Annotated in this window: 48 protein-coding genes and 1 tRNA gene (1 of these 49 cut by a window edge); 33 read left to right on the forward strand and 16 right to left on the reverse strand. The window is 60.1% G+C overall.

Annotated elements, in window-relative coordinates:
* On the reverse strand, positions 1-1,322 hold the 5' portion of the coding sequence (gene ilvB / locus GH663_RS06995) for an acetolactate synthase large subunit (RefSeq protein ID WP_153130935.1). It extends 349 nt beyond the left edge of the window; only the first 1,322 of its 1,671 coding nucleotides appear in the window; its start codon is at positions 1,320-1,322; its stop codon lies beyond the left edge, outside the window.
* A 476-nt stretch (positions 1,323-1,798) separates the two neighbouring features.
* On the opposite strand from ilvB, the gene GH663_RS07000 reads away from it, so the two are divergent.
* Entirely contained in the window at positions 1,799-3,055 is a 1,257-nt protein-coding gene (locus GH663_RS07000; RefSeq protein WP_153130936.1) for a GGDEF domain-containing response regulator, read from the forward strand.
* A gap of 37 nt (positions 3,056-3,092) precedes the next feature.
* On the opposite strand, the gene GH663_RS07005 is transcribed toward GH663_RS07000, so the two are convergent.
* Complete coding sequence (locus tag GH663_RS07005; protein ID WP_153130937.1) at positions 3,093-4,625, reverse strand: fumarate hydratase; 1,533 nt, start codon at positions 4,623-4,625, stop codon at positions 3,093-3,095.
* A 13-nt stretch (positions 4,626-4,638) separates the two neighbouring features.
* On the reverse strand, positions 4,639-5,175 hold the full coding sequence (locus tag GH663_RS07010; RefSeq protein WP_153130938.1) for a TIGR00645 family protein: 537 nt from the start codon (positions 5,173-5,175) through the stop codon (positions 4,639-4,641).
* A gap of 253 nt (positions 5,176-5,428) precedes the next feature.
* On the opposite strand from GH663_RS07010, the gene acs reads away from it, so the two are divergent.
* The 13 genes from acs (at position 5,429) to GH663_RS07075 (ending at position 20,893) form a co-directional block, all read left to right on the forward strand.
* Positions 5,429-7,390 carry an acetate--CoA ligase gene (gene acs, locus GH663_RS07015; RefSeq protein WP_153130939.1) on the forward strand — a complete coding sequence of 654 codons (1,962 nt, stop codon included), beginning with the start codon at positions 5,429-5,431 and terminating at the stop codon, positions 7,388-7,390.
* A 247-nt stretch (positions 7,391-7,637) separates the two neighbouring features.
* The gene (locus tag GH663_RS07020; RefSeq protein ID WP_153130940.1) at positions 7,638-7,832 is read left to right on the forward strand and encodes a hypothetical protein; all 195 of its coding nucleotides are present in this window, start codon (positions 7,638-7,640) and stop codon (positions 7,830-7,832) included.
* Between the two features lie 3 nt (positions 7,833-7,835).
* Entirely contained in the window at positions 7,836-10,547 is a 2,712-nt protein-coding gene (locus GH663_RS07025) for a sensor histidine kinase (protein ID WP_153131158.1), read from the forward strand.
* A 17-nt stretch (positions 10,548-10,564) separates the two neighbouring features.
* Positions 10,565-10,936 (forward strand): response regulator transcription factor, encoded by a 372-nt coding sequence (locus tag GH663_RS07030; protein WP_153130941.1) that lies wholly within the window; start codon positions 10,565-10,567, stop codon positions 10,934-10,936.
* An 85-nt stretch (positions 10,937-11,021) separates the two neighbouring features.
* Positions 11,022-13,184: an exonuclease domain-containing protein gene (locus tag GH663_RS07035; RefSeq protein WP_153130942.1), complete on the forward strand. Its 2,163-nt coding sequence runs from the start codon at positions 11,022-11,024 to the stop codon at positions 13,182-13,184.
* A 1-nt stretch (position 13,185) separates the two neighbouring features.
* On the forward strand, positions 13,186-14,247 hold the full coding sequence (locus tag GH663_RS07040; protein WP_153130943.1) for a DUF294 nucleotidyltransferase-like domain-containing protein: 1,062 nt from the start codon (positions 13,186-13,188) through the stop codon (positions 14,245-14,247).
* A gap of 42 nt (positions 14,248-14,289) precedes the next feature.
* A complete protein-coding gene (locus GH663_RS07045; protein ID WP_153131159.1) occupies positions 14,290-16,224 on the forward strand; it encodes a DUF294 nucleotidyltransferase-like domain-containing protein in 1,935 nt (644 codons plus the stop codon).
* Positions 16,225-16,226: 2 nt separating this feature from the next.
* Positions 16,227-16,922, forward strand: coding sequence for a 3'-5' exonuclease family protein (locus GH663_RS07050; protein ID WP_153130944.1), 696 nt, complete (start codon positions 16,227-16,229; stop codon positions 16,920-16,922).
* Positions 16,923-16,931: 9 nt separating this feature from the next.
* Positions 16,932-18,971 (forward strand): sodium:solute symporter family protein, encoded by a 2,040-nt coding sequence (locus GH663_RS07055; RefSeq protein WP_153130945.1) that lies wholly within the window; start codon positions 16,932-16,934, stop codon positions 18,969-18,971.
* The gene (locus GH663_RS07060; protein WP_153130946.1) at positions 18,968-19,219 is read left to right on the forward strand and encodes a DUF4212 domain-containing protein; all 252 of its coding nucleotides are present in this window, start codon (positions 18,968-18,970) and stop codon (positions 19,217-19,219) included. Before GH663_RS07055 ends, GH663_RS07060 begins: the two co-directional genes overlap by 4 nt.
* A gap of 12 nt (positions 19,220-19,231) precedes the next feature.
* Complete coding sequence (locus GH663_RS07065; RefSeq protein WP_153130947.1) at positions 19,232-19,498, forward strand: hypothetical protein; 267 nt, start codon at positions 19,232-19,234, stop codon at positions 19,496-19,498.
* 35 nt (positions 19,499-19,533) lie between these two features.
* Positions 19,534-19,624 (forward strand) — tRNA-Ser (locus GH663_RS07070).
* Positions 19,625-19,720: 96 nt separating this feature from the next.
* Positions 19,721-20,893 (forward strand): acyltransferase family protein, encoded by a 1,173-nt coding sequence (locus GH663_RS07075; protein WP_153130948.1) that lies wholly within the window; start codon positions 19,721-19,723, stop codon positions 20,891-20,893.
* A 246-nt stretch (positions 20,894-21,139) separates the two neighbouring features.
* On the opposite strand, the gene GH663_RS07080 is transcribed toward GH663_RS07075, so the two are convergent.
* A complete protein-coding gene (locus GH663_RS07080) occupies positions 21,140-22,150 on the reverse strand; it encodes a hypothetical protein (protein ID WP_153130949.1) in 1,011 nt (336 codons plus the stop codon).
* 368 nt (positions 22,151-22,518) lie between these two features.
* Here GH663_RS07080 and GH663_RS07085 point away from each other — a divergent pair, with 368 nt between their 5' ends.
* From GH663_RS07085 to GH663_RS07135, 11 genes are all read left to right on the forward strand, one after another.
* The gene (locus GH663_RS07085) at positions 22,519-22,689 is read left to right on the forward strand and encodes a hypothetical protein (protein ID WP_153130950.1); all 171 of its coding nucleotides are present in this window, start codon (positions 22,519-22,521) and stop codon (positions 22,687-22,689) included.
* 74 nt (positions 22,690-22,763) lie between these two features.
* Positions 22,764-23,165 (forward strand): Hsp20/alpha crystallin family protein, encoded by a 402-nt coding sequence (locus tag GH663_RS07090; RefSeq protein ID WP_153130951.1) that lies wholly within the window; start codon positions 22,764-22,766, stop codon positions 23,163-23,165.
* Between the two features lie 12 nt (positions 23,166-23,177).
* A complete protein-coding gene (lon, locus tag GH663_RS07095; protein WP_153130952.1) occupies positions 23,178-25,586 on the forward strand; it encodes an endopeptidase La in 2,409 nt (802 codons plus the stop codon).
* Between the two features lie 168 nt (positions 25,587-25,754).
* Complete coding sequence (locus tag GH663_RS07100) at positions 25,755-26,072, forward strand: hypothetical protein (RefSeq protein WP_153130953.1); 318 nt, start codon at positions 25,755-25,757, stop codon at positions 26,070-26,072.
* A gap of 96 nt (positions 26,073-26,168) precedes the next feature.
* Positions 26,169-27,062, forward strand: a complete 894-nt coding sequence (locus GH663_RS07105) for an FHA domain-containing protein (protein ID WP_170291358.1) — start codon at positions 26,169-26,171, stop codon at positions 27,060-27,062.
* 168 nt (positions 27,063-27,230) lie between these two features.
* On the forward strand, positions 27,231-27,650 hold the full coding sequence (locus GH663_RS07110; RefSeq protein WP_153130955.1) for a c-type cytochrome: 420 nt from the start codon (positions 27,231-27,233) through the stop codon (positions 27,648-27,650).
* Between the two features lie 160 nt (positions 27,651-27,810).
* Entirely contained in the window at positions 27,811-29,394 is a 1,584-nt protein-coding gene (locus tag GH663_RS07115) for a bifunctional aminoglycoside phosphotransferase/ATP-binding protein (protein ID WP_170291359.1), read from the forward strand.
* The gene (locus tag GH663_RS07120) at positions 29,391-30,347 is read left to right on the forward strand and encodes a DHH family phosphoesterase (protein WP_153130957.1); all 957 of its coding nucleotides are present in this window, start codon (positions 29,391-29,393) and stop codon (positions 30,345-30,347) included. Before GH663_RS07115 ends, GH663_RS07120 begins: the two co-directional genes overlap by 4 nt.
* Positions 30,344-30,967 carry an isochorismatase family protein gene (locus tag GH663_RS07125; RefSeq protein ID WP_153130958.1) on the forward strand — a complete coding sequence of 208 codons (624 nt, stop codon included), beginning with the start codon at positions 30,344-30,346 and terminating at the stop codon, positions 30,965-30,967. Before GH663_RS07120 ends, GH663_RS07125 begins: the two co-directional genes overlap by 4 nt.
* 2 nt (positions 30,968-30,969) lie before the next feature.
* Positions 30,970-32,349: a nicotinate phosphoribosyltransferase gene (locus tag GH663_RS07130; protein ID WP_153130959.1), complete on the forward strand. Its 1,380-nt coding sequence runs from the start codon at positions 30,970-30,972 to the stop codon at positions 32,347-32,349.
* A gap of 21 nt (positions 32,350-32,370) precedes the next feature.
* A complete protein-coding gene (locus GH663_RS07135) occupies positions 32,371-32,877 on the forward strand; it encodes a BCAM0308 family protein (RefSeq protein ID WP_153130960.1) in 507 nt (168 codons plus the stop codon).
* Between the two features lie 126 nt (positions 32,878-33,003).
* Here GH663_RS07135 and GH663_RS07140 read toward each other — a convergent pair whose 3' ends face one another.
* The 7 genes from GH663_RS07140 to GH663_RS07170 form a co-directional block, all read right to left on the reverse strand.
* Positions 33,004-33,426: a c-type cytochrome gene (locus GH663_RS07140; protein ID WP_170291360.1), complete on the reverse strand. Its 423-nt coding sequence runs from the start codon at positions 33,424-33,426 to the stop codon at positions 33,004-33,006.
* A 44-nt stretch (positions 33,427-33,470) separates the two neighbouring features.
* Entirely contained in the window at positions 33,471-33,836 is a 366-nt protein-coding gene (locus tag GH663_RS07145; protein WP_153130962.1) for a hypothetical protein, read from the reverse strand.
* Positions 33,837-34,046: 210 nt separating this feature from the next.
* The gene (locus GH663_RS07150) at positions 34,047-34,484 is read right to left on the reverse strand and encodes a response regulator (RefSeq protein WP_153130963.1); all 438 of its coding nucleotides are present in this window, start codon (positions 34,482-34,484) and stop codon (positions 34,047-34,049) included.
* The gene (locus tag GH663_RS07155) at positions 34,481-36,727 is read right to left on the reverse strand and encodes a PAS domain-containing sensor histidine kinase (protein WP_153130964.1); all 2,247 of its coding nucleotides are present in this window, start codon (positions 36,725-36,727) and stop codon (positions 34,481-34,483) included. The genes GH663_RS07150 and GH663_RS07155 overlap by 4 nt, the downstream gene beginning before the upstream one ends.
* A gap of 171 nt (positions 36,728-36,898) precedes the next feature.
* Complete coding sequence (locus tag GH663_RS07160; RefSeq protein ID WP_153130965.1) at positions 36,899-37,363, reverse strand: YbhB/YbcL family Raf kinase inhibitor-like protein; 465 nt, start codon at positions 37,361-37,363, stop codon at positions 36,899-36,901.
* A gap of 140 nt (positions 37,364-37,503) precedes the next feature.
* Positions 37,504-40,326 (reverse strand): AMP-binding protein, encoded by a 2,823-nt coding sequence (locus GH663_RS07165; RefSeq protein WP_153130966.1) that lies wholly within the window; start codon positions 40,324-40,326, stop codon positions 37,504-37,506.
* 41 nt (positions 40,327-40,367) lie between these two features.
* The gene (locus tag GH663_RS07170) at positions 40,368-40,871 is read right to left on the reverse strand and encodes an Hsp20/alpha crystallin family protein (RefSeq protein WP_153130967.1); all 504 of its coding nucleotides are present in this window, start codon (positions 40,869-40,871) and stop codon (positions 40,368-40,370) included.
* A gap of 485 nt (positions 40,872-41,356) precedes the next feature.
* Between GH663_RS07170 and GH663_RS07175 the strand changes: the two genes are divergently transcribed.
* The 4 genes from GH663_RS07175 (at position 41,357) to rtcA (ending at position 44,264) form a co-directional block, all read left to right on the forward strand.
* Complete coding sequence (locus tag GH663_RS07175) at positions 41,357-42,040, forward strand: protein-L-isoaspartate(D-aspartate) O-methyltransferase (RefSeq protein ID WP_153130968.1); 684 nt, start codon at positions 41,357-41,359, stop codon at positions 42,038-42,040.
* A 213-nt stretch (positions 42,041-42,253) separates the two neighbouring features.
* Positions 42,254-42,547: a hypothetical protein gene (locus tag GH663_RS07180; protein ID WP_153130969.1), complete on the forward strand. Its 294-nt coding sequence runs from the start codon at positions 42,254-42,256 to the stop codon at positions 42,545-42,547.
* 30 nt (positions 42,548-42,577) lie between these two features.
* Positions 42,578-43,099 carry an Hsp20/alpha crystallin family protein gene (locus GH663_RS07185; protein ID WP_153130970.1) on the forward strand — a complete coding sequence of 174 codons (522 nt, stop codon included), beginning with the start codon at positions 42,578-42,580 and terminating at the stop codon, positions 43,097-43,099.
* Between the two features lie 34 nt (positions 43,100-43,133).
* Positions 43,134-44,264: an RNA 3'-terminal phosphate cyclase gene (gene rtcA, locus GH663_RS07190; protein ID WP_170291361.1), complete on the forward strand. Its 1,131-nt coding sequence runs from the start codon at positions 43,134-43,136 to the stop codon at positions 44,262-44,264.
* 43 nt (positions 44,265-44,307) lie between these two features.
* Here rtcA and GH663_RS07195 read toward each other — a convergent pair whose 3' ends face one another.
* From GH663_RS07195 to GH663_RS07205, 3 genes are all read right to left on the reverse strand, one after another.
* Positions 44,308-45,720, reverse strand: coding sequence for a sensor domain-containing diguanylate cyclase (locus GH663_RS07195; RefSeq protein WP_153130972.1), 1,413 nt, complete (start codon positions 45,718-45,720; stop codon positions 44,308-44,310).
* A 163-nt stretch (positions 45,721-45,883) separates the two neighbouring features.
* Positions 45,884-46,528, reverse strand: coding sequence for a response regulator (locus GH663_RS07200; protein ID WP_153130973.1), 645 nt, complete (start codon positions 46,526-46,528; stop codon positions 45,884-45,886).
* Positions 46,482-49,883, reverse strand: coding sequence for a chemotaxis protein CheB (locus tag GH663_RS07205; protein WP_153130974.1), 3,402 nt, complete (start codon positions 49,881-49,883; stop codon positions 46,482-46,484). Before GH663_RS07205 ends, GH663_RS07200 begins: the two co-directional genes overlap by 47 nt.
* Before the next feature lie 561 nt (positions 49,884-50,444).
* On the opposite strand from GH663_RS07205, the gene GH663_RS07210 reads away from it, so the two are divergent.
* The 4 genes from GH663_RS07210 (at position 50,445) to GH663_RS07225 (ending at position 54,689) form a co-directional block, all read left to right on the forward strand.
* Positions 50,445-52,628, forward strand: a complete 2,184-nt coding sequence (locus GH663_RS07210) for a hypothetical protein (protein WP_153130975.1) — start codon at positions 50,445-50,447, stop codon at positions 52,626-52,628.
* 63 nt (positions 52,629-52,691) lie between these two features.
* Positions 52,692-53,072 carry a hypothetical protein gene (locus tag GH663_RS07215; protein WP_153130976.1) on the forward strand — a complete coding sequence of 127 codons (381 nt, stop codon included), beginning with the start codon at positions 52,692-52,694 and terminating at the stop codon, positions 53,070-53,072.
* On the forward strand, positions 53,069-53,785 hold the full coding sequence (locus tag GH663_RS07220) for a C39 family peptidase (protein ID WP_211371085.1): 717 nt from the start codon (positions 53,069-53,071) through the stop codon (positions 53,783-53,785). Before GH663_RS07215 ends, GH663_RS07220 begins: the two co-directional genes overlap by 4 nt.
* Before the next feature lie 10 nt (positions 53,786-53,795).
* Positions 53,796-54,689 carry a hypothetical protein gene (locus tag GH663_RS07225; RefSeq protein WP_153130977.1) on the forward strand — a complete coding sequence of 298 codons (894 nt, stop codon included), beginning with the start codon at positions 53,796-53,798 and terminating at the stop codon, positions 54,687-54,689.
* Positions 54,690-54,764: 75 nt separating this feature from the next.
* Here the strand turns inward: GH663_RS07225 and GH663_RS07230 are convergent, their stop codons facing one another.
* On the reverse strand, positions 54,765-56,060 hold the full coding sequence (locus tag GH663_RS07230) for an acetate kinase (RefSeq protein WP_153130978.1): 1,296 nt from the start codon (positions 56,058-56,060) through the stop codon (positions 54,765-54,767).
* A gap of 141 nt (positions 56,061-56,201) precedes the next feature.
* Complete coding sequence (locus GH663_RS07235) at positions 56,202-57,548, reverse strand: sigma-54 dependent transcriptional regulator (RefSeq protein ID WP_153130979.1); 1,347 nt, start codon at positions 57,546-57,548, stop codon at positions 56,202-56,204.
* Positions 57,549-57,671: the final 123 nt, after the last annotated feature.

Raw genomic sequence — 57,671 nt, forward strand, 5'->3', positions numbered from 1 at the left:
ATCGAACCGTCGCCGGTGAAGCAGACCACCGTTCGCTCGGGTTCGGCGAGGGCGGCGCCGATCGCGGCCGGGACGCCGAAGCCCATCGTGCCTAGGCCGCCGGAAGTCAGCCATTGGCGTGGCCGGCGCAGCGGGTAGGCCTGGGCGACCCACATCTGGTGCTGGCCGACGTCGGTGGCGATGATCGCCTCGTTGTCGAGACAGGCGGCAACGGTCCTGATCAGGCCGAAATGCGACAGGGGCTGCTCGGCATCCGGCATATGGAAAGGAAACTCGGCCTGCAGGGCATGGATGCGGTCAACCCAGATTTGGCGGGCATTTTCATTCACCGCCGGGAGCAGGGCGGCGAGGGCCTGGCCGACATCGGCGGTGATGCCGATATGAGCCGTCTTGATTTTGTCGAGTTCGGCCGGGTCGATGTCGATGTGGATGATCTGCGCATGGCGGCAGAACTGCGCCACCTTGCCGGTCGCCCGGTCGTCGAAGCGGGCACCGACGGCGATCAGCAGGTCGCACTCGTCGAGTGCCAGGTTGGTATAGCGCGCCCCATGCATGCCGAGCATGCCCAAGGACAACGGATGATCGACCGGCATCGCACCGAGCGCCATCAAGGTCATCACGGTTGGCAAATTGGCCTTTTCGGCGAGGTCGACCGCCAGCCTGGCCGCCCCGGAATGAACGACGCCGCCGCCGAGGTAAAGCAGCGGGCGCTGGGCGGCATTGATCATCGCTGCGGCCGCCGCGATTGCCTCGGTAGCGGCGGTCGGTGCCGGGGTGGCCTGGCCGGGGGCCGGCCACTCGCTAACCTCGATGGCCTGCGCCTGGACGTCTTTCGGGATATCGATCAGCACTGGGCCGGGCCGGCCGGAGGCGGCGATCTGGAAGGCGCGGGGAATAACGGTTAGCAACTCCTCGACCGAAGAGACGAGGAAGTTGTGCTTGGTGATCGGGATAGACAGGCCGTAGGTGTCCACCTCCTGGAAGGCATCGGTGCCGATCATGGCGCGCGGCACCTGGCCGGTGATGGCGACCAGCGGGATCGAGTCGAGCTTGGCGTCGGCAATGGCGGTCAGCAGGTTGGTTGCGCCGGGACCGGAGGAGGCCAGGCAGACGGCGGGCTGGCCGGTGGCGCGGGCCATGCCCTGGGCGATGAAGCCGGCACCTTGTTCGTGACGGGCCAACACGTGGCGGATGGCGGTCGACTGTCCGAGGGCGTCGTAAATGGGCAGGATGGCGCCGCCCGGATAGCCGGTGACGATGCGGATGCCCTGGCGTTCGAGTAGCCGCACGGTGATCTGGGCGCCGGTGAGTGTTTCTGTCATGGAGGTTTCCTTTCGGTTGGTGGCTTGACCGGCGGGCTCCAAAACAAAACCCCCGCCGGTTTGCGCCGGCGGGGGTTGGGGAAATCTGCGCTGCTTCTGCTTACCCGATCCGCGACGGCGTGTCCGTAACGACACCTACGATGACTACGCGTACGACGACCGGCAGCACTGCGCGGGCAGTGTCGAGACGGAGGGCGGTGGCGTTGGACATGGTGTCGATGATCTGGGTGGGGAAAACAGGAACGCGAACTATGACGGAGAAAAAATAGAATTGCAAGCGCTATTCGGTTGGCAATCCGGAGAGGTTTACCGAACCGGGCTGGGGAATTGTCGGGGCTGCTTTGCCTTTGTTAAAGCAGGTAAATACAGAGCCTATTACAGCGTACTTAACTAAAATATTCGGCGGTGTAGAATTTCGTATTTACGCAGCATTTTGACCGCTGCCCCTGTTATGTCCTGACCATCTAGGCTTTGTCATGTCCGAATTGCCGCACTTGCTTATCGTTGATAGCTCCAGAGTGGTTCGTGCTTCTCTGGCCAAGAATCTGAAAGGGCAGTTCGAAATCCGCGAGGAAAACAACGGCGAGTCGGCCTGGCAGACCCTGGTCCTCGACTCCTCGATTGTGGCGGTGATTGCCGGTATTTCCCTGCCGAAGCTCGATGCTTATGGCTTGCTGGAAAGGCTGCGCGGCAACAAGCTGAGCCGCCTGAAGAACATTCCCTTTTTGTTGATTGCTTCCGAAACCATGGAAGAGGATATCCGCCAGCATGCGATCGGCTGCGGGGTGTCGGGGTTCGTCCCGAAAGGCGCCGGGGCGGCGGGGATTGTCCGCATTGTCAGAAATTTGCTGGCGCCCGCCAAGCAGGAGGCGCTCCCCAAGCCGTCCGTCGTCAGGCCGCCCATTCCGGCTGAGCCTAGTTGTCTGGGGGCCGATCTCGGGGTCAGCGATATTTTTGGGCCACTCGACAAGGTGGCCGGCATCGTTTCCCGCAAATCCGCTAGCCGGGTAATCCGGCGCGAACCGGTTGCATCGGCACTGGTATCGCGTGCCGAGATCGAGGCGCGCCTGAATACCTTGTTGTCCGCTGAGGCCAGTCTGCGCGGTGTCGGCGTACTGGTCTTTGGGATGGATGGCTATGGCGGACTGGTCAAGCGCTTTGGCCAGGAGATGGCCAACCGTATCGAGACAAAATTCGGGCAACTGCTCGGTGGAAAACTCCGGGCCGGCGACAGCATTGCGCAAGTGGCGGCCGACCGGATCGTCATTGTAGCTTCGGAGACCAATCTAAAGTTGTGCGCCGCATTTGCCGAACGTATCTGCAAGCGCCTTGCCGCAGCCGAGGTCAGTGTCGGTGGACGGCGGGTCGAGATGACGGTGAGTGTCGGGGTAGTCAGTTTTCCCGAGGAGGGCGGCGGCCTCAAGGGCAGTGAACTACTGGCTATGGCCGAGCGGCGCCTGGAAATGGCCGTCAAGGCCGGTGGCAACCAGGTGGTGGCCGGCCTGCTCGAACTTGCCGGCAAGCCGGGGCAAGAACAGGTCCTGCAGTGCTTCAATGAATTGCTCAGGAAAGGGGCGGCCACCGAGACGCTGGCGCCGCATTTGGGGCAGGTCGGCCTGCTCATTCTGCCTTTGCTCGAACAACTGGAAGACTCGTTCCGCTTCGGCCTGCCGATCGAGAAAATGGAACAGTTGCTGCGCGAGCGCGCCAAGACCGAACCGGCGCTCGGTTAATGAAAAAGCCGGCTGAGCCGGCTTTTTCACTGCTTCATCAGGCGCTGAGTGGAATCTTGCCGATCTTGACCTGCCATTCCTTGGGGCCGGTGTTGTGAACACTGATCCCTGACGAGTCGACCGCTACGGTCACCGGCATGTTCTCGACATCGAACTCGTAGATCGCTTCCATGCCGAGATCGGCGAAACCGACGACCTTGGCCGACTTGATGGCCTTGGCCACCAGGTAGGCGGCGCCGCCGACAGCCATCAGGTAGGCCGACTTGTTGTCCTTGATCGCCTCGATGGCGACCGGGCCGCGTTCGGACTTGCCGATCATCGAGATCAGGCCGGTCTGCTCGAGCATCATGCGGGTGAACTTGTCCATGCGGGTGCCGGTGGTCGGGCCGGCCGGTCCGACGACTTCGTCACGCACCGGATCAACCGGGCCGACGTAGTAAATGACGCGGTTGGTGAAGTCGACCGGCAGTTTTTCGCCCTTGGCCAGCATGTCAGCAATGCGCTTGTGGGCAGCATCGCGGCCGGTCAGCATCTTGCCGTTGAGGAGCAGCTTCTGGCCCGGTTTCCAGGCGGCAACCTCTTCCTTGGTCAGCGTGTTCAGATCAACGCGGGTGGCCGACTTGAGGTCCGGGGTCCAGGTCACGGCCGGCCAGTCTTCCAGCTTCGGCACTTCGAGCTTGGCCGGGCCGGAGCCGTCGAGGTGGAAATGGCAGTGACGGGTCGCGGCACAGTTCGGGACCAGCGCGACCGGCAGGTTGGCGGCGTGGCAGGGGTAGTCGAGAACCTTGACGTCGAGCACGGTGGTCAGGCCGCCCAGGCCCTGGGCGCCGACGCCGAGGGCGTTGATCTTTTCCATCAGTTCGAGGCGCAGTTCTTCCGGGCGGGTCAGCTTGGCGCCAGTGGCAGCCTTGGCTTTCAGTTCGTGGATGTCGACCGGTGCCATGATCGATTCCTTGGCCAGCAACATGGCCTTTTCCGGCGTACCGCCGATGCCGATGCCGATGATGCCCGGCGGACACCAGCCGGCACCCATTTCCGGAATCTTCTTGAGGACCCAGTCGACCAGGTCGTCGGACGGGTTGAGCATGGCGAACTTGGACTTGGCTTCCGAGCCACCGCCCTTGGCGGCGCAGATCACTTCAACGTGATGACCTTCGACGATTTCGAAGTGCACGACAGCCGGGGTGTTGTCCTTGGTGTTCTTGCGGGCGCCGGCGGGGTCGGCCAGCACCGAGGCGCGCAGCGGATTGTCCGGGTTGCCGTAGGCGCGACGCACGCCTTCATTGATCATTTCCTGGATGCTCATCGTGGCATCCGGCCAGGTGACCTGCATGCCGACCTTGATGAAGACCATGCCGATCCCGGTGTCCTGGCAGATCGGGCGGTGGCCCTCGGCGGACATCCGCGAATTGGTCAGGATCTGGGCAATGGCGTCCTTGGCGGCGGGGCTTTCCTCGCGCTCGTAGGCTTCACCGAGCGCCTTGATGTAATCGAGCGGGTGGTAGTAGCTGATGTACTGGAAAGCATCGGCGACGGACTGGATCAGGTCTTCCTGTTTGATGGCGGTCATGCGCAACTCCGGGTTAGTGATGTTTCTGGTGTTGAAGAGCGAGGGTCTGGGTCATGGTCTTGTCGACAATGGCCATGATCAGGGCGGAGAAAAGGAATACGACATGGATCACAACCTGCCACATCAGCGTGTGCTGGGACAGGTTGGCGGCATTGATGAAACTTTTCAGCAGGTGGATCGACGAAATGCCGATGATCGCCGTCGAAAGCTTGATCTTGAGTACGCCGGCATTGACGTGCGACAGCCATTCCGGCTGGTCCGGGTGGTTTTCGAGGTCGAGGCGGGAAACGAAGGTTTCGTAGCCGCCGACAATAACCATGACGAGCAGGTTGGCGATCATCACCACGTCGATCAGGCCGAGGACGACCAGCATGACCTCGGTTTCGCTGAGATGGGCGGTGTCGAAGGCGTTATGGACGAGGTGGCTCAGTTCGACCATGAACAGCCAGCAATAGACGAGCTGGGCGACGATCAGGCCGATGTAGAGCGGGGCCTGAATCCAGCGGCTGGAAAAAATGAAGGATTCGAGGAATTTGACGGGTGAGCGCATGGTGCCGATCGTTTGTTGCAAGGGGCCGAAGTTTACCACGCGCCTGTCGCGTCCTCCGGATATGCCGAATTGCTGCGCTGCAGCGTGATTCCGTAAGGCCTTTGTAAGATTATCAACGTCTAATGCCGCCTCAACGCTGGCGAGGGGAATGGTCAAGGTCTCCAGCTTGCGCGGCTTTAATAATCCCGGGTTAGAACCCGAGATCCGATCGGTTGTTTCAACATAATTGCGAAGTACCGCAGAGGAGAAGAATATGTCGAATGAGTCCGTGCAGCTTATTTATCCGTCTGACGAAATCGTCAAAAACGCGGCGGTTTCCGGGATGGACGCCTATCGGGCGCTGTGCGCGGAAGCTGAGGCCGACTACGAAGGTTTCTGGGCCAGGCACGCCCGGGAGCTGGTCACCTGGAAGCAGCCGTTCACCCAGGTGCTTGACGAGTCCAATGCCCCCTTCTTCAAATGGTTTGCCGATGGCAAGCTGAACGTTTCCTACAACTGCCTCGACCGTAATGTCGAAGCCGGTCTCGGCGACAAGGTCGCGATCATTTTCGAAGCCGACAACGGCGACGTCACCAAGGTCACCTACAAAGAACTGCTGGTCAAGGTCTGCAAGATGGCCAACCTGCTGCGTTCCAAGGGGGTCAAGAAGGGTGATCGCGTTGTCATCTATCTGCCGATGACCATCGAAGGCGTTGTCGCCATGCAGGCTTGTGCCCGCGTCGGCGCCATCCACTCCATCGTTTTCGGCGGCTTCTCCGCCCAGTCCCTGCGCGATCGCATGCACGATGCCGGCGCTGTCATGCTGATTACCTCCGACGGCCAGTTCCGCGGCGGCAAGGCCATTCCGCTGAAGCCGATCGCTGATGAAGCCTTCGGCATGGGCGGCTGCGAATGCGTCAAGAACGTCATTGTCTTCAAGCGCACCGGCGCCGACGTCAACATGGTTGCCGGCCGCGATGAGTGGCTGCACGATGCCCTAGCCAACCAGCCGGAAACCTGCGAACCGGAATGGGTCGAAGCCGAACACCCGCTGTTCCTGCTCTACACGTCGGGTTCCACCGGCAAGCCGAAGGGTGTTCAGCACTCCACCGGCGGCTACCTGCTGCACGCCATCCTGACCATGAAGTACACCTTCGATATCAAGCCGAGCGACACCTTCTGGTGTACGGCCGACATCGGCTGGGTTACGGGTCACACCTACATCACCTACGGCCCGCTGGCCTGCGGCGCCACCGAAATCGTCTTCGAAGGCGTCCCGACCTATCCGGACGCCGGCCGTTTCTGGAAGGTGATCCAGGACCACAAGGTCAACATCTTCTACACCGCCCCGACCGCGATCCGTTCCCTGATCAAGGCTGCCGACAACAACCCGGCCATCCATCCGAAGGCCTACGACCTGTCGTCGCTGCGCATCCTCGGTTCGGTCGGCGAGCCGATCAATCCTGCCGCCTGGCAGTGGTACTACGACAACGTCGGCGGCGGTCGCTGCCCGATCGTCGATACCTTCTGGCAGACCGAAACCGGTGGTCACATGATCACCCCGCTGCCGGGTGCCACGCCGCTGGTGCCGGGTTCCTGCACGCTGCCGTTCCCGGGCATCCAGGCTGCCATCGTTGATGAAACCGGGGCCGACGTGCCTTGGGGTCAGGGCGGTATTCTGGTCGTCAAGAAGCCGTGGCCGTCGATGATCCGCACCATCTGGGGTGACGACGAGCGTTTCGTCAAGTCCTATTACCCGGCCGACTTCCAGGGCAAGTACTACTTGGCTGGCGACGGTGCGATCCGCGACAAGGACACCGGCTACTTCACCATTACCGGCCGTATCGACGACGTGCTGAACGTTTCCGGTCACCGCATGGGTACGATGGAAATCGAATCGGCGCTGGTTGCCAACCCGCTGGTGGCCGAAGCCGCCGTTGTCGGCCGTCCGGATGACCTGACCGGTGAAGCGATTGTCGCTTTCGTCGTGTTGAAGGGTCAGCGCCCGACCGGTGACGACGCCAAGCGCATCATCAAGGAACTGCAAGACTGGGTTGGCAAGGAGATCGGTCCGATCGCCAAGCCGAAGGACATCCGTTTCGGTGACAACCTGCCGAAGACCCGTTCGGGCAAGATCATGCGCCGTCTGCTGCGTGGCCTGGCCAAGGGCGAGGAACTGACGCAAGACACCTCGACGCTGGAAAATCCGGCCATTCTGGAACAACTGAAGGGTTAAGGAATGTTCCCGGGTTTCGGCTTCGCCCAAACCCGGTCATTCCGGAAGCAACCGCAGAGTTGCTCCCCGGTGTTCCTGCATGAGCCAAAGAGGCGGCGAGCTTGCCACGCTGCCTCTAACGACTAAAAGGCAAGGAGGAGACAATGGTCGCCCATAAGGTGGCCTCCCGTGTGGTCGCATCAGACTGCATGCCAACAGCGGCTGGCACGCTTTGCGTGTCAGCCGTTTTCTATTTTCGGAGGGTGCGATGAAGCGCGCGAGTCTGTCGCGGCAACGTCTGGCGGCGCTCGGCTTGCTCGGCCTGCCTTTGCTGACCTACCCACTGCTTGGGTTGCCGAGCGGCAGTTGGGCCGGTATTCCGGCCGGCTACCTTTATCTGTTCGGCGTCTGGGCCGGGCTGATCGCACTCGCCGCCTGGGTGGCCGAACGGAAGGGGTCGTAAGTGCTGCTTTCCGGCTGGTTCATCGCGCTGCTGGCCACCGGCTATCTCGCCCTGTTGTTTGCTGTCGCCCGTTTTGGCGATGCGCGGGCCGATGCCGGCAAGTCGATTATTTCGGCCAATGTTTACGCCTTGTCGCTGGCCGTCTATTGCACCTCGTGGACCTTTTACGGCAGCGTCGGGCGGGCCACGTCGGGCGGGCTGTCCTTCCTGACCATCTATATCGGCCCGACGCTGATGCTGCTCTTTGCCGGCGTCATTCTGAAAATGGTGCGGATCAGCAAGGTGCACCGCATCACCTCGATTGCCGACTTCATCGCTTCGCGCTATGGCAAGAGCCAGTTGCTGGCCGGCCTGGTGACGGTGATTGCGGTGGTCGGCGTTGTACCCTATATCGCCTTGCAGCTAAAGGCCATTTCGGCCAGTCTGGCCGTCCTGTTTGCGCAAGCCGGGAACGACTTGTTCCCGTGGTGGCTGGATACGACTTTCCTGATCGCTATCGTCCTTGCCCTGTTCACCATCTGGTTCGGTACCCGCCATCTCGATGCCACCGAGCGCCACGAAGGCATGGTGGCGGCGGTGGCTTTCGAGTCGGTGGTCAAGCTGTTCGCCTTCATTGCCGTCGGCCTGTTTGTCACCTACGGCATCTTCGGCGGTCTGGGCGATCTTTTTCAGCGGGCCGCAGCTTCGCCGGAACTGGCCCGTCTCTTTTCGCTCGATAGCGGCCGGGCCGGGACGTGGACGGCGATGGTCCTGCTCTCGGGGCTGGCCATCATTTTTCTGCCACGGCAGTTCCAGATCATCGTCGTCGAGAATGTCGATGAATCGCACCTGCGGCGTGCCGTCTGGCTGTTTCCGCTCTACCTGCTGCTGATCAATATTTTCGTATTGCCGATTGCCCTCGGCGGTTTGCTGCATTTTCAGGGGCAGGCGGTCAATCCGGATACCTTCGTGCTGACCTTGCCGCTGGCCCATGGCGCGCAGGGGTTGGCGCTGCTCGTTTTCATCGGTGGGTTGTCGGCGGCGACCGGTATGGTCATCGTCGAAACCATCGCCTTGTCGACCATGGTCTGCAACGACCTGGTGATGCCGTGGTTGCTGCGGTCGACCTGGCTGCAGGCCGAAAAACGACAGGATCTGTCGGGGCTGTTGATCGGCATCCGGCGCGCCGCCATCGCGCTGATCCTGCTGCTTGGCTACATCTATTTTCGCGCCGCCGGCGAAGCCTATGCGCTGGTCGGTATCGGGCTGATTTCCTTCGCCGCAGTTGCCCAGTTCGCCCCGGCCATGTTCGGCGGCATGTACTGGAAGCAGGGAACGCGGGCTGGGGCCGTGGCCGGGTTGCTTGGCGGTTTTGCCGTCTGGCTCTATACGCTGTTGCTGCCGTCTTTTGCCAAGTCGCACTGGATCGGCGGCGGCTTTGTCGAGGACGGTCTGTTAGGCGTGGGCTGGTTGAAGGCGCAGGCGCTGTTCGGTTTGGCCGGGCTGGATGAAATCTCGCACTGCCTGCTGTGGAGCCTGTTTGCCAACATTGGCCTGTATGTCGTGGTGTCGCTCAATTCGCGGCCGGATGCGACCGAGGCGCGTCAGGCCGAGCGTTTCGTCGATATTTTCCGCCATGCCGGGCGCGAGACGGATGCTCGCCTGTGGCGGGGCAGCGCTTCGGTCGAGCAACTGGTCGCTTTGCTCGAACGCTTTCTCGGGCCGGCCCGGGCGCGCCAGCAAATGGCCAGCTATGCCGCCAGCCGGCAGATTGCCGACTGGAAAAAAATGTCGGCCGATGCCGATTTCGTGCATTTTGCCGAGGCGGAACTGGCCGGCGCGATCGGTTCGGCCAGCGCCCGCGTCATGGTTGCCTCGGTGGCGCAGGAGGAGGATCTCGGGCTCGATGAAGTGCTCGATATTCTCGACGAAGCGACCCAGGTGCGCGCCTACAGCCGCGAACTTGAGGTCAAGCAGCACGAACTGCAGGCGGCGACCGGCGAGTTGCGGGCGGCCAACGACCGTCTGCGCGAACTCGACCGGATGAAGGACGATTTCATCTCGACCGTGACCCACGAACTGCGCACGCCGCTGACTTCGATCCGCGCCTTGTCCGAAATGCTGCATGACGACCCGCGCCTGGAGCTGAGCGATCGCAAGCGTTTTCTCGGCATCATCGTCAACGAGGCGGAGCGCCTGACCCGCTTGATCAACCAGATTCTCGACATGGCCAAGCTCGAATCCGGCCGCGCCGAATGGACGACCGGCGAGGTCGATATCGGCGAAGTGGTACGTGAGGCGATGGATGCCCTCGGCCAGCTCTTTCGCGACAAAGCGGTTGCGCTGGAAGGCGATATTCCGGCCTCGGGTCCGGTCGTGCTGGCCGATCGCGACCGGCTGACCCAGGTCATGATCAACCTGCTGTCGAATGCCGTGAAGTTCGTGCCTGGCGGTACTGGCCGGGTACAGGTGAGGGTGGCGGTGGCCGGTCAGCGGGTCCGGGTCGAGGTGGCAGACAACGGCCCGGGCTTGACGGCCGAGGAATGCAACGTCATTTTCGAAAAATTCCGTCAGGGTGGAAACACGCTGACCGACAAGCCGCAGGGCACTGGTCTGGGACTGCCGATCAGCCGTCAGATCGTCGAATATTTTGGTGGTAATCTGTGGGTCGAAAGTCGGCCCGGAGCAGGCGCGAATTTCATTTTCACGGTGCCCTTGCCGGCATCGGAGGAATAACAAGGGAGACTAAAGAGATGGGCAAAAAAATCCTTATCGTCGATGACGAACCCAACATCATCATTTCGCTCGAATTCCTGATGAAGAAGGAAGGTTTCGAGATCGCCGTTGCCGGCGATGGTGACGAAGCGCTGGCCAAGGTCGCCAGCTTTGCGCCCGACCTGGTCCTGCTCGATGTGATGATGCCGAAAAAATCCGGCTACGAAGTCTGCGAGGCGCTGCGTGCCGATCCGGCGCGGGCCGGCCTGCTGATCGTCATGCTGACCGCCAAGGGACGCGATACCGAAGTCGCCAAGGGGCTGGCCATCGGGGCCGATGCCTACGTCACCAAGCCGTTTTCGACCAAGGAGCTGGTGGCCAAGGTGAAAGGCATGCTCGGGGTGGCCTGAGCCGGAATGGCGCCACTCGGCGGCCAGGTCGCCGAGTGCTGCGGTCGACGGCCTCGCCAGGCCAAAAATCATCGGGATCACTGCCATGAAGGCTAAACACCGTTTCATCTTTGCCGTAGTCGTCCTCGGTCTGCTGATGACCGGGCCGTTCGTTGTCACCTCGCTGCTCGTTTGGCTGGACATGAAGGAAGCCGAGCGCAACATGCTGATGGAGTTGCTGCTGTCGCGTCTGCCGGTGGGTACGATGATGACGCTGTTCGGCTTCGTGGTCGGCGTCCTCGTGTTGCACAAGCTGTTCAAGCAATATGTCGAAGGGCTGTTGCGGATGGCCGAAACCTTGCGCCTGATGCTGGGCGCCAACCGCGATTTTCGGGTCACCCTGGAGGGGCCGCCCGAAGTACAGCAACTGGCGCGTGCCGCCAACGATCTGGCGCAGCAGCGCGATGCCTTGATGGACGACGTCGATGCGCAGATCGCGCGGGCCAAGGCGTCGGTCGAGGAAGAGAAGAACCGGCTGGCGGCGCTGATGTCTGAACTGGCCCAGGCGGTCGTCGTCTGCAACCTCGATGGCCGCATCCTGCTCTACAACAATCGCGCCCGGCTGCAGTTCAAGGCCCTGGCCCAGGGCCCGACCTCGGTCTCGGGCGGAGCGCTGATCGGCCTCGGCCGGTCGATTTTCTCGATTCTCGAAAAGAACCAGGTCCAGCACGCCCAGGAAGTCATCCACCAGCGCCTGGCGGCCGGCAAGACGGCGCTCTCCAACTTCATCACGACGACGCGCGGCGGTCAGTTGCTACGTGCCCAGATGGTGCCGGTATTGTCGGCGGCAGCGGGGGAGGGCGAAGCGGCGATGAGCGGCTACGTGCTGACGGTCGAGAACATCACGCGCAGCATCGAGCAGGAGGCACGCCGCGATCAGGCCCTGCATTCGCTGACCGAGGGCAGCCGCTCGGCGCTGGGCAGCATCCGCGCCGCAGTGACCAACCTGATCGATTATCCGGACATGGAGCTGGATCTGCGTGAGCGCTTCGTCAAGGTCATCGACGACGAGGTGGCCCGGATGAGCCAGCGTCTCGACCAGACCATGGTCGAGTTCTCCGATTCGATGAAGACGCGCTGGCCGCTCGAGGATGTGCTCGGCATCGACATCATTGCCGCCGCCCAGCGCCGGATCGACGAAAAGCTCAAGCTGGCGACGAAGACCGAAGAACTGGACGACGCGCTGTGGATCAAGGCCGACAGTTTCTCGTTGGTCTTCGCGCTGCTCAGTCTGGCGGCCAAGCTGCAGGATCATTACGAGCCGCGCGAACTGCGTTTCCGTCTGACCTCCGAAGGCAAGCTGGCCTATCTCGACCTGATCTGGGCCGGCGCTGCGATGTCGTCGGAAACCTTCTATACGTGGGAAATGGAGACGATGCACGTGGCCGGCGAGAACTCGCCGCTGACGCTGCGCGACGTCATCGACCGGCATGGCGGCGAAATCTGGTACCAGCGCGAAAAGGCGGCGCACCGCGCCTTCTTCCGTTTCGTGCTGCCGGTTGCCACGCCGGAAGTCGCCAACGAGGACGAGGAGCGCAAGCGTGGCAGCGGGCGCCCGGAATACTACGATTTCGACCTCTTCAATTTTGCCGACAAGTCGATCGACCTCGACACCAAGCTGAGCGAGCTGACCTACACGGTGTTCGATACCGAAACGACCGGTCTGGAGCCATCGAGCGGCGACGAAATCATCCAGATCGGGGCGACGCGCATCGTCAATAACCGCCTGTTGCGCCAGGAAGTCTTCAACCAGATCGTCGACCCCGAGCGGCCGCTGCGCCCGGAGGGCATTCCGATCCATGGCATCACCGAAGACATGGTGCGCGGCCAGCCCAATATCGACATCGTGCTGCCGGCCTTTCACGAGTTTTGCGAAGACACCGTGCTGATTGCCCACAATGCCGCCTTCGACATGCGCTTCCTGCAGTTGAAGGAAGAACGCACCGGCATCCGCTTCACCCAGCCGGTGCTCGATACCTTGCTGCTCTCGGCGGTGGTGCACCCGAACCAGGAGTCGCACAAGCTCGACGTCATTCTGGAACGGCTCGGCATCCAGATCGACAAGCGGCACAACGCGCTGGAAGACGCACTGGCGACCGCCGCCGTTTTCCTGAAGCTGGTGCCTTTGCTGGCCGATCAGGGCATCGTCACCGTCCGTCAGGCGCTCGAAGCCTCGGAAAAGACCTATTACGCCCGGATCAAGTACTGAGGTGCGTTCCACCATCGAAACCTGGCTGCCCTGCCAGCAACTGACCAGCCTCGAAGCGCAGTTGCAGAACCTGGCCGAGCCGGCCGATGCGCCGGTGCTGGCCGGGCGCATCGGCGAACTGTGCCGCCTGCTGGCGGCCGGTGGCGCCAGCGGGCCGCTGGTCAGCCGGCTGGTTTCCTGCCTCAATGACCGGTTGACCGCAGCAGTCGTTCGCCTGCTTGCCCGGCGCCATCGCTTGCCGCCGGTTGCCTGGTGCTGGCTGGCGCTTGGTTCGGAGGGGCGGCAGGAACAGACCTTCGTCACCGACCAGGACAACGGCCTGCTCTTCAACGCCGCCGACAGCCAGGAGGCGGCGGCGCTACGCGCGCTGTTTCTGCCCTTTGCCGAGGACGTCAATCGGCAGCTTGCCGACTGCGGCTTTGCGCTGTGCACAGGTCAGATCATGGCCGGCAACCCGGCCTGGTGTCTGTCGCTCGATGAATGGCGGGAGCAGTTCATCGAATGGGTGCGTCGCCCGGAGCCGGCCGCCTTGCTCAACGCCAGCATTTTTTTCGATTTTCGGCCGCTGTGCGGCGCGCTCGAACTGGGCGACACGCTGCGCAAACTGCTCCTCTCGCTGACTGTCGATACGCCATCCTTCCTGCACCTGATGGCGGCCAACGCCGTGCAGGCCGAGGCGCCGCTCAACTTTCGCGGCGAGGTGGCGCTGGATGCGGAGGGGGCTTTGGACCTGAAAAAATTCGGTAGCCGGATCTTTGTCGATGCGGCACGTATTTTCGCGCTGGCGGCCGGCGTGCCGGCGGTCAATTCGAGCGAACGCCTGCGCCTGGCCGGCGCTGCTGCCGGCCTGCAGGCGGACGAGATTGCCGCGGTCGACGGTGCTTTTTCGCACATTTTGCGCCTGCGCCTGCAGCAACAGATGGCTGACGCCACGGCGGGCATGGCCGCCGGTTACGCCCTGAAGCCGGCCGAGTTGAACGAGGTCGATCGGGCGATCCTGCGCGAGTCGCTGAAACAGGCACGGCGCCTGCAATTGCGCCTCAAGTTAAACTATGCACTCTGAGAAGAAGAGGTTGTCGTGAATACGCAAGCAGAACAAGCGACCATGAATCCGCTGGAAACCTCCCTGCGCCAGGAAGGGCGCCGACGCGTCGCCGGCAATACCCTGGCCTTTTTGAAGAATCATGCCCCCTTCGACAAGATGGGGGCCGAGGCGCTGCAGCTTTTTGCCGACAAGGCGCAACTGGCCTTTCACCCGGCCGGCAGCGAGATTGTCGGGCCGGATGCCGGCAATGTCCGCTTCTTCTACCTGATCGAGTCCGGCAAGGTGCAGGCGCGCCAGGCCGGCGAGGTGACGGTGACCGAATATTCCATCCTCAGCCTCGGGGCAGGGGAGAGCTTTCCGATTGGCGCGGTGACCGCCGGCCGGCCATCGACCAATACTTATACTGCGGTCGAGGATACCTTCTGCTACCAGTTGCCGGCCGAGGATTTCCTGCGCCTGATGGCGAGCAGTCCGGAATTCAACCTGTTCTGCACGCAATACATCGCCAGCCTGCTCGACCAGTCGCGGCGCCAGTTGCAATTGCAGTTCGCCCAGCGGGCCAGCGAACAGCAGACGCTGAATTCGCCGCTGGCCGGCATCGGCTCGCGCTCGCCGGTGTCGGTGGCGCCCGAGACGCCGCTGCGGACGGCGCTGGAAAAAATGTCGCAGGCCGGGGTCGGTTCGCTCGTCATCGCCGGCGAAGACCGCCAGCCGGTCGGCGTCTTTACCCGATCCGACCTGCTCGACCGGGTCGTGCTGGCCGATCTGCCACACGACGTGCCGATCAGCCAGGCGATGTCGGCCAACCCGTTCAAGCTGGAAGAACATGCCACGGCCTACGACGCCATGCTGGCCATGGCCACCCACGGCATTCGCCACGTGCTGGTGACCGATGCCGAAGGCAAGCTGACCGGCGTCGTTTCCGAGCGCGACCTGTTTGCGCTGCAACGAGTCGGCCTGCGCCAGATTCGCCAGTCCATCGAAGGGGCGCACAACGTCGAGGCACTGCAGCACGCGGCGGCCGATGTCCGGCAACTGGCCTTCAATATGCTGGCCCAAGGCGTCGGTGCCGAGCAACTGACCCAGTTCATTTCGGCCTTGAACGATGCGCTGACCCGCCGCGTCATCCAGCTCAATCTCGACAAGCACAATTTTGAGGGTATCGACTGGGCCTGGCTGGCTTTCGGTTCGGAGGGGCGCGACGAGCAGACCTTCAGTACCGACCAGGATAACGGCATCGTTTTCGCCTGCCCCGACACGGCGGCGGTCGACGCGCTGCGCCAGCGTTTTCTCGCCTATGCCCTGGATGTCAACAAGGATCTCGACCGGTGCGGCTTCCCGTTGTGCAAGGGCAACATCATGGCTAGCAACCCGCAGTGGTGTCTGACTCTGGACGAATGGCGCGATCAGTTCAGCAACTGGATCCGCGTGCCGCAGCCGGAAGCGCTGCTCAATGCGACCATCTTCTTCGACTTCCGTCCGCTGTTCGGTAAGATCGAACTGGCCGAATCGATGCGCCGCCACCTGCTGGCCCAGACTTCGTCCAACCCGATGTTCCTGCGCGCCATGGCGCACAACGCGCTCGACGTCGAACCGCCGCTCGGCAAGATTCGCGATTTCCTGACCGACCTCGAGCCGGACCAGCCGGGCAAGATCGACCTCAAGAAATACGGCTCGCGCATCTTTGTCGATGTCGCACGCATCTACGCGCTGGCCACCGGCGTGCACAACACCAACTCGGTCCAACGCCTGCGTCTGGCCTCGAAGCGGCTGTCGATTCGCGACGAGGAGATCAACGCCGTGCTCGAAGGTCTCGACTTCATCCAGTTGCTGCGCCTGCAGCACCAATACCTGGAAGGCGAGCCGGGCACGCAGGGCGACAACCTGATCAACCCGGATACGCTGAACGAGCTGGATCGCCGCATCCTGAAGGAATCCTTCCGCCAGGCACGCAAGCTGCAAACCCGTCTCAAACTTGATTACCAGGTGAATTGAGCATGTTCAGCCTCAAGAAGCTTCTCTTCAAGGCCGGCTCGCCCGAGCACCTGCCGGACGACGTCCGGTCCGCCATCGAGGCCTGGCGGAGTTCGCCGGCGCCGGAACTCGATGACGCACATTTTCATGTCCGTTACCTGGTCATCGACATTGTCAGTACCGGCCTCAATCCGGACAGCGACGAGTTGCTCGGCATCGCTGCCACCGCCGTCAGCCAGGGCGGCATGGTGCAGCCGGAAGATGCCTTCTATCTCGACTTCGCCAGCCTCGATGGCGACAGCGCTGTGACCATGGAAACAACGGCTGGCCATAGGCTCGACCGTCAATTGATGGCCTTTTTGCAATTCGCCGCCAAGGCGCCGCTGGTCACCTACCATGTGCCCTATGTTGGCGGCTTCCTGCAGCGTCTGTACAAGGAACGCCTGGGAGTCAATTTCGAGCCGCAATGGGTCGATCTGGCCTGGCTGTTGCCGGTGATGTTCGAGGAAAAATCACACACCCTGCTGCCGCTTGATCAATGGCTCGAACTGTTCGGGCTGGAGGCCGGCGGCGTCCGACGCGATGCGATGGCCAATACGCTGATGCTGGCCCGCCTGTTCCAGATGCTGCTGGTCCGGGTGACCGACAAGGACATTACGACCGCCGCCCGACTGATCGATGAATCCCGGGCCAGCAGTTTCCTGCGCCGGACGCACTGAGCACGCCGCATGTTCGGTTCCCTGACCAAACTGCAACGTTACTACCTCTACTACACAGCTAGTTTCCTGGCGTTTATCGGGGCGCTTGCCGTGCTCGAGCAGCACGGCATGCCGCCACGCTGGATCGGTTACGCCTTCCTCTTCTTCACCATCTCGATGTACGCGGTGATCGGCATCATGAGCCGGACCTCGGATGTCTCCGAGTACTACGTTGCCGGCCGCAGCGTTCCCGCCTTCTTCAACGGCATGGCGACCGGCGCCGACTGGATGAGCGCCGCCTCCTTCATCGGTCTGGCCGGCACGCTCTACCTCTCCGGCCATCAGGGATTGGCCTACGTGATCGGCTGGACCGGCGGCTTCGTGCTGGTCGCCTTGCTGCTGGCGCCTTATCTGCGCCGCTTCGGTGAATACACCATCCCGGACTTTCTTGGCGCCCGCTACGGCGGCAACGCCATCCGACTGGTCGCCGTGGCGGCGGCGATTCTCGCTTCCTTTGTTTATGTCGTCGCCCAGATCTACGGTGTTGGTGTCATCACCAGCCGCTTCGTCAGCCTGCAATTCGAGATCGGCGTCTTCGTCGGCCTGGCCGGCATCCTCGTCTGCTCCTTCCTCGGCGGCATGCGAGCCGTAACCTGGACGCAGGTGGCGCAATACGTGATCCTGATCATCGCCTACATTACGCCGGTCGCCATCCTCTCCTACAACGTCACCGGCAACCCGGTGCCGCAACTGGTTTACGGCAAGGTGCTGCAGGAAGTCGGGCGACTCGAAGAGCGCCTGTTCGATACGCCGGCCGAAATCGAGGTGCGCAAGCTTTACCGGGAACGGGCTGATCTCTACGCCCAGAAAATCATGCAGTTGCCGCATTCGCTGAGCCACGAACGCGAACAACTATCGCAGCGCATCAATGAAATGAAGAACAGCGATACGCAGATGAAAGACATCGTCGCGCTTGAAAAGCAGCGTCGCGATATGCCGCATGATCCGGAACAGGCCAAGGCGCGCTGGGAAAGTGCGATGTTTTCGGCGGTCGACCGCAGCAAGCCGCCCATACATCACGCCGAAGCCTTTCCCGGCGATGATGCCGAGCAGCAACTGATACAGCGTATCAATTTCCTTGCCCTCATTTTCTGTCTAACGGTCGGTACCGCCGCCTTGCCGCATGTGCTGACCCGCTACTACACCACGCCGACGGTCAGTCAGGCCCGCGACTCAGTCTTCTGGTCGCTGCTCTTCATCCTGCTCCTCTACATCACGGCACCGGCCTATGCCGTCTTTGCCAAGTACGAGGTGCTGTCGCACCTCGTTGAAATTCCCATCGCCAAGTTGCCCGGCTGGGTCGCGGCATGGGCCAAGGTCGGCCTGGTCAGTATCGAGGACATCAACGCCGACGGCATCCTGCAAATTGCCGAGTTGTCGATGAATCCCGACGTAATCGTCCTCGCCACTCCGGAGATTGCCGGCATGCCTTACGTTGTGTCCGGGTTGGTGGCGGCGGGCGGGTTGGCGGCCGCATTGTCGACTGCCGATGGCCTGTTGCTGACCATTACCACGGCGCTGTCGCACGACGTCTATTACCGCATCGTTCGCCCCGATGCCTCGACCCAGTTGCGCCTCGTCATCTCCAAGTCGCTGCTCTTGGTGGTTGCCGTACTGGCCGCCACGGTTGCCGCACAAAAGCCGGGCACCATCCTCTCGATGGTGGCCTGGGCCTTCTCGATTGCCGGTTCGGCCTTTTTCCCGGCGCTGGTCCTCGGCATTTTCTGGAACCGTGCAACGCGGGCCGGTGCCCTCTCCGGTATGCTGGTCGGCTCGCTGCTTTCGATCTATTACATCCTGCGCGTCGAGTTCGACAGCATCCCCTGGCTGGGCATCAGCGGCTTCAACATGCTCCCCTGGTTCCATGTGCAATCGACATCGGCCGGGCTCTTCGGTGTCTTGGCCGGATTCCTGACGATTGTCGTCGTCAGCCTGTTCACCAAACCCGATCCGCAGGCCTCCAGTTTCCTGCAGGGAATCCGCTGCAGCAACAAGGAGGGCAGGGCGTGAAGCCGAGCAGCGATGCCTATTGGCGCCAGACAAAACGTCTGACACTCACCTTGCTGGTGCTCTGGATCGTGCTGACTTTCGTGATGAACTGGTTTGCCCGCGAATTCAACGACTTCACCTTCCTCGATTTTCCGCTTGGCTTCTACATGGATGCGCAAGGCCTGCTGCTGATCTACTTGGCCATCATCTGGTACTACAACCGCCGCATGCGCCAACTGGATGCCAAATACGGCATCGAAGACAAGTAAATCCTGGTTGCAATGTTGTTCCTGATCGCAGCGCTCCGCGCAATCATCGAAATGCTTGGACTTTGCCTGATCGGGCAGGGCATGCTGGCGCTACTGGCCGGCTCTAAAAGGCAGGCAAATCCGATTTATCGGCTATTCGCCCTGATTACCCACGCTCCTCGCCGAGTTGTTGCCCATCTGCTGCCCAAAGCGGCCGGTGAAAAAACGATTGGCATATGTTGTTTTGTAGTGTTGTTCTGCCTGTGGATTGGCCTGGCTCTAATGCGGAAGTTTGTTTGACTATTCCGATCCGCTTGCTATAATGCGCGCCTTCCGGAGAGGTGGATGAGCGGTTTAAGTCGCACGCCTGGAAAGCGTGTGTAGGGTAATCCCCTACCGCGGGTTCGAATCCCGCCCTCTCCGCCAGGTTTAATATTGAAAAAGCCCCTGTTGATCAGGGGCTTTTTCTTTTTGTGCGTTACGATGCGGTCAAATCAGTAACTGGAATCTTTATCGGCCAAGATGACAGCATTCGAAAAATTGCCCCTCAGCATCACCGCCGGCTTCGATAAACAGGATCATCTGCAGGTTATCGACGCACTGCGTGGCTATGCGATTTTGCTCGTCATCGCCGTGCATTCCGTGGGTTATGTCAGCGAACTGGTGTGGCCGGTAAAACGCCTGTTGTCCCTTGGCTTTTACGGCGTGCAACTGTTCTTCATCGCATCGGCGGTCACCTTGCTGATGTCCTGGCACCGCAGCACAGGGCCGTTCGGCGAGCGCAGCGCCAAGTTCCTGATCCGCCGCTTTTTCAGAATCGCGCCTTTCTACTACAGCGCGATACTTATTTACTGGTTTGCCTACAGCGTAGCTCCCGCTGAATTCAGCTTTGAACTGCTGTTCGCCAGCCTGTTTTTCTATAACGCGTGGAGTCCGTATTGGATTCCCACCGTACCAGGCTGGACGCCCGTGCCGGGTGGGTGGAGCATCGGCGTCGAGTTTTGTTTCTATTTCATTTTCCCGCTATTGGCACTATTGATCACGAATCTGCGTCGATCCCTGGTGTTTTTCGCAATCTCGCTTGTTGTCTTGATTGCCGGTTCTCAATACGGCCAGGGGCTTTATCCGGAAATCACTCAGGAAGCTCGCGCCAACTTTCTTTATTTCTGGCCGCCGAATCAGTTGGTCATTTTCTCCCTGGGTTTCTTGCTTTATCACCTAATCAAGCACCCTGGGCTCAGCCAACGAATCATCAGTAGCCGAATTACCGGAAATCTCGCATCTGCAGCGATGCTGGCGATGTTATTTATGATTTCGTTTTATGGCGTGAGGAAGTTTTTCGACATCAATTCAGGGCTGCCACCAACCCATCTGCTGCTATCGATGTGCTTTGTGCCCTGGGCGCTTGTTCTTATCCTCAAACCGACTGGATATGCCATCAATTCGGCTATTACCGGGCTTGGTAAAGTCAGTTTCAGCGCCTACATCCTGCATTTTGCCGTACTTGGATACAGCAATACCTTCCTGCTTGGTATCTGGCCGTTCGCCCGAGCGGGCGCGGCATCGATCGCCTACGAAATATCGTTTCTATTAATTACGGTCGTCGTTACCAGGCTGCTTGCCGAACTGACTTATCGGTTGGTCGAGCAACCATTCGTCCATCTTGGAAAACGAGTGATTTCCGCAATCTACTAAAGGCGGTGGTGCGGGCGAGACACTATCTGCCGCGTCGAAGCCGTTCAGCGCTTCACTGCCATGCCTAAGCCGAGATACGCTGCACTGGTATTCAGAAATTTGTTTGTCGTGGAATCAGTCACTTGTCTCATCCTCTAGTAGTTATGTAAGCGCAGGGATAATAATTGTCCTGCATTACCGCCTTGTTACAACTGAGCCGTGATTTATATTCGCGCTCGGATGATTTCTCTATCCGGTACGCTTCGATTATTCGATAAGGGCTTGGGCTGGGGCTTTACTTCTGGCAATACGCTTTATCGGTATGACCAGAAAACCGACAGCCATTAGCAACAGGACGGGGGGTTCCGGGGTGAAAAATTCCGGAGGAGGATTGATTCCGCTTGGGCCGGCAAAATAGATTGATGATGTACCAAGCCCATCGTCCTTAGCCTTAAATTCGATAAAGCCATTTAGCGTGATGATGTCGCCGACAGGCAGGAAAGCTGCGCCGCCCAATGGGTCGAAGATCGGAAACTTACCCTTGCAATCGCGATTTTCGAAATTTCCTGGCTGCGCCAGAATGAATCCACAGGTCAGGTTGTGGAATGCGGTGCCCGCCGTATCGGTGAACTTTGCATCCAGCACGAATGACACGAAATCACCTGGATTTCCGCCGACAGTTCCGACCAGAGGGAAGTAAAACTGGTCGAACAACGGTGGACCGAAGGGGGCTCCAACGATCCTGAACTCGACGTTAAAGTCGATTCGCAGCCTTGCCGGATTTAATCCTGCTCCAACTGGTGCTGTCTGACCGACACCTGTCCCACCGGGAAAAATTGCGCCAAAAATATCGGGGCGAGTGAGTGTACTGATGCCGGCCGTTGCCGAACTGCTTGCCCCGGTGATGGGGTCATTGAAAACTTTGCCTTGATACTGATAGTCCGGAAAGCCGCCCGGAATCGCAATCGGACCAACGACATCGGGGGCACCGGCAACAGCGAAGCCTGGATCGAATGTAATTGTTGTGCTGCTTGCGGTGACAACCGGCATGGCCTCAACCGACGCGGCGAGGCACAAAATGCAATTCGCCAAGGCTTTAGCAAAGGAATGTTGTTTTGACATTTTCTCCCCCTGGGTTTCCGTTGGGCGTCGATGCCCGTTACCGATGAGGTGTACGGCATTAAGTTTCCGGTCTTGAATCCGCTTCGAACCTTGCCTGCTGGCCCCCTTGCGAGTAAGACTTAGCGGAGCAGACATCTTCAGATTATTCAGGTCCATTTATGCCAGCAATACTTCGGAATATGTACTGGGAATACCTGGGTCCGATAGGTGAGGCGGAAGGGGGCTGATTTTTTCGATTCATGGCGCCACTCCCACGGCTCGGCTGTATTTGCTTTCGGGTAGCAAAACCATCTTTTTCCGGTATGGCCTATTCCGTTGTACAGGCTACTGTTCCGAAAACATCCAGATGTTTTTCGGATGCCAACTCAATCTGCAAAGCGCTGATAATGAATGAAAAAATAGCTTTTCAGATGAATCGGCAGGCAGGTTAAGAGCGATTTTCCCGATAGGGAGCAAGCGATCGAAGCGAATCAGTATTACCCCGCACGATCTGAGCATGTTTTGGAAAATTGAGGGCTGCAGTGATGAATCAGCGACTGGCCGGGGTGACCGGTCTGCGGCGTTTTCTTGTACTTGCCTGCCTTGCGGGCGGCGGGCTTTTGATGCTTCTTGCACCGGCCACCTGGGCCGGCGTTATGTTGCTGGGTCTTGGTGTTTTGATTGAAGTTATCGGCTTGGCGCTCTCACGCCGCTGATCCTCCGGTGGGGAAATTACCGGGTCAGTGGTTGTTGTGTCTCGCCACGCGCGTGACAAGACGAGGGGAGGGCAATGATCCATCACGATGCCGGATTCTGGGTGTGGGCCGAAGCCCTGAAACTGCTGCGGAATGCCGAGCATCTGCGGGACCGGTATTTTGTGCTGGATATCGTCCATGCCTTGCCGTGCTGGGAGCCGGCGGTTGATATGTACGCACAGGGGGACGAGTTGCACCTGCTGGTCGCCTTGCCCGGCGTGCACCCGGGGCAGCTTGAGGTCAGCCTGATCGGCGACAGCCTGATGGTCTCCGGTCGACGGTCGATGCCGGACGATTTTCAGCATGCCGCCATTCAGCGCCTGGAAATTCCCTATGGCCGCTTCGAGCGCCGGGTGGCGCTGCCGCGCAGCGATTATCGCCTGCGCCGGCAGTGCTTCGAGGATGGTTGCCTGGCCCTTGTCCTGGCGCCGAATTGAGCGGAGGCTGCGATGAAAACCGAGAGTCTCGATCTCGTCCTCGATGAGTCGCCGCCGCAACCGGCGGGCGAGGGCACTCAGCAAGCCACAGCCATGCCCGACGATGGGCTGTTGATTGTGCCGATGCGCAATGTCGTTCTCTTTCCCGGGATGATCCTGCCGCTGACGCTCGGCCGCGAACAATCGATCCTCGCCGCCCAGCAGGCGCTGAAGCTGGAACGGCCGGTCGGCATCCTGCTCCAGCGCGAACCGGAGATCGACCGGCCGGGGCCTGACGATCTCTATGGCCTCGGTACCGTCGCCAACATCCTGCGTTACCTGACCTTGCCCGACGACACGCATGTCATCGTCTGTCAGGGCGTGCAGCGCTTTCGCGTCATCGAATACCTGTCGGGCTACCCTTCGCCGGTGGTTCGCTTCGCCGGCATCGACGATCTCAACGTGGCCAACAACGAAGTGACGGCGCGCTTCATCCAGCTCAAGGAGCGGGCGCTGCAGGTCCTGCAGCTTGAACCGCAGGCTTCACTCGAGGTGTCGGCCGCCGTCAGGGGAATCGGCTCGCCCGGGGCGCTAGCCGACCTGATCGCCGGTTTTCTCGAAATCGGCCCGAACGAAAAACAGGCGGTCCTCGAAGCGGTCGATCTCGTCCGCCGGCTTGACCTGGTGCTCGACTACCTGCTACGCCGCCTGGAAGTGCTGAAGCTTTCGCGGGAAATCGACGAGCGCACCAAGGCCAGTATCGACGAGCGCCAGCGACATTTCCTGTTGCTTGAACAATTGAAATCGATCCAGAAAGAACTGGGCGAGGAAGACGAGGGCAGTTCGGCCGAACTGGCTGAACTGCACAAGGCGATTGCCGAGGCGCAGATGCCGGAGGAGGTGGCCCGCCACGCCGGCAAGGAGTTGAAACGGCTGGAGCGGATGCAGGATGGCTCGGCGGAATATTCGATGATCCGGGCCTATATCGACTGCCTGATCGAATTGCCGTGGAAGCCACCGGAGGCCGACCGGATCGATATCGGCGAGGCCCGGCGCATGCTCGATGCCGACCATTTCGGGCTGGAGCAGGTGAAGAAGCGGATCATCGAGTTTCTCGCCGTGCGCAAGCTCAATCCCGAAGGGCATGGCCCGATCCTCTGTTTTGTCGGGCCACCCGGCGTTGGCAAGACTTCGCTCGGCCAGTCGATCGCCAAGGCGCTCGGCCGCAAATTCGTCCGCACCTCGCTCGGCGGCGTGCACGATGAGGCGGAAATTCGCGGCCATCGGCGCACCTATATCGGCGCCTTGCCGGGCAATATCCTGCAGGCCATCCGCAAGGCCGGTTCGCGCGGCTGCGTGCTGATGCTCGACGAGATCGACAAGCTGGGCAGCGGCATTCAGGGCGACCCGTCGGCGGCGCTGCTCGAAGTGCTCGATCCCGAACAGAACAACAGTTTCCGCGACAACTATCTGGCGCTGCCCTACGACCTGTCGAGCGTGCTCTTCATCACCACGGCCAATGTGCTGGACAACATTCCCGGTCCGCTGGCCGACCGCATGGAAATCATTCACCTGCCCGGTTACACGCAGGAAGAAAAGCTGGAAATCGCCCGGCGCTATCTGGTCGGTCGGCAGATTGCCCGGAACGGCCTGCAGGCTGGTCAGTTTGAAATCACCGATGCGGCACTGATGGCGATCATTCGCGACTACACGCGGGAGGCCGGCGTGCGTTCGCTCGAACGGGAGATCGGTGCCGTCTGTCGGCGGGCCGCAGTCAATATTGCCGAAGGCGGCGCTAGCTCAGTACGAGTCGATGAGTGCGACCTGGCGCCGATTCTCGGGCCCTGCAAGTTCGACAACGAGGTCGCCCTGCGTACCGGCATGCCGGGTGTCGCCACCGGCCTGGCCTGGACGCCGGTTGGCGGCGACATCCTGTTCATCGAGTCCGGGCGGACGCCGGGCGACGGCAAGCTGACGCTGACCGGGCAACTGGGCGATGTCATGAAGGAGTCGGCGCAGGCGGCACTGACCCTGATGAAGACGCGGGCGTCCAGTCTCGGCATCGATTCGGTTGACTTGGAGAAATGCAATATACACATCCATGTGCCAGCCGGCGCCATTCCCAAGGATGGCCCGAGTGCCGGGGTCGCCATGTTCATCTCGCTCGCTTCGTTGTTTGTCGATCGGGCCGTGCGCAGCGATACGGCGATGACCGGCGAGATCAGCCTGCGCGGCCTGGTGCTGCCGGTCGGCGGCATCAAGGAAAAGGTGCTGGCAGCGATGCGCGCCGGCATCCGGCGGGTGCTGCTGCCGGAACGGAACCGGCGGGATCTGGAAGATGTGCCTGCCGGAGCCAGGGAAAAACTCGAATTCGTCTTCATTGAAAACGTCGACGACGCCATCGCCAACGCCATGGAAACCCAGTTGGCCGGCACACCTTGAAAATTGCCGCCGGACGATGGTCGACCGCCGGGATTGCCGCCGCCGTGGCCAACTACCGGTATCCGTCTAGCGCGAATAAGGCAGCCTCAGTATTTCCCGGTAGGCGGCAGATGCCTACGATCAGGGCTGGCGTCTCTGCCCGGCGTAGCGAGACGTGGGATACAGCCAATGAAAATCGAGGAAATTTCGTTTCGTGAATGGGTGGCCTGCAAGGTCAGACGACGCAGCATGCCTGCCGAAACCTCAGCGCCGCCTAGCGAAATGCCGCCCGTCAGCGACACGCCTGCACCGGTCAGCGAAACCCAGCACCGGAGAGTGACCCGCCCCGTTCCCTTCAAGGTCCGCCGGGCTGGCGACCGGCGTCTCGATGAAGCGGTCGCCTGGTTTACCGGCAAGGAGCGGCGCCGGATTCCGGAACGGCGGATTCCCGAAGTCGGGGAAACCTCGTTCGCTGAATTCGAACGCTGGAAAAGGCAGCCGGATTAGCCTCGACCCGGGGCATGGCCGCGGCAAAAGATGTGGATCGAAAGGGTTTTGCAGGGTGTTGCGGCGTTGGCCGCCAGCGAAAAAATGAGGCTTGGCATGGCGATGAACGATGATGGCTTGTCCGTCCTGAGTGTCGATCTCGGCGGAGGCGGGCATCTGCCCGGCAGCCTCGATCCAGGGGAAATCCAGTATGTGCTTGGTCGTTGCGAGAAACGGATCCGGCATGTTCTCGAAAATCATGGTGGTCGACTGGTCCGGCAAGCCGGCAACAACCTGACCGCCTTCTTTGGCGATGGCGGCCTGGCTTTGCAGTCGGCCATCGATATCCAGCACCGGGTGGCGGACCTCCCTCGCTATGCCGGCCAACCGCTGGCGGTACGTGTCGGCATCTGCTCCGGGCATCAGACGGCAGAAGCCCGCTTTTTCTCGGGCGATGGGCCGAACCCGGCGGCCAGCCTGGCGGCGCTGGCCGATCCCGAGCATATCCTGCTCAGCCTGCCCCGCCGCCTGAAGCTGTTGCCGCGCCTGCTGCTGGCGGCGGACGGTGGCCTCGACTTGCCGCTCAGTTGCGGCAAACGGCAACTCGGCATCTGCCAGATTGCCTGGCAGGACGGCGACCCGCATGCCGTGCGCAACATGCTCTCCGATATCGGGCGTACGGCGGACTGTTTGTATGTGCACCATCGCGGCATGGCCCAGCATGTGGACGAGCGACAATCCTTCCTGACCGTGGGGCGTCAGCCCGATTCGGACATTGTCCTGAACGACCCCCGCTGTTCGCGAAAGCATGGTCGGATCGAACGCCGTTTTGACCAGTTTTTCTTTGTCGACCGCAGCGCCAACGGTACTTACCTGGTACTCGACGAGCAGATCGAAATCTTTGTCCATAACAAGGAACAGGCGTTGTTCGGCCGGGGTTGCCTCTATCTCGGCGCGCCGTCGTCGGCCCGCGGCGTCGAGTCGATTCAGTTTCAGACCAGTCCGCCTTGAGCGCAGCCCAAGCTGCCCGGTTTGCGGTAAGGGGGTACCTGTAAACCGGAATATCAACGGCATTTCCCGAACGTCACAATCTGGGTATGGCAAGCGATTGCCAACGCCACTTATCTGCCCCGGACTTGTCGCTCGACCAGACGGGGCCGTCGCCATCGGGAGGAAAAAATGAAAAAAGCAGCCATTTTCGTGCTCTCTGGCCTTCTGCTCGCTTCGCTGAGTGGTCTGTCAGGCGCTGCCGAGCGGGTCGATGTCGGGCGAGAGGAATATCGCGAAAACTGTCTCAATTGCCACGGCGAGGCCGGTGACGGCAATGGGCCATATGCCCACCTGCTCAACAAGAGCGCCAGCGACCTGACCAAACTGACCAAGAATAACCAGGGGGTTTTCCCCTTTGCCCGGGTCTATGAAGTGATCGATGGCCGCGAAGTCGTCAAGGGCCACGGCGAGCGTGACATGCCGATCTGGGGCAACGCCTACCGGACCATTGCTGGCGAACGCTTTTTCGAGGTGCCTTACAACCCGGAGGTTTTTGTTCGCAGCCGCATTCTGGCGCTGATCGAATACATCAGCCGCCTGCAGAAATAACTCGTCGTTGGCCTTGTGGGTTTGCACTTTGCCAACCGGAGATTGCCTTGCCCGGGCAGAAAGCCTTGCCGTCCCCACTGCCCGGCGAAAGGGCAGGGGGCCGGCCGATCTTTCAGGGCTGATGAAGGCTTTCGCCAGCCCGTCAGCCTTGCCGCCACCGATGAATCGTCCCCCGCCTGCTGCCTGCCCGGAAAAACTGCCCGCCTGGCTGGACCGCCTGCTTGAGGCGGCGGCCTATCCGCATCCGGTGAGTCAGGTCCAGCACCTTGAAACCCATATCTCGCACGTTTTTCTGACCGGACAGTTTGCCTACAAGATCAAGAAAGCCGTCGATCTCGGCTTTCTCGATTTCAGCAGCCTGGCGCGGCGGCATTTTTTCTGCCAGGAAGAGTTGCGACTGAATCGGCGGTTGGCGCCCAATCTCTATCTGGCGGTCGTGCCGATCGCCGATACGGAAAGCGGTTGCCTGATCGGGAGTTCGGCACCCGCCGTCGACTACGCCGTCAAGATGCTGGAATTTCCGCAGTCGGCGCTACTCGACGACATGCTCGCCCAAGGGGCCGTGACGAAGGCGCAGATCGATGCACTGGCCGACCGGATTGCAGGCTTTCACCAAAACATTCCTCGGGCCGGCAGTGGCGACGACTACGGTACGCCGAGCGCCGTATGGGGCGCTGTCAGCGGGGCAATGACCCGCTTGCGGGAGCAACTCGGCGGGCCGGACGATGCGGCGGCACAGGCCCAACTGTCGGCGATTGAACGTTGGGCACACCATGAATTCGGCCGCCGGCGGGGCCTGCTCGCCGAGCGCAAAAGTAGTGGCTTCATCCGCGAATGCCACGGCGACCTGCATCTCGGCAATATCGCCTGGTGGCCGGACGAGCCGCAGGTATTCGACTGCATCGAGTTCAGCGCCAATCTGCGCTGGATCGACACCCTCGGTGAACTCGCCTTCACCAGCATGGACCTGGCCGCCCATGGCCGGGTGGAATTCGCCTGGCGCTTTCTCAATCGCTGCCTGGAAAGCAGCGGCGATTATGGCGGCCTGCAATTATTGCCTTTCTACGAGGTTTACCGCGCCATCGTGCGCGCCATGGTCGCCCGGATCCGTGCCGCCCAAGGCGGCACTGCTATGGTCGAGTTCGAGCGCTATCTGGCTTATGCGACCCAGGCGACGAGGCCGCGCCGGCGTTTGCTGATCCTGATGCATGGCTTGTCTGGCTCGGGCAAGACGACGGTGGCCCAGGCCATACTCGAAAGCATTGGCGCCATCCGCATCCGCGCCGATATCGAGCGCAAGCGTCTGGCCGGCCTGCCGGCCACGGCCCGGGGCGGCGGCAGCATCGGAGGCGGTATCTATTCGGCGGCGCGCACGCAGGCGACCTACCGGCATCTGGTCCAGTTGGCCCGGCAAATTCTGGCTGCCGGCTTTCCCGTGGTGGTCGATGCAGCCAGCCTGCAGGGCTGGCAGCGGGCCATTTTTCGCAGCCAGGCGCAGGCCATCGGCGTGCCCTTTCGGCTGCTCAGTTGTCGTGCCGACGAGGCGGTACTCGGCCAGCGACTGCAGGCCCGCGCGGCGGCCGATTGCGACGCATCCGATGCCGGCCCGGCCGTGCTGCACCATCAACTGCAGAACAGCGAGCCGCTGAGTCCGGCCGAAGCGCGGGAATGCCTGGTCGTCGATGACCGGGCTGCTTCGCTGGCCGCCGTTCTGCATCAACTTGTCGAGGAGGCAGCTCCATGAAAGCGCCGCGTTACACCCATTTCGATGTCTTCAACGGCGATGCCGATGGCCTCTGCGCCCTGCAGCAGTTGCGTCTCGCCCAGCCCAGGGAGTCGGTGCTGATCACCGGCGTTAAGCGCGATCATGCGCTGCTGCCCCGGGTCAAGGCGCGTCCCGGCGACTCGGTGACGGTGGTCGATCTGCCGGTTGGGGCTAATCGGGAGGCCTTGCTGCAACTGCTCGAAGTCGGCGTCAGCGTTGAATATTTCGACCATCACCACGCCGCCCAGGTGCCGGTGCACGCCTTGCTGCATCTCAAGCTCGACGCGGCGCCCCGGGTGTGCACCAGCCTGCTGGTCGACCGCCACCTGGGCGGGCGTTTCCGCGCCTGGGCCGTGGTTGGCGCCTTTGGCGACAACATGGCGGCGACGGCGGAGGAACTGGCCCGTTCGATCGGCCTCGATCAGCGCAAGACCTATCTCTTCCGGGTACTGGGCGAATGCCTGAATTACAACGCCTATGGCGAAAGCGAAGCCGACCTGACCATTCGGCCGGCCGAACTGCGGAAAATCATGGCGCCTTTCGTCGATCCCTTCAAATTCATGACCGAGGCCGATGCTTTTTTGCGGATCGCCCAGCGCCGTGCCGAGGACCTCGAACTGGCCAACGCTGTCCGGCCGATCCTGCAGACCGAGCGGCTGACCGCCGTCCTCCTGCCGGATGCCGCCTGGGCTCGGCGCGTCATCGGCATATACGCCAATCATCTGGTGAACAGCAAGCCCGGGCGAATTTGTGCCGTGCTGGTCCCCAACGGTCACAGCAAGCTCAGCGTCAGCCTGCGCGTGCCGGAAGGCTACGGCGTGGCGGCCGATCGGCTGGCCCGCCGGCATGGCGGCGATGGTCGGGCCAGTGCTGCCGGGATCAACGATTTGCCGGTCGAGGATGTCACTTTCCTGCTGCGGGATCTGCAATGACGTTGCACACGCTGCGCCCCGGGAATGTCATCGAGCTTCGACCGCCTGTGCCGGAACAGACGCTGCAGGCCGGAGATGCCTTGCTGATCGTCGACGTCCAGAACGATTTTCTGCCCGGCGGCGCCTTGCCGGTAGCGAGCGGGGCGGCGGTGCTGGAGCCGCTCAACGCCTGGATTGCCCGCTTTCGGCAGGCCAGGCTGCCGATCTTCGTGACCCGCGACTGGCACCCGCCGAAACACTGCTCCTTTCAAGCGCAGGGCGGACCCTGGCCGGCGCATTGCATCGCCGATAGCGCCGGGGCGGCCTTTCCGGCACAACTGGCCTTGCCGCCGGCCAGTATCGTGGTCAGCAAGGGCCGCCAGCGCGAGGCTGAAGCCTACTCGGGCTTTGCCGGCAGCGAACTCGACCGGCAATTGCGCGACATGGAGGTCAGTCGGCTTTTTGTCGGCGGCCTGGCGACCGATTATTGCGTTCTGGCGACGGTCAACGATGCCTTGCGGCTGAATTACCGCGTTGTCCTGCTCGGCGATGCGCTGCGGCCGGTCGATGTCAGGGTTGGCGATGGCGAGCGGGCGATTGCCGCGATGTGCGCGGCCGGCGCCCAACTGCTGAAGGGGTGAACATGCCGACCAGTGCGCTGCTCACCGATCTGTACCAACTGACCATGCTGCAGGCCTACTACGAGCGCGGCATGAACGAGAAGGCGGTGTTCGAGTTCTTTGTCCGCCGCTTGCCCGAGCAGCGCAATTTCCTGATTGCCGGCGGCCTGGAGCAGGTGGTCGAATATCTGGAAGAGCTCCACTTCAGCAGCGATGAACTGGACTGGCTGGCCGATTGCGGGCGTTTTCACCAGCGTTTCGTCGGCTCGCTGGCCGGCCTGCACTTCACCGGCGGCATCGATGCCATGCCCGAAGGCACGCCATTTTTTGCCGACGAGCCGATCCTGCGCGTGGTCGCGCCGCTACGCGAGGCGCAGTTGATCGAAACCCGGCTGGTCAACCTGCTGCAATTCCAGAGCATGATCGCCGCCAAGGCGGCGCGCGTCCGGCTCGCCGCGCCGGGCAGCCTGCTCGTCGATTTCGGCCTGCGTCGGGCGCACGGTGCCGAAGCCGGCCTGCTCTCGGCCCGCGCCAGCTATCTCGGCGGCTTCGACGGGACGGCCACGGTCGAGGCCGGCATGCGCTGGGGCGTACCGCTCTTCGGCACGATGGCCCATTCCTTCGTCCAGACTCACGCCAGCGAAAACGCGGCTTTTGCCGATTTCGCCCGCTCCTTTCCGCTGGCCAACACCCTGTTGATCGATACGTACGACAGCGAAGCCGCGGCCCATGGCGTCGTCGCGCTGGCCCGGCAACTGGCGGCGGAGGGGATCGCCATTCAGGGCGTGCGCATCGACAGCGGCAATCTGGGCGAACAGGCCCGCCGCGTGCGGGCCATTCTCGATGCCGGCGGCTTGAGCGGCGTGCGCATTTTTGCCAGCGGCAATCTCGACGAATACGCGGTGCAGGTGCTGGTCGCCAGCGGCACACCGATCTACGGCTTCGGCGTCGGCACCCGGATGAACACCTCGGCCGACCACCCATATCTCGACTGCGCTTACAAATTGCAGGAATACGCCGGTGTGCCCTGTCGCAAGCGGTCGGCTGGCAAGGCGACCTGGCCGGGGCGCAAGCAGGTGTGGCGAAGCTACGACAGCCGGGGGCGCATGCTCGGCGACAGGCTTGGCCTGCTGGCCGAAACTTGTCCCGGCACCCCCTTGCTACAACCGGTAATGCGCGGCGGCCGGCGCGTCGTGCAACTGCCGACGCTCTCTGCCAGCCGGGCGCACGCCCAGGCGCAACTGCTGACCCTGCCGCCCGGCATGTGGCACCTGGGGCCGGCCGAGCTTTATCCGGTCGAGGTCTCCGCCGCCTTGCGCCAACTGGCCGAGGAGGTCGATCGGCGAACGAGTGCCGGTGGTCAGGCGCTTGCCGACGCAGCCGACAATCGGGCACCGGCATGATCTTTCACCAAGGAGATAGTCATGAAACAACAGCCAATCGATAGCGGATTTCATCCCATTCGTCGCGATCAGTTGCGTCAGGAGCGGGAGCACGACAGCTACCGGCAGCCGGGCAAGCCGAGCGAGCCGGCGGCCTGTCCCGAGTGCGGCGCCAGCTTTCATGCCGGCCGCTGGCAGTGGGGTGAAAAACAGGACAATGCAGCCGCGATACTGTGCCCGGCCTGCCAGCGTATTCGCGATGATTTTCCGGCCGGCTTCGTCCATGTCGGCGGTGAATTTTTCGTCGAGCATCGCCTGGAAATACTCAGCCTGATCCAGCATCACACGCAGAAGGAAAGGGCCGAGCACCCGTTGGCCAGGATCATGGCGATCAACGAAGACGGCGGTGAAGGAGGGATCGTCATCACGACGACCGATCTCCATCTCGCCCGGGATATCGGTGATGCCCTGCACAAGGCTTATCACGGCGAACTGGATTTTCACTACAACGAGGCCGAAAAGCTGCTCCGCGTTCATTGGCGCCGCTGATTGGCGATGATGCACGCAATCCCGGCCAGGGAGCGATGCCTGCGGTCGACGGGCAAAAAAAGGCAATTTTCAGCCTGGTCAAATGGCGACGTGCCGCCATCGCCTGTCGGTAGCCGCTGATCGGCATCACGGGGCAGGCGCTGCCTGCTGCAAGCTCTGCAGATAGTCGATCAGGGCGAGGATGCGGCTGCGGATGAAGGCTTCCGGGCTATGGCGGTAATCGTCGTGGTCGGGGATCGCCATCATTGCATAGTAGTTTCCCCAGGCTGTCATCTCGCTCAGGCCATGGGTCCGAAGTTCCGCCCGGCCATCGATTGCGCCATAGACCCGGGCAAGCGGAAACTGGCCGCCGTTGTTGTTGGCCAGCACCGTCAGGTCGGGCATGTCTGCTGTCGGGCGCTCACCACCCTTGCCATCCGGGCCATGGCAGATGGCGCAGTTCGCTGCATATTCCCGTTGGCCAAGATCAAGTGGCGGCTCGGCGTGGACCAGTGCCGGTACGCCGAGCAGGCTGAGCAGGAAAATACTGTTGCGGAGTGCATGGCTCATCATCCGCTTCGCAATTTTTTGCCCAGCCAGGGGCCGAAGCCAGGCTAGCGGCTGCCGAACCAGCCGATCAAGCCCAGCAGTCGGATGGAAAAAGTGTGTCTCAGAAAACCCATGCCCTCGCCAAAAACCGGCCATGCCTGGTGGCCCGGTTGCGGGCGCTCGGCAACTTGCCTGGCGCGGCTCAAACTCGGGTTTGGTCCGCGCTGGCGGTCGGGCACGCCGGTGAAGTCGAAGAGCTGTCTTTTCAGGGGGGCGAGATCACTGCTGTGCTCATCGCGGCTGGCTTCGCGGCACTGTGTCCTGCCTTTGGCGCATTCGCCGTCCGCGTTCTCGGCCGCGAGCAAATCGCCACTGAGCGCAATCAGCGTTGCGCCGAACACGGCGCCGACCAGCTTGCCATTTTGATTCATCTCCAGCGTCTCCTTTAGCTCCGCAGCCCAGCCCTGTTTCGTTGACAGGAGGCCAGGCAGGCTGGCGAGGCCGACAGCCGGACCAGCGTGACTTGCACTGTGCGGGATTTCGGTCTCGGCGGATATTCTCCAGGTACGGTATTTATGCCTACCGCCAAGCGGGTAGTAGCCGACTCGGCAAATTAAGCCTGGTGAGCTAGAGATTGGTGCTCAGTCCGTCGGGCCATAGGGCGCCAGGTCGGCAATATCGCGGATGCCCAGGTCGGCGCTGAAATAGATCTGGTTCTGGCGGACGCTCTGGATGGCTGCCGGCAACTGGCTGGCGATATCCATTTTGCTCACATAGCCAACGGCACCGGCCTTGATCATTTTGGCAACCAGGAAAAGATCGCTATAGGCTGACATGGCGATGATTTTTAGCGCAGGATCGATCGCCAGCAGTTGCGGAATCGTTTCCGTGCAACTCAGACCGGGCATGGTGATGTCGAGGCAAACGACATCCGGCCGGGTTTCTCGGGTGCCTGCGATGACGGTTTCGCCGTCGCGCGCCTCGGCGACGATCGATATGTCGGGGAGAATTTCGAGGCTCATGCGCAGGGCGTGACGGAACAGTGCGTGGTCGTCGGCCAGCAGTATGCGATGTTTCATGTTGGGCTGCGCTCCACGGCCTCGTTGATGATGGCCTGCAAACTTTCCATCGACAGCGGTTTGTAGTGCACCGCGATGCCGCGTCCGCTCATGCTGCGGATGATCGCCGGATCGGTATCACCGGTGATGATGAAGGCGGGCAGGTCTGCCCCGAAGCGGCTTTTTGCCATCTGGATGACATCGTATCCGCTCTCGGTCAGCCCCAGTCGGTAATCGGAAATCAGGATGTCGGGGGCGCTGCCGTTCAGTTGTTCGAACAGCGACTGGCCATCGCTGGCGGTGACAACCTGATGACCGGCACTTTGCAGGGTCAGGGCAAGGGCGCGTAGCACCTGGGGATTGTCATCAACCAGCGCAATCCGCAAATTCCGGTTGCTGCGCACGCTAGGCAAGGCCGGTGCCGATGAGGGCGCATCTCCGTCCGGTAGTTCGATCGCGAACATCGAGCCACGGCCAGGCCGTGAGGTAAGGCGTATCTCCAGACCGAGCAGGGCGGCGATCTTGGCGACGATGGCGAGGCCCAGGCCGCTGCCCCGACTGAGTGGATCGACGCCAAGCTGGGTGAATTCCTCGAAAATCACCCCGGTTTTTTCGGCAGGTATGCCGATCCCAGTATCCCAGACTTCGATCCAGCATCTGCCTTGATGCCTGCGGCAGCCAATTAGCACGCCGCCGTGTCGGGTATAGCGGACGGCGTTGGCGATCAGGTTGCCGAGGATGCGGCGTAACAGTTGCTGGTCGGAACGGACCTGTGCCTTCGAGGGACGCCAGCGCAGGCGCAGGCCCTTCTCCTCAGCTTCGGCGGCATGCAGGGCGACCAGCGAGCCGAGCAGGTCGTCGATGGCATAATCGGACAGCTTGGGTACGACGACGCCCGCTTCCAGCTTGCTGACATCAAGCAGGTCGGTGAGTAGTTCGCTCAGGCTGCCGACGCAATTCTGGATGTTGTCCACCAGGGAAACGCACTCGGTTGGGGCGGTGGCCTTGAGCAGGCCGACATAGAGCGAGAGCGCCGAGAGCGGCTGGCGCAGATCGTGGCTGGCGGCGGCGAGAAAGTTCGACTTGCTGCGATTGGCGGTTTCGGCTTCGGCCTTGGCTGCCAGTAGTTCCATCTCGACTTTTTTGCGGGCGGTGATATCCCGGGCAAAGCCGACGGTGCCGGTGACTTTTCCGTCAACGATGACTGGCGACTTGTAGGTTTCGACCCAGTATTGATGTTCTGGCGGCCCGCTCAGTTCCTCGGTCTGTCGGCTGCAGCCGCTGTCCATGACGGCCTGGTCGTCGGCCCGGTACAGTTCGGCCTGCTCCGGCGTGGTGATGTCGTAATCGTTGCGGCCGACCAGCGAGGCCGGCGACGGCCATTGAAATGCATTGGCAAAAGCCCGGTTGACCGCAAGAAAACGGCTTTGCTCGTCCTTCAGCCAGACCATGAAGGGAAAGTTGTCGAGCAATGCCCGCTGATAGCTTTCCCGCCGCCGCAAGGTTTGCTCGGCCCGTTTCAGTTCGGTGAGGTCGATGTCCACGCAGAACATTTCGGCCTGCTGGCCTGGCACATGGACATAGGCATGGCTGGAAAATACAGCCACCGGCGAACCGTCCTTGCGGAGCAGCGAGAGTTCGCCTGCCGGTATCGGCCGTCCCGTTTCGTAGGTTTTCCGGATCAGGCGGCCGACATGCTCCCGTATGTCGGCAGGCACGATCAGTTCGAGCAGATTGCGCCCGATCGCCTCCTCGGCCGAATAGCCGTAGATGCGTTCGGAGGCCTTGTTCCAGTAATGCGTGGTGCCATCCGGGCCATAGCCCTGAACCGCAACGCAGGGGATCGCTTCCAGCAAGTCGCGAAAGCGTGATTCGCTCGCCTGCAGAAGCATCTTGGCGTTTTCGGCCTGGCTGAGATCCTGCACCGTGCAGATGATCCCGGAAAACTTGCCGTCCTTCTGTCGCGGGGTAAGCCAGCCGCCTTGCAAGGTTTGCCGCCCGGCCGGGGTGACGACCAGGCATTGGTATTTGGTCGCTTTTCCCGAGTCGACCGCAGCCATATAGAAATGACGGAAATTACCGATGGTTTCCTCGCCAAAATCGGTCAGCACGTTTGCACCGACGATCTGTTCCCGGGGAATGCCGGCAATGGCCGCCATGGCCGGATTGGCGTAGATGATCCGGTGCTCATGGTCGGCCACCCAGAGGCCATCCTGCAGGCTGTCGACGATATCCTGATATTGAGCGGGATCCAGATTCTGCATGCGCAATGACTCTCTCTGGCGGTTGACGGGTAGGGAGCGGGGCCTGGCTCAAATTATGACTTGAGTATTCCCCGTTCACAAAGCCCGGGCCGCGTGTTTTTGCGGCTTATTTGCGCTTTGCTGCGGTCGACGATGCTGGCGGCCGGAAATGCGGCCAGAGTGGCTCGCTGGTCAGATGCGAGCCCTTTGATAGAGACCGGTCAATGTGGTCTGGGCAATGACATGCCCCTGCATTGCTTTTTCGAGTGCTGCCTTGCCCGGGGTGTTCAGGTCGGACAAAACGGTGTCGAGGGCATACAGGTGGTGGCAATAGCGATGCTTGCCTTCAGGGGGACAGGGGCCGCCGTAGGTACTGCGTCCCCAGTCGTTTTTCCCCTGCAGGCAGCCGCTTGGCAATTCCCTTTTCGTGATGCCTTCCTTCAGGCTGTGGATGTCGGGCGGAATGTTGTAGAGCAGCCAGTGGGTCCACGGCTTGTGCGGGGCATCCGGGTCGTCCACGATCAAGGCCAGGCTCTTTGTCCCTTCCGGCAGGTGCAGCCAGAGCAGGGGGGGCGACATGTCCCAGCCATCGCAGGTATAGCGCATTGGGATCAGCCCGTTGTCCTTGAATGCTTCAGATACAAGTGTGAATCCCATCACTCGTTCCTTTCATCGTCCTCGGGGGCGGAACAGCACTGACAAGGCGAGCGAAGCAAATTGCCTTGCTTCATTCGTCAATCGACTATCAGTTTATGCATTCACCTTGCGGCCCAAATACTCATTTGGCGGTATTTTGGCTAAGGGTTTTCGTGGCGCGCTTCGTTGATTCCGGTGGTGCCTAGATCGGGTTCGCCGCACAGCTTCAGTATTTCGCAGCGCGCCTGATCGCGCAGGCGGATGGCGGTTCGCCAGTTGTTTCCCGGCGCATCCAGCAAGGGTCCGATTGCGACGCTGAGTGCGCTGTGCCGGGGCAGCCAGCTACCGTCACGCAAGGCAAGTCGCGTACCCTTCAGGCCGGCGGTCTGGATCGGCACGCTGCTCCGGCAGGCGGCGACAAATGCCCCCATGTGAAAAGCCTTGAGACCGGCTTCGCGGCTGAAGGTGCCTTCGGGGAAAATCACCAGATTTTGCCCCCTGTTCAGTGCACTGCTGATCCGCTCGACTTCCTGCATGCTTTTTGCCGTCGAGAAACGGGCCACGAAGACGGTGCCGAGTCCCTGCAGGATGGCGCGAATCAGCGGCTGCCTGGCCAGGTCGTCCTTGGCGACGAAGGCGTAGTGCCGGTTGGCCGGCAGTGCCGCGTAAAGGACCAGGGCATCGAGATAGCTGCAGTGATTGACGAGCAGCAGATGCGTTATCTCCGGCAGTTGCCCGCTGTTGACAGCACGGACCGGCATGCCCGCCAGGTTCAGGAACAGGCGTGTCGCAAGGTGCAGCAGGCGGCATCCGATATCGGGGCTCTGCAGGGCGGCCAGCAGTAAGGCGACGGGCAGCCCGATCAGCCCGAACAGCAGCCAGCACCAGCCCGCGAAGAGCAGGTGGCCGGTGCGGCGGAGGCCCCTGCTCAGCCCATTGCGTAGCAGTGCCGTGCCCAGCCGCAGCCTTTGTTGCCATGCCGCGGCGGGGCGGGTGTTGAGTCGGCCCTGTTCGTAGGCCTGGCGTGAAGCAGCGCGCCGGATCTTGCCGCTCGATGTTTTCAGGATGCTGTTCGGTCGGGTCAGCACGATCGTATCGGGTGGCATGCCGATGATGTCCAGCGCAATCTCGTTGATGCGCTGGCGCAGGGTCGACCGGGCGCTGCTTTCCTCGACCGCCGTTTCGGCGACGACAACCAGGCGTTCTGTTGCATTGCCCGGGTCGGTACTGGCAAAGACGGCGACACAACCTTTGCGGATGCCGGGAATGTTGCCGACGGCCTGTTCCAGTTCGTAGGGGTAGATATTTTGCCCGGCGCGGATGATCAGATCCTTGTCGCGGCCGGTGACGTAGAGTTCGCCGGCGGCGCTGTAGCCCCGGTCACCGGTATCCAGCCAGCCGGCGTTGAACAGCCGGCGGCTGGCTTCTGGATTGCGGTAGTAGCCGGCGGTAGCCGACGGTCCGCGAAACTCGATGCGGCCGATCCGGCGCTCCGGCAGCTCGGCGCCCGTTTCGTCGATGATGCGGATTTCGTGCTCCGCCAACGGTCGACCGCAGGAGGCAATCTGTATTTGCTCGCCAGGGCCGCCCAAGGCCGGTTCGGCCCGCTTTTCGGTGGTAAAGGCGGCACGGTCGATGAGGTCGATCAGCGGTCCACGGCCGGGCGGTGGAAAGCTCAGTCCGACCGAGCACTCGGCCAGGCCATAGACCGGGGTCATCGCTTCGGGCTTGAGGCCGCAGCCGGCAAAGCGTTTGGTAAAGGCTTGCAGCGTGGCCGGGACGACCGGCTCAGCTCCGTTCAAGGCAAGCCGCCAGGATGACAGGTCGAGATCGGCCAGATCAGCATCGGCCAGTTTTCGGGCACACAGTTCGTAGGCGAAATTGGGCGCCGCGGAAATGGTGCCGCGATGGCGCGAGATGGTGTTCAGCCAGCGGGCCGGGCGGGCGAGGAAGGAGAGGGGCGACATCAGGACCAGCAGTAGGCCGAAATAGAGCGAGCCGAACCAGGCGCCGATCAGCCCCATGTCGTGATAGAGCGGCAGCCATGAAACGAAAATGTCCCGACTGCCGACCCCGGTCGCCTGGCCCATGGCGCGCAGGTTGGTCAGCAGGTTGGCATGACTAAGCATCACCCCTTTCGGATCGCCGGTGCTGCCCGAGGTGTATTGCAGAAAAGCGATGTCCTCGGCCTGCGGACGGTAGTGCAGCGGGGTATGCCGGCGGTCGACGTCGGCTGGGGTAAGAATTTCATTGAGGCTGCTCACATCCCGTTGCAGCAAGGCGGCGATACCTTTGGCTTCGGGCACGGTGATCAGGAAGCTGGCCTCGGCATTGGCCAGAATACCGGCATGGCGCTGCAGGTGTTCGCCCAGTTGCGCCAGACGGGCCGGCGGGTAGATCGGCACCGGAATGCCGCCGGCCAGCATGACGCCGAAAAAGCTGCTCAGATATTCTTCCCCGCTCGGCAGCATCAGGGCCACCGTCTGCCGGGGTAGCAGGCCGCGGCCGAGCAGCCCGGCGGCTATGCGCCGCGCCTTGTCGAGCAGCGCGCCATAGGTCAGCGTATGCGTCGATTCGTCCGCCGCGTAGAGCAGGGCATGGGTGCGCTGCGGATGCTTGTCGACGTGCCATTCGAGAACATCGATCAGCGTTTTCGCCTGCGTCGGCAGACCGCTTTCCAGAGTTTCCGGCAAGACATCAAGCGGCTTGCCGGAGAGGGCGCTATCCCGCCGGCCAATTTCTCGCAACAAATCGAGGGGTGTTTCCGCGTCGCTCAGTGCCTGGTCGGAGAAAGTGCTGCCGAACTCGCGGCCGAGACGTAGTAAAAGCTCTGCCCGGGCCAGGCTGTCCAGACCCAGGTCGCGCTCAAGGTGGCTATGGAGCGATACCGGACAGCCGCCGCCAGGGTGCATCTCCTCGACGAGGGCACCGAGCACCCGCAACAATCTGGCAGCGACGGCGCCGGACTCCGCTTCGGCCTGCATCTTGGGCGCGGCAATGTTGGCTGGCCCGGCGCAGCGGCCGGCTAGGAAACGGGGATCGACATGCTTGCTTCCGGCCCGCGCTTGGACAGGCGGACAGTCAGCACGCCATTTTTATAGCTGGCTTCGGCCTTGTCCTCGATCACCGAGCCGGGCAGCGGAATGATGCGCTGGAAGGCACCATAGGCTCGTTCCATGACATGGTAGCAACTGGTTTCGCTGCTCCGTTCCAGTTGTTTTTCACCACTGAGGATCAGCCGATTGCCTTCGATCCGGACCTGGCAGTTTTCCTTGTCCATGCCCGGCACTTCCAGGCGAACGATGAGTTCGTCGCCGTTTTCCTCGACTTCACCAGCCAGCAGGCTCCAGCGCGGGAAGGTCTGGGCAGTGCTGCCAGTCGGCTGAGTGACCTCTTTGCCCCCGGCGAAATGGGTGAGGGCATTGCTGCTCCGGTTGAATATCTCACGCCAGCCATCCGAAAGCAGATCCCAGGCACGGCTGATTTCCTGGCCGATGCTTTTTCCCGTTTCCTTCAAATTGTCCAACATGATGGAACTCCCCAATGAGTGCCAGGCGGACAGGGTTTGTTGCTTTCCCAAGTCCGTGGCGGGTGTTGCTGGATGGTTCGCGACTGATTGCCAAGCCTGCTGCTTTTCTGACCAGAGGGTAGGCAATGCGTTCTTGCTTATTGCATTTTTTCGCTTGGGCGCAGTGCGACAACGGCTACCTTGCTCGCACGATACCCAGCATCAAAATTCTAGTTTCGAGGGCTTGGCGCTGAATACTTGAGGCGCGGTATTTTGCTTAACGGCTTCTGCGTAATTTTGCGTGATTTGCGATAAATCGCTTGATTCCATTATGGTTTTTTTGTCATATGTCCAGGCGCAGAGTTGTTGTCCGTTGGCGAGCAATGGCGCGGCAGGCCCTGTTCTGCACAACGTCAGTTTTTCGGAGGTGCCATGGCGAATTCATTCATTCCCGCCGAAATTGCAGTGGCGAATGCGGCTTTGAGATCTGTCTAGGTAACTGGGCAATGAAGAACGCTGGCGAATGGAATGTCGAGCGCCTGCTCGACGAAATTCGCGACGAGGTGTGCGCCACATCGGACTACACCGGTCGTGCCAAGCTCGCCGAGCGGGTCATCGAGGCGATACGCCAGGTGCCGCGCCATGCGTTTGTTCCGGAGGACTGGCAGTCCGGCGCCTACTGCAATTCACCCCTGCCGATCGGGCATGCCCAGACCATCTCCCAACCCTATGTCGTGGCCTTGATGACTGACCTGATTCAGCCCTGCGCTGACGACGAGGTTCTCGAAGTCGGGACGGGCTCCGGCTATCAGGCGGCGGTGCTGGCCTCGCTGGTCAAGCAGGTCTACTCGCTGGAAATCATCGAGGCGCTTGCCACGACAGCCCGTGAGCGCCTGCAGCGACTGGGTTACGCCAACGTGAAAGTGCAGGCCGGCAACGGCTGCTTCGGCTGGCCCGAACACGCGCCTTACGATGCCGTGCTCGTCACCGCCGCCGCGCCGCAGATACCGCAGGCCCTGATCGAACAACTCAAGCCCGGGGGCCGCCTGGTGATGCCGGTCGGCGACCGCTATTCCGGTCAGGAGCTACGCCTGCTCAAGAAAGACGAGCGCGGACGGCTTGAGCAACGCAGCGTCTTGCCGGTCCGTTTCGTTCCCTTGATCGGGACGGCGCAGTGCTCATCGATATAGTCATTACGCATTTCGATAAGAGACTGATTTAAATTAATTTTCTGCGCGGTCGGCGAATGGTCGGCTGGGGATTTACCTTGTGACAGGTACTCAAAATACACATCCGCCCGTATATCGAGCACCGGCTTGAGGCGATAGATTGCGATCGAGGCATCGCTAATTGCTCGATCTTGCCTTTCTGGCTTAGGCGTTTTACAGATCAGAGGAGGCATCATGCGGCATTCCTTTTTCTCGTGCACTGCTTGGGTATTTTCGGCATTGATGGTCGCCGAGGCTTCTTCCGCCCAAGACATCGATAAAAAAACGGATTCCCAGACCTCCTGCTATTCGAAGGTCTCGCGTGATACGCGGGTAAAACGCGATCGGGAGATGCAGGAATCGAGTCTGGCCTCGAGCGGAAAATCGTCGGCTGGCGAAAAGGGGCAGACGTCAGGCAATTGCGAACAGGCGGATCAGCGCATGGAGTTCCTCATATTGTTATTGCAGATCATGCGGGGGCCGAAATAACCCCGTAACGTAACTTTCAGGAGAAATGTCATGGCCAATGAAACCAAGCAAGATGTCGCAGTTGTCGCCAAGCCTCGGACCGAGGTCGCCGAATCTCGCCCGTTGTCCATGTTCAGTCCGGTTGAAGAGGTGGAACGCCTGTTCGACCGACTGATGCCTCGTGGCTGGCTGGCACCGACTGCCTGGAACTGGCCGATGTGGGGGGCCTTCGATGAAATGCTGCAAAACGTTCGCGTGCCGCAAATGGATGTCATCGACCGTGATAAGGACATCCTGATTCGGGTCGAGCTTCCTGGCGTCGAAAAGAAGGATCTTGAAGTCTCGGTCAGCGATAGCACGCTGGTGATCAAGGGCAAGGTCAGCCGCGAGGTCAAGGAGCAGAAAAAGGATTTTTTCCGCAGCGAAATCGCCCAAGGGAATTTCTCGCGGAGTCTGTCCATTCCCGCCGGTGTGGAAAGCTCGAAAATCGGTGCCAATCTCAAGGATGGAATCCTTGAAGTCATCCTGCCCAAGGAGGAAAGTGCCCAGCGTCGAACCGTCGAGGTCAAATAGCCGCTCGACCAAGCGACAGGCGGAGCCAGACATTGTGATCAGGATAGATGCAGCAAGGGGGACCGGTGGCGGCTTGCTGCTGCGTGGCGCCCTGACTTTGTCGGTCCTGACCGGGCAGGCGGTGCGCCTGACGCATATTCGTGCCAGGCGCACCAGTCCGGGATTGAAATTGCAGCACCTGCGTTTGATCGACGTGCTGGCCCGCATCAGCGGGGCGGCAGTCGATGGCGCGGTGCTCGGCGCACAGAGCTTGTCTTTCGAGCCGCGACGGGCCTTGTCGCATGAGCCGGTCATCGATATCGACACCCCCGGTTCACTGACCCTACTGTTGCAAAGCCTGTTGCTGCCGCTCAGTTTTTCACCCCTGCCAACGCGCCTGCGGCTGGTCGGCGTGACCCACGCCCCTCGTAGTCCAGCCTTCGAGAATATCGACTGGCAATGGCTGCCCTTGCTCCGCCAGGCGGGCTATCGCGCGCAGATTGCGCTGGAAAGAGCCGGGTTTGCGCCGAAAGGCGGCGGCGTCATGCAGGTGTCCATCCAGCCGGTTGGCGCCATCGAGCCCTTGCATCTTGTCGAGCGTGGCCGCTTGTTGCGTATCTCGGGCTGTTCGCTGGTTGCCTGCCTCGATCCGGCCGTGGCGGCGCGCCAGCGCCTGCAGTTGATATCGCGTCTGCAGGGCTTGAACGTCCCCATCGAGATCACCTCAGGTGCCGTGTCGGCGCCTCTGCCTGGCGCATTCATCGTCCTGCTGGCCGAGTTCGAGCATAGCAAGCAGTCCTTTTTCACACCGGGTGAATTGGGGCATCCGCCCGATGCCGTGGCCAACAAGGCGGCTGATTCCCTGATCAGTCATCTGCATTGCGAGGAGGGGGCACTCGACTCGCACCTGGCCAGTCAGTTGCTGCTGCCCCTGAGCTTTGCCAGTGGCGAATCGGCGCTGACGACTTCCTGCGTCAACGAGCAGATACTGCTCACCGCTGATTTGATCAATGAGTTTTTGCCGGCGACGATCAGTATCGATGCTCAGCAGGGCAAGCCCGGGAAAATGCTGGTGCGGGGAAACGGCGCTCCGCAAACGTTTGCCCCCAAAACCGATCTCGGCTTCGTCGGCATGCCACAGATTCCTTTCGATCGCGTATTTCAGGGCAGCGCACTCGGCATCTAAGCAGCCTTTTCCTGCCCCCGGCAACCAGAATGGCTTTTATCGATTAATGCCGGGTTGCCTGCTCGTTAGTGCAATAAGCGCTGTTCAAGCGTTTGCCTGCGGTCAACAGCGCAGCCAGCCGTTGTTTGGCTGCGCTCCCCTCGAATTCTTCCTTGTGGAAAAAGTGGAAGCCATGGCCACCGTTCGCTTTTGCCTTGTACATCGCGAAATCGGCCCGCATCATCAGGCTTTCGCTATCTGTCCCATCCTCAGGGAAGATATTGGCGCCAAGGCTGGCGAGAATGGGTATTCGCTTGTGTCCGAGATGGATGCCCTGCTCAAGCGATTGCACTATCTTTTTGAGAACGTTCTCGATGTCTTCGCGACGATGGATGTCGAGCAGGATCAAGGCAAATTCATCGCCCCCCAGGCGCGCCACAGTGTCTTCGTCGCGAACGCAGGCCTTGAGTTGGGTGGCAGTGGTCCGTAGCACCTCGTCGCCGACGGCATGACCGTAGGTGTCGTTGATTTCCTTGAAGCTGTCGAGGTCCAGGTAAACCAGGGAGAAGTTTTCACCCCGGCGCGAGGCACGGGAGAATGCCTGTTTGAGCCGATCCTCCAACAGATGGCGATTCGGCAAACCAGTCAGAGCATCGTGATAGGCCTCGTGGTGAAGGCGTAGCAGGGTGGTTCGCAGCGATTCGCTGAGACAGTGGCTGGTCGAGACAAAATGGGTGATCTGCCCGGATTTGTCGATAAAGGGCCGAATGTTCTTGTCTTCATGAAAAATCTCGCCATTTTTTCGCCGATTGACGAATACGGCCTGGAACTCATTGCCAGCCAATAGCGTGTGCCACATCCTGCTGTAAAACTCCGGGGTGTGCAGTCCGGATTTCATCAGGCTGGCCGGCTGGCCAACGGCTTCGTCCTTGCTATAACCGGTGGCCTGTTCGAAGGCATCATTGACGGCCTGGATGATTCCTGTGGTGTCGGTAATCATCACGACATCCGTTTTATTTTGGGCACTCTCGATCAGGCGTTCAAATTCGCCGTTCGGGATGGACTGTTCGCTGCCCGGAAGCAGTTGGAGCAAGATGAGCGGAGTGTTGTCGATACTCAGTTTGTTCAGTGAAACTGCCAGGGGAATACGTTCGCCGTTCGGCGAATGGCCCTTGAATTTGAGCAGTTCACCTCTGTTTCCCCAGAAATCGGCGAATGCCAGGTTGTAGCCCGGGGTCAGCGTTTTCAGGGGCAGGCCCGGGATCAGCGAGGCGACATCGCGCCCCTCCAGTTCGCGCTGGCTGCACTTGAACATCTGACCCATTGCCGGCGTGCTGAAACTGATAATGCCGTATTTGTCGAGAACCGCCATCGGACCCTCGATGGCCCGTACTTTCGAGACAGGGTTGCCTTCCGGCTGTGGCGGCAACTGCTCCATCGCCATCGAAAAGGCGGTGGCGTCGTAATGTGCATCCATTTTCGGGCTCCCGATTCAGGCAAAGACTCCGCGGAGTTCTGCCGGGACGAATCTCTTCTATGGAGCAACTTTATCGCCGGCAATGGGTAGCCGAAATACCCGCAAGCCCATATTTCCGTTACGCGGATACTTGTAATTCGGGGGGCGTCCGGATGGGCAGGATTCAGGAAGAGGTCAGGCCGTTACGTATTGCATATTTGGTCAGTTCGGCAATGCTGTGCAATTCGAGTTTACGCATGATATTGCGGCGATGGACTTCGACCGTGCTGGTCGCAATATGCAGACGCTTGCCGATTTCCGGCGAGGTATGGCCCTCGGCCAGCAGTTGCAGGACTTCGCGTTCGCGTTTGCCAAGCCGTTCGCTGGAATAGGGTTCCGTTGGATTCTTTGCTCGCACACTATCGACCAGGACTGCCGATGCGTCGGGACAGAGATAGGTGCGGCCGAGGGCAACGGCACGAATGCCGCGCAGCAACTCGTCGCGCCCGGCTGACTTGACGATGTAGCCGCGCGCGCCGGCATCGAGCATTTGCAGCACGATGCGGCGGTCGGAATAGGTCGACAGCGCAATGATTTTGATCTCCGGCTGCTCGGCAATAAGCTCGCGGGCAGCTTCGATGCCACCCATGACCGGCATGCCAATATCCATCAGGATAATGTCCGGACGCAACTTGCGGGCAAGTTCTATCGCTTCCGCTCCATCATTTGCCTCGCCGACCAGCGCGAAGTCGTGCTCGCGCTCCAGAATCCCTTTCAACGCCTCACGGAGTATTTTGTGATCGTCCGCCAGCATCACTCGAATTGCCATTTTTTACCCCCTCATGTTCGCGTTCGTGTTTTTCCGGGAAGACAATCGATATTGTTGTTCCGTATCCCGGCATGGTATCCACTGTCATTTCTCCACCAATGAATTCGATGCGCTCCCTAACGCTCATCAGCCCGAAACCGCTGTCACCGGATGGTTTGTTCATGGCCTCCTGGTAGTTGAAGCCTTGTCCCTGGTCGGTGACCGATACTGAAATACGACCATCGTCGGTCGGGTGGCAAAAGACCTGGGCCACATTCGTATTGGCGTGCTTGGCGACATTGATCAGCAATTCGCGAATTGCCCGGAAGATGGTGGTTCGGGCCGGTTCGTGGAGAGCCGGCAGTTCACCATAGTGATCGATATGGACGGCCAGGCCGTAAAGGCGCTCCATTTCCTCAGCCAGCCATTCCAGCGCCGGAACCAGTCCGAGTGTTTGCAGAATCGGCGGACTCAATTGCAGCATCAGGGAGCGGACCGAGCGATTGGCCTGGTCGACCAGTTGTTCGATATCTTTCAACGAAGCCTTGAGCGCGCCACGCCGCTCTGAGCCTTCGACTGACGAGAGCTTGATCTTGACGATGGCAAGTACCTGGCCGAGATCGTCGTGCAGATCGCGCGCCAGCAAGCGCCGCTCGCGTTCTTCGGTCAAGGTCAATTCGGCGGTCAGGGTGCGCAGTTGCGCTGTACGTTCGCGCACGCGCTCCTCCAGCGAGTTGGCCATGGCCCTTAAGGCGCTGGCAGCGGCCTGGGCAGACTGCTTGGCTTCGGTAATGTCCGTGTAGGTAATAACGACGCCATTGATGTGATGATTGTCGGTGCGATAGGGGACAATGCGGCGCAGATACCAGTGATTGTCCTGCGAGATTAGCTCGCGCTGCTTCAAGCTCAAAGTCTGGAGGGCGATGTCGGCGTCTTCAACCAGATTCGCTCCCAGGCCTGCCGTCGAAAAATCGCTGATCGGGCGGCCGATGTCGCCGGCAATCATGTTGCCGATCCCTTTCATGTTGGGGGTGAACCAGCGAATGTTGTGCTCTCGATCAAGGCAGATCGTGGCAATTTCACAACTGTCGAGCAAGTTACGCATATCGGTATTGCTGCCTTCCAGCTCCTGAACTTTGGCTTGAAGTTGCTGGTTCACCGTGACCAGCTCTTCGTTCAGCGATTGCAGTTCTTCCTTTGAACTCTCCAGTTCCTCATTGATCGATTGCAGTTCTTCGTTGATCGAAACGATTTCCTCATTGGAGACTTTCAACTCCTCATTCGAGGTCTCCAGCCGCTCGATGGAGTTCTGCAAGTCATCCTTGGTGGCACGCAATTCTTCTTCAAGTTGGCGAAGCTGCGGACTCTCGCCGTCCTTACTCTCGGCCACTGTGATGTCCTCAAACACCACCATGAACAGTGCTTCTCCATTGTGGCTGCCTGTGGCGGGAAGGATGCTGAAGCGAACCGGGTGGTAGGTGTTTCGGCGTTTGACCCGGGCATCATCGATAAAAACCGCACTACCGCTCGAAATGGCCCGACGCAGTGCGACGCGCAAATGCGAGCGCAGACCTTCGCGTGCCTGGGCAAGCAGGTCGTTGGTTGGAATTCCGCGCGGCATTTGCAGATAGTTTTCTGTCGGGCCGGAGAAATACAGGATTTCAAAGTTCGGGTTGGTAAGTACTGCCGCCGGCGAGAAAAAATCCAGCATCATCTGCTGGCAAAGGCTGGCCAGTTGAGGAGCGGGCGGCGAAGCATTCGCCGCTTCTCCATGCTGCGGAAATTCAAGCGGCACTATTGGCTTGCTGGCATTGTGGATCGGCAGTTGAAGATCGGCCGGACGGTAGGTTCCGGTATGACGATAGATGCGCCACTTCTTTGAGATGGGCGTGAAGATGTTTGATAGCTTGCCGATGGTTTCCGCGCTGCCGAGAAAAAGGTAGCCATTTGGCTGCAACGCAAAATTGAACAGCGAGAAAATTTTTTGCTGAATCTCGGCTTCGAAATAGATCAGCATGTTGCGACAACAGATGATGTCTACGCGGGAAAAGGGTGGGTCGCTCATCACGTTCTGGGCGCCGAAAATGATGACTTCGCGCAGTGGTTTGGCGACCTGGAAGTGATAGCTGTCAGTGCTTTCGACAAAGTAGCGTTGCATGTATTCGCTACTTATCTGGGTAGCCACACCCAAAGGGTAGCTGGCGTTTCGTCCAAGTTGCAGGGCAGCTTCATTGGCGTCTGTGGCAAAGACAGCCAGAGGGCAGTTCTTTCCGGTTTCGCGCAGTTGCTCAAGGATCAGGATGGCGATCGTATAGGCTTCTTCGCCGGTTGAGCAGCCGGGAACCCAGACCCGGATCGTTTCGCCTGGTTTCTTGCTGGCCACCAGAGGGGCAATGGCCTCGTCTTTGAGTATTTGCCATGCTTCGGGGTCGCGAAAGAATTCGGTAACCCCAATCAGCATATCCTTGAACAAGGCATCTGCTTCTGCCGGGTGAGTCGCCAGCAGCGCGGCGTACTCGATAAGGCTGTGTATCGAGGCCAGTCCCATGCGGCGCCAGATTCGCCGTATCAAGGTGTTGCGTTTGTAGCCGACGAAGTTGTAGCCGCTACGGCTTTGGATCATGTCGAGTATCTTGTCGATACCCACCTGCTCTTGCTCATTCTCCAGACTGTTCTGAGGCTCGGCGGCATATTCGTGGCGCGAATAGCGGACAAGTGCATTCGGCATCTGGACAACCGGCAGTACGAAATTGACCAGCCCGGTAGCAATGGCGCTGCGCGGCATGCTGTCGAACTGCGCGCTGCCCGGTGTCTGGGCGAGAATGAGGCCACCATTTGCCTCGATACTTTTCAAGCCAAGCGAGCCATCGCTTCCGCTACCGGAAAGGATGATCCCGATCGCACGTTCGTGCTGGTCATTGCCCAGCGAGGCAAAGAAGTGGTCGATGGGGAGGCGTGGGCCCTTGTGGTCGGGTGGTGGGGTGAGACAGAGTTGTCCATCGGAAATCGATGGGTAGCAATTGGGCGGGATCGTGTAGATGCAGTTGGGTTCGAGGCGCATGCCATCTTCCGCAGCCACTGTTCTGATCGTCGTGTGCTTGCCGATGATCTCCGCTGCCAGGCTCTTTTGCGTTGGGTAGAGATGCTGAATGACCACGAAGGCGATATTGCTGTCAGTGGGCATTGCCTCGAAAAATTCGCAGACCGCCTCCAAGCCACCAGCTGACGCACCAATGCCGGCAATGCAGAATCCTGCGGTCGACTGCTCCAGAAGGCCAATTTCCGAAAGGGGTTTGTTACCTGAGTCGGCTGATTCCGGCTGCGGATCCTCAGTGTCTCTTTGCCGCTCATCCAGCCTTGATGTGATTTTTGCCAAACCAGTATCCCTTCCAATCGGTCAGCAACGCCTGTCAGGCACGCCAGCTTCTGATCGGTAAATTCTAATTAGCTGATTATCGGATCAGGGTAGCAAAACCTTACCAAGCAATCATTACCCGAGAGCGGGTATCTATTGATGCCTGCGGCTTGGTTTTCCCTGAAAGAGCAGAACCCCATTCTCGATTAGATACCGCCTGCTTGCAATATTGAATGGCTGTCGGGGGCACCCGGTAGGCCTAAGCCTGACGATATCTGGGAAGGGCACACCGCTTCGCTGTTTCAGTTTTGGTACACCGTACGCCTTTGCCCCGTGGGGCCTCTGTTTGATTCGTTGTCAGGCTGAATACAGGGATCTTGAACCTGTCGCGACTAAGGGGGCTGTTTCGCCGGCGTTACAGATGGGGCTTTTTAAGGGACTGCTCTGATAGCTGTGTATTTCTTTAAATTCATTAATAATCAGTTTGTTAGGTATTTATTTTTGGTCTGGCACAGCCGTTGCGTAGGGAGTTGCGGAGGGCGCGGCATAGGGCAGCGTCTAACCTCGAACAGGAGAATTCTCATGAACAAGACACTCATGGCGACGGCAATCGCACTGGCCTTTGGTTCGACGACTGCCTTGGCGAATCCTACCAATAACGCAGGTACGGTAAATATCAATAATCCCCCGGTGGTCGCGACCCCACCAACCGAAAGTGCTCTGCAGCCGAATGCCAACCAGGAAAACTCTGGCGCCGCCTTCCAGCAGACGGCAACGGCCACCTCCAAGCAGACCGGCAAGGAGAATGTTCAGGCAAACGAATATTCGACCGCAACCGACAACAGCAACAATAGTAAGACCTCGACCGATAACAACAGCAAGACCTATACCAAGACCTCAACCGATAACAACAGCAAGAACTTTACCGATAGCAGCACCAACACCAAGACCGAGGACAGCAACAATACCAAGACCCTGACCAAGGACAGCAACAACACCAAGACCATTACAACGACCAAGAACGACACCGATACCAAGACCATCACGACGACCAAGACCGAGACGGATACCGAGACCAACACCAACAGCAACAACAAGGGCGACGCCAGGGCCAAGGACTATGGCACTGCGGCCAATAACGGCGCGTCTGCGACCTCCAACTTCAACAATGCCTTCAACACGAGCAAGGCGATTGCCAAAGTTGACTTGAGCGGAACGGTCAGCGGCAACAGAATTTTCGGGCTCGGCAATAGCGCCAGTAACTCCGGTAATGCCAATGGTGCAGCCGGCGGTGCCGGCGGTAAGGGCTACGGTGGTGACGGTACCGGTGGTACGGGTGGCAATGGTGGCAACAGCGGTAACGGCGGCAACGGCGGCAACGGTGGCGCAGGCGGTTCTGCTGATGCCTCCAACGGTAGCGCCACGGCCGGCAATGCCAGAAATGGCAGCGCCACGAATGGCAGCGCCACGGCCGGCAATGGCGGTGACGGCGGCAATGCACGGAATGCCAGAGCTACCGGCGGCGGCGATGCCAAGGCATATGGCGGTGACGCGACCAACATGACTGCCCAGAAGACGAGTGCTTCTGACGCCAATGCCAATGCCAAGGGCGGTTCGGCCATGTCTATGGATTCGGCCAAGACTGGCTCGGCCGACAATACTTCCGTCGCCAAAGGCGGCTCGGCAGAGTCCTACGATATTTCCAAAGGCGGCTCGGCCAAGGCGGTTGACATGACCAAGGGCGGCTCGGCAGAGTCCTACGATATTTCCAAAGGCGGTTCGGCCAAGGCCTCCGACATGGCGATGGGTGGCACCTCCAGTTCTGGTCAGAAGACAGGTACCGGCAGTGCTGATGCCAATAGCAAGACCGCGGCTGGCTCAGCCACCTCGACGAATAAGGCGTGGGGTGGTGCTGGTGGTGCTGCAGCAGCTGATCCGGCCGCTCCGGGCGGAGCTGGCGGTTGGGCAAGCAATACCAGCGGAACGACGACTTCTGGTGCTGCAACCGGGGCTGCCGGTGGCACTTCGTCGACCGGTGCCAATGCGCAAACGGCGACCAATACTGGCGGCGCAGCAACGGGCTCGGCCAGCTCGACGGCTGGCGCCGGTACCGGGATGGCAAGCTCGACGGGCGGTGCCGGGACCGGAACGGCTAGCGCAACGGCTGGCGCAGGGACCGGAACGGCGACCGCCAGCGGTGGCGCCGCGACGACGGGTCAAGCTAGTGCTTCCAGCGGTGCGGCAACCGGCTCGGCTAGCTCGACTGGCGGTGCCGGGACTGGCGGTACGGCCAACTCTACTGGCGGTGCAGCAACCAGCACGGCCAATGCGACCGGTAACGGTGGAACGGCGACTGGTGGTTCGGGTGGTGTAGCAAGCAACACCGGCGGTGCCGGTGGTGCCGGCGGTGCGGCCAGCAATGGTTCTGCCACTAATGGCGGCTCTTCGACCATGGCCTCGAACGGCAGCGCAACGGGCGGTTCGGCTCAAGGTGCCGGCGGGGCGGTTGGTGCCCAGAGTGGCCAGGGTGGTCAAGGTGGCCTCGGTGAAGGTGGCGTCGGTGGAGTCGGTAACGGCGCAACGGGCGGTGCCGGTGGCAACGGCGGGACGGTGCATGTTGATGCCGGAACCTTCAACATGTCCAACACCATCAGCGGCAGCTTCACCAATGGTGCCGGCATCATCGTGAACAGCATGAACAGCGGCATGTCCTCGCTGGTACAGCAGGCAGTCAATGTTCAAGCCAACTTGAACGTCGGCAAGTAAGTGAACGAATACCCGGGGGCCAATCGGCCTCCGGGTTTTTCATTCATACCGGAGAGCACTGTCATGACAAATATAAATTATTGGCGCTTGATGGCTGGCTCGTTGCTGGTTTGCTTTGCTTCTGTTTCGGCCTATGCAGAGGTGCCAACCGATGAGTCGATGGTAGTCACGCCTGCGCCACCAGCGGGTATGCTCCAATTGGGTGGTGAGGCGATCAACGGAGAGGAATTGGCGAGTCTTCGCGGTGGTGCCGAGAAGGTCAATAACGAGAATGCGCTTGAAGGTTTGGTCCGCGATAACCAGGCCTATAACCTGAAGACCGGCAGCAATCTGGTCAGCGAGGGTTCCTTTGCCGGGAGCAGTGGTTTGGCGACGGTGATTCAAAACTCGGGTAACAATGTACTGATCCAGAACTCCACCATCGTCAATGTTCAGGTCAAATGAGCTTTTCCCAGGCGATGAAAGTCTTTTCTTCACTTCTCCTTTTTTTGCTGCCATGTGTCGTTGCAGGCAATGTCTTGGCAGCGGAGAGGGGGGCACGGATCGAAATGCCGATTCAGTCCGGAGGCGCCTTCTCCGTCCCGGTAAACAGCATGAGGGACGTTCGCTTCATCAATACGCTCCGGCAGAAGTATGACTTCAGTTGCGGCTCGGCCGCCCTGGCGACGTTGCTGACGCATCATTATTCCTATTCGATCAGCGAGCAGGATGTTTTTAAGGAAATGTACGAGCGGGGTGACCAGGCGAAGATTCGCAAGGAAGGTTTCTCCTTACTCGACATGAAGGCCTATCTCGATGCGCGCGGCTTTCAGGCTGACGGTTTTGTTGCCGATGTCGAGCAACTGCAGGTGGCAGGTATTCCGGCCATTGCTCTGGTCAAGGAAAATGGCTATTTCCACTTCGTCGTGGTTAAAGGCTTGCGCGAAGGGCGCATCCTGATTGGCGATCCATCATCAGGAACCCGTGCCATGCCGCAGAGCCAATTTAAGGAGATGTGGGTCAACCGGATTCTGTTCGTGATTCGCAATAAGACAGAATTGGCCAAGTTCAACGCCGATGCAGACTGGCGAGTCAGCCCGAGGGGGCCGATTGCCGATGGCGTGTATCGTGGGGCGGCGGAGTCCATGCTGCCTAAACGCGGTCCTAACGATTTTTAGAGGCCTGGCGATGAGTCCGCGCGATCCAGGTTCAACCAGGCAAGCCGGCAAGATGGGCATTTCCCTCCTGGTCTGCATTTCGGCAGCCAGTTGGTTTGCCAGCAAACCACTGGCGCATGGTCTGGATGGCACGAGTCGTGATCGTGGCAAGGTCGATACGGTTCCGAGCGCACTGCTGACGCATACTGAACTATTGACCAGTGCCTGCGAATTGGCGATACGCCGTTCACTGGAAGTGGCCCCCGAGTTATTGGCCTTGGCGAGTTGGCCGCTGGATACGGTTGAGCCCGTGGAATGCTTGGGCAAGGATGTCTTACTGGTTGTGACGCCGGAAATGCCCGGTTTTCCTGAAAACGGTTTTTCGGATTTTGAGTCTGTTGACCGCCGGAGTCAGACAAGTTCTGCCTACGTCGAACAGAAAAGAGTTGAAATACAGGCCATTGAGCCGACCAAGGGCACCTCTAGCCCATTTGACAACAATCGTCTGGCTTTGGCCGATGAGTCGCTTGATGATATTCGCGGGGGGTTTGAATTTGCCGATAGCAACCTCAAAGTTTCCTTTGGGATTGAACGGGCGGTATTCATCAACGGCCAGCTCGTAACCTCGACTGTACTCAACGTCAAGGACTTGCAAGGAGCTGTTGGTGGTGGCGTGGCCCCTCAGGTAGTGGTTTCCGGCGCTACGCCAGGCTCGATCGGTGTGGTGCAGAACGGTGCCGGTAACAGCTTTGCCGCTCAGGTTGGTGCAAACCTGGGGGGCACCGTGATTCAGAACACGCTGAATAATCAGACAATCCAGAATGTGACGACCATCAATGCGACGGTAAATAGTGCACAAATGATGCGTGCGATGTCAGTGCAGTCCGCCGTGCATGACGGAATCGTTAACTCCCTGCGTCGTTAGTAGCTGCCCTAGCAGCCACTAAAAAACGCCGGCCACCGTTGCGAAATCCGGCGGTGGCCTTTGATTTCAAGTGACTCAGAAAGTCATCGGCAAGCGAACGGAGAGCTGTATGTCCGGGGTGTCTCGCGTTACGCCGGCACCGACCGAAACGTTCAATGACGTGGTCTTGTTTACCCGATGTGAGTAGCCAAGGAGCAGGGTGCCCAATTCGGTACGAACCGAGTTGAGGGCAGTCGTGCCATTGATTTTGGTTACGCCGACCGAAGCGTGGTCATAGCCGATGCTGAACGACGAGCGGTCGTTAAGTGCCAAGCCCATGCCGAAGTTAAACCCGAACACCCCACCGGGTTCGACTTCGCCGATTGCGACCGGGCCGTTGGTGGTATTCATCGAGACGCCAGAGCGTTTCATGTTGTACTGATAGCTGATACCACCGAAGAAGACCGCCGGGTCGCTAGGATAAAGTACTGTCAAGCCAGGCTGGAGGGTATAAAAGCCGGAGCCGGTGGGTAGTTCCCGCTGCAATTCGTTGGAAATTCTGCCGGGAGCGAGAGTATCCGTTTCAACTTCAAACGGGTCTTTGCCGGTGCGGCTCTTGAAGCGCATCGATGCAATGTAATAAGGGCTGTCGACGCCACCATCGTTCAACTGGTAGCGACCGGTCATTTCAAAGTCACCAATGCCGGAACCCGTACTGTTGAAAACCTCATCACGTGCCGCACCCAAGTTAAGTGGGCGCGATATGACACTGTCGTAACGATAGACATAGGGAAGCTTGGCTTCCAGTTCGAGGCGGTTGGTAATCCCCCAGCGAGCAGTCAGACTGGGAGTGAAGGTGTTGCGCTTTACTTCCTTCACATCGATCAGGCCGATCAGTAGCGCCGGAATAATCGTGTAGCCCACTAGGGAAATTCGATTGCTTGATGAGTAGCCGTACTGCAACCCCGGTTCAAGCATGAATTTGCCGCGAGGCGTCAGTACGCCAGGTTGTTCGAAGATCTGCGCAATCTGTTGCGGACGAACTCGTTCATCGGGCTGACCGACCGGTTCTGGTTGGTTCTTTGGCTGTGCTTGCGGTGCCTGAGCCAGATCGAATGATGGGGAGGTGCCCCCTTGGGGCGGGGTTGTACCTGTCGCCCGCGTTGTGCGGAGTTTTTCCTTGTTGAGGATTCTTTGCATCTCAAGCAACTTGGCGTCTGTTTCTGCCATTTGTCGCTTGAGTGCGTCAAGCTGTTTGGATTGTTCGATGATCTGCTTGCGAAGGAATTGCTCATCCTCTGGCGTCAACTCGGCGCCTTGTGCCATTCCGGCGAAAACCAGAGCCAGCGCTCCGGCCAAGTGGTGTCCGGTTACTTTGATGCCGGGCATCATTCCTCTTTTGATCACGAAAATCCCATATGTAATTGGTATTTTTTACCTTGGAATCATATGGGCGCTAATAGGAGAGAGGAATACCAAAATGTAATTAATCGGCTACCTGATTACCGGTAGTCAGAGCGCGACGAAATTTGTTTAATGGGTTGCCGCAATGTTGTGCTTGTTCATCATCCGATAAAAGGTAACGCGTGACACACCAAGCTGACGCGCGGCTCGGGATACGTTGTTCCCGTTATTGCGCAGACTTATTTCGAGAATGCTACGATCAAGAGAGGCTCTTGCATCCTCCAGTGTCTTGGCTTCTGGAATGTCGACATGGGCATCCAGCCCAAGGTCGCTGACGCCGATCAGCTTGCCTTCACACAGAATCACGGCGCGGTGAATCCGGTTGATCAGTTCGCGGACATTGCCTGGCCAGCGGTATGCGCTCATCACCCGCAATGCTTGACTGGTGAACCCGTTTGCCCGGCAGTGCGGGTTATTGGCTGAAAGTCGTTTGAAAATTACCTCGGCCAGTAATGGAACATCCCCATCCCGACTGCGCAGCGGCGGTAAATCAAGCTGGATGACGCTGAGGCGGTAATACAGGTCTTCCCGGAAGCTGCCGTTCTGAATGGCCTGCTGCAGGTCTACGTGGGTGGCGGCAATGATGCGAAAGTCCACTGGAACCGGTTGGGTGGAGCCGAGCCGGGTGATCGTGCGTTCCTGCAATACTCTGAGCAGGTTCGCTTGCATGTTGAGCGGCAAATCGCCGATCTCATCGAGAAACAGCACCCCGCCATTCGCAGCTTCAATGCTGCCGATCTTTCTTTGTTGCGCACCGGTGAATGCACCGCGCTCATGACCAAAGAGTTCCGACTGAATGAGGTTTTGCGGGACTGCGCCACAGTTGACCGCAACAAATGGCCCCTTGGAGCGCCGAGAGTGACCGTGGATGGCTTGGGCAACCAACTCTTTGCCGGTCCCGGTTTCGCCGCCAATCAATACAGCGAGGTCGGCATTGATCACCTTGTCGAGTCGTTGAAAGAAGCTCTGCATGATGGCGCTATTACCGTGAATGCCAAAGTGGCCGGAATCTGCATTCTCTTTCTTGGCGAGCGAAAGCCTGAGATGAGCGATACCGCAGGCGTGGCCAATCGTCATAAGCAGGCGCTGCAGGTCGACCGGTAAGGTGTGATAGTCGTAAAATGCATTGGCGACAAATGAACGAACATTGGCCATTTCCATATACGCTGGGGCAACCAGTGCAATCCACTCGGTCTTTGCTGTTGCCGCGACGAGCGACTCTACTTCTTCCAGGCTGTCCTGTAGCGATCGGTCGAGGATAACCAAGCCGACAGAGCATGGTTGTCTGGATAAAAGATTCTTTGCGTCCACCGTTGATTCAACGCAAAAAAAATTAATATTCTCAATCACCAGTTTTTGTATTTGCTGGCTAATGTAACTCTGCGGATCGATCAGAACTACGCTTCTGGTTGTCATTCTTTTCCCCACGAAATTGAATTTAATATTGTCTATATGGTTGATGGCTTATGTTTACAGTCAATATTCCTGACTAAGGGAAAGTTTTATTTATTTCGGATAAATATAAAATACTCGTACGAC

This window comes from Dechloromonas hortensis, from assembly GCF_009469765.1.
Classification (GTDB): Bacteria; Pseudomonadota; Gammaproteobacteria; order Burkholderiales; family Rhodocyclaceae; genus Azonexus; species Azonexus hortensis.

Bases quoted from the DNA above. Each gene is read 5' to 3' on its own strand.
- GH663_RS07000 (WP_153130936.1), top strand. From the start codon at position 1,799: ATGTCCGAATTGCCGCACTTGCTTATCGTTGATAGCTCCAGAGTGGTT.
- GH663_RS07005 (WP_153130937.1), bottom strand. From the start codon at position 4,625: ATGACCGCCATCAAACAGGAAGACCTGATCCAGTCCGTCGCCGATGCT.
- GH663_RS07010 (WP_153130938.1), bottom strand. From the start codon at position 5,175: ATGCGCTCACCCGTCAAATTCCTCGAATCCTTCATTTTTTCCAGCCGC.
- acs (WP_153130939.1), top strand. From the start codon at position 5,429: ATGTCGAATGAGTCCGTGCAGCTTATTTATCCGTCTGACGAAATCGTC.
- GH663_RS07020 (WP_153130940.1), top strand. From the start codon at position 7,638: ATGAAGCGCGCGAGTCTGTCGCGGCAACGTCTGGCGGCGCTCGGCTTG.
- GH663_RS07030 (WP_153130941.1), top strand. From the start codon at position 10,565: ATGGGCAAAAAAATCCTTATCGTCGATGACGAACCCAACATCATCATT.
- GH663_RS07035 (WP_153130942.1), top strand. From the start codon at position 11,022: ATGAAGGCTAAACACCGTTTCATCTTTGCCGTAGTCGTCCTCGGTCTG.
- GH663_RS07045 (WP_153131159.1), top strand. From the start codon at position 14,290: ATGAATCCGCTGGAAACCTCCCTGCGCCAGGAAGGGCGCCGACGCGTC.
- GH663_RS07050 (WP_153130944.1), top strand. From the start codon at position 16,227: ATGTTCAGCCTCAAGAAGCTTCTCTTCAAGGCCGGCTCGCCCGAGCAC.
- GH663_RS07055 (WP_153130945.1), top strand. From the start codon at position 16,932: ATGTTCGGTTCCCTGACCAAACTGCAACGTTACTACCTCTACTACACA.
- GH663_RS07065 (WP_153130947.1), top strand. From the start codon at position 19,232: ATGTTGTTCCTGATCGCAGCGCTCCGCGCAATCATCGAAATGCTTGGA.
- GH663_RS07075 (WP_153130948.1), top strand. From the start codon at position 19,721: ATGACAGCATTCGAAAAATTGCCCCTCAGCATCACCGCCGGCTTCGAT.
- GH663_RS07080 (WP_153130949.1), bottom strand. From the start codon at position 22,150: ATGGACCTGAATAATCTGAAGATGTCTGCTCCGCTAAGTCTTACTCGC.
- GH663_RS07085 (WP_153130950.1), top strand. From the start codon at position 22,519: ATGAATCAGCGACTGGCCGGGGTGACCGGTCTGCGGCGTTTTCTTGTA.
- GH663_RS07090 (WP_153130951.1), top strand. From the start codon at position 22,764: ATGATCCATCACGATGCCGGATTCTGGGTGTGGGCCGAAGCCCTGAAA.
- lon (WP_153130952.1), top strand. From the start codon at position 23,178: ATGAAAACCGAGAGTCTCGATCTCGTCCTCGATGAGTCGCCGCCGCAA.
- GH663_RS07100 (WP_153130953.1), top strand. From the start codon at position 25,755: ATGAAAATCGAGGAAATTTCGTTTCGTGAATGGGTGGCCTGCAAGGTC.
- GH663_RS07105 (WP_170291358.1), top strand. From the start codon at position 26,169: ATGGCGATGAACGATGATGGCTTGTCCGTCCTGAGTGTCGATCTCGGC.
- GH663_RS07110 (WP_153130955.1), top strand. From the start codon at position 27,231: ATGAAAAAAGCAGCCATTTTCGTGCTCTCTGGCCTTCTGCTCGCTTCG.
- GH663_RS07115 (WP_170291359.1), top strand. From the start codon at position 27,811: ATGAATCGTCCCCCGCCTGCTGCCTGCCCGGAAAAACTGCCCGCCTGG.
- GH663_RS07120 (WP_153130957.1), top strand. From the start codon at position 29,391: ATGAAAGCGCCGCGTTACACCCATTTCGATGTCTTCAACGGCGATGCC.
- GH663_RS07125 (WP_153130958.1), top strand. From the start codon at position 30,344: ATGACGTTGCACACGCTGCGCCCCGGGAATGTCATCGAGCTTCGACCG.
- GH663_RS07130 (WP_153130959.1), top strand. From the start codon at position 30,970: ATGCCGACCAGTGCGCTGCTCACCGATCTGTACCAACTGACCATGCTG.
- GH663_RS07135 (WP_153130960.1), top strand. From the start codon at position 32,371: ATGAAACAACAGCCAATCGATAGCGGATTTCATCCCATTCGTCGCGAT.
- GH663_RS07140 (WP_170291360.1), bottom strand. From the start codon at position 33,426: ATGAGCCATGCACTCCGCAACAGTATTTTCCTGCTCAGCCTGCTCGGC.
- GH663_RS07145 (WP_153130962.1), bottom strand. From the start codon at position 33,836: ATGAATCAAAATGGCAAGCTGGTCGGCGCCGTGTTCGGCGCAACGCTG.
- GH663_RS07150 (WP_153130963.1), bottom strand. From the start codon at position 34,484: ATGAAACATCGCATACTGCTGGCCGACGACCACGCACTGTTCCGTCAC.
- GH663_RS07155 (WP_153130964.1), bottom strand. From the start codon at position 36,727: ATGCAGAATCTGGATCCCGCTCAATATCAGGATATCGTCGACAGCCTG.
- GH663_RS07160 (WP_153130965.1), bottom strand. From the start codon at position 37,363: ATGGGATTCACACTTGTATCTGAAGCATTCAAGGACAACGGGCTGATC.
- GH663_RS07165 (WP_153130966.1), bottom strand. From the start codon at position 40,326: ATGCAGGCCGAAGCGGAGTCCGGCGCCGTCGCTGCCAGATTGTTGCGG.
- GH663_RS07170 (WP_153130967.1), bottom strand. From the start codon at position 40,871: ATGTTGGACAATTTGAAGGAAACGGGAAAAAGCATCGGCCAGGAAATC.
- GH663_RS07175 (WP_153130968.1), top strand. From the start codon at position 41,357: ATGAAGAACGCTGGCGAATGGAATGTCGAGCGCCTGCTCGACGAAATT.
- GH663_RS07180 (WP_153130969.1), top strand. From the start codon at position 42,254: ATGCGGCATTCCTTTTTCTCGTGCACTGCTTGGGTATTTTCGGCATTG.
- GH663_RS07185 (WP_153130970.1), top strand. From the start codon at position 42,578: ATGGCCAATGAAACCAAGCAAGATGTCGCAGTTGTCGCCAAGCCTCGG.
- GH663_RS07195 (WP_153130972.1), bottom strand. From the start codon at position 45,720: ATGGATGCACATTACGACGCCACCGCCTTTTCGATGGCGATGGAGCAG.
- GH663_RS07200 (WP_153130973.1), bottom strand. From the start codon at position 46,528: ATGGCAATTCGAGTGATGCTGGCGGACGATCACAAAATACTCCGTGAG.
- GH663_RS07210 (WP_153130975.1), top strand. From the start codon at position 50,445: ATGAACAAGACACTCATGGCGACGGCAATCGCACTGGCCTTTGGTTCG.
- GH663_RS07215 (WP_153130976.1), top strand. From the start codon at position 52,692: ATGACAAATATAAATTATTGGCGCTTGATGGCTGGCTCGTTGCTGGTT.
- GH663_RS07220 (WP_211371085.1), top strand. From the start codon at position 53,069: ATGAGCTTTTCCCAGGCGATGAAAGTCTTTTCTTCACTTCTCCTTTTT.
- GH663_RS07225 (WP_153130977.1), top strand. From the start codon at position 53,796: ATGAGTCCGCGCGATCCAGGTTCAACCAGGCAAGCCGGCAAGATGGGC.
- GH663_RS07230 (WP_153130978.1), bottom strand. From the start codon at position 56,060: ATGATGCCCGGCATCAAAGTAACCGGACACCACTTGGCCGGAGCGCTG.
- GH663_RS07235 (WP_153130979.1), bottom strand. From the start codon at position 57,548: ATGACAACCAGAAGCGTAGTTCTGATCGATCCGCAGAGTTACATTAGC.